This is a genomic window from Vibrio sp. A37 (assembly GCF_059777565.1).
In genome coordinates this window covers 230,687-288,357 of sequence record NZ_JBLNLI010000004.1, presented here as the reverse complement: position 1 = coordinate 288,357, position 57,671 = coordinate 230,687, and the positions used below count along the sequence as shown (strand labels likewise).

At 40.3% G+C, this 57,671-nt stretch carries 59 protein-coding genes (2 of these 59 running past the window's edge); 35 read left to right on the top strand and 24 right to left on the bottom strand.

Features of this window, described 5'->3' with window-relative positions:
- The 4 genes from secF to ACM2FC_RS09520 form a co-directional block, all read right to left on the bottom strand.
- Positions 1-791, bottom strand: the 5' portion of a protein-coding gene (secF, locus tag ACM2FC_RS09535; protein ID WP_498480677.1) for a protein translocase subunit SecF. Its footprint begins 112 nt before the window's first position; only the first 791 of its 903 coding nucleotides appear in the window; its start codon is at positions 789-791; its stop codon lies off the left edge, out of view.
- A 3-nt stretch (positions 792-794) separates the two neighbouring features.
- Positions 795-2,615, bottom strand: coding sequence for a protein translocase subunit SecD (secD, locus tag ACM2FC_RS09530; protein ID WP_498480676.1), 1,821 nt, complete (start codon positions 2,613-2,615; stop codon positions 795-797).
- Between the two features lie 191 nt (positions 2,616-2,806).
- Positions 2,807-3,271: a hypothetical protein gene (locus tag ACM2FC_RS09525; RefSeq protein WP_498480675.1), complete on the bottom strand. Its 465-nt coding sequence runs from the start codon at positions 3,269-3,271 to the stop codon at positions 2,807-2,809.
- Between the two features lie 136 nt (positions 3,272-3,407).
- On the bottom strand, positions 3,408-4,070 hold the full coding sequence (locus tag ACM2FC_RS09520) for an SH3 domain-containing protein (RefSeq protein WP_498480674.1): 663 nt from the start codon (positions 4,068-4,070) through the stop codon (positions 3,408-3,410).
- A gap of 90 nt (positions 4,071-4,160) precedes the next feature.
- Here ACM2FC_RS09520 and ACM2FC_RS09515 point away from each other — a divergent pair, with 90 nt between their 5' ends.
- On the top strand, positions 4,161-4,721 hold the full coding sequence (locus tag ACM2FC_RS09515) for a hypothetical protein (protein WP_498480673.1): 561 nt from the start codon (positions 4,161-4,163) through the stop codon (positions 4,719-4,721).
- Positions 4,722-4,753: 32 nt separating this feature from the next.
- On the opposite strand, the gene ACM2FC_RS09510 is transcribed toward ACM2FC_RS09515, so the two are convergent.
- The 4 genes from ACM2FC_RS09510 to phhA all read right to left on the bottom strand — a co-directional run bounded on the left by ACM2FC_RS09510 (position 4,754) and on the right by phhA (position 8,208).
- A complete protein-coding gene (locus ACM2FC_RS09510; protein WP_498480672.1) occupies positions 4,754-5,746 on the bottom strand; it encodes a GGGtGRT protein in 993 nt (330 codons plus the stop codon).
- 15 nt (positions 5,747-5,761) lie between these two features.
- Positions 5,762-6,454: an iron-sulfur cluster assembly scaffold protein gene (locus ACM2FC_RS09505; protein ID WP_498480671.1), complete on the bottom strand. Its 693-nt coding sequence runs from the start codon at positions 6,452-6,454 to the stop codon at positions 5,762-5,764.
- Positions 6,455-7,088: 634 nt separating this feature from the next.
- Entirely contained in the window at positions 7,089-7,424 is a 336-nt protein-coding gene (locus ACM2FC_RS09500) for a 4a-hydroxytetrahydrobiopterin dehydratase (RefSeq protein WP_498480670.1), read from the bottom strand.
- On the bottom strand, positions 7,414-8,208 hold the full coding sequence (gene phhA, locus ACM2FC_RS09495) for a phenylalanine 4-monooxygenase (protein WP_498480669.1): 795 nt from the start codon (positions 8,206-8,208) through the stop codon (positions 7,414-7,416). The genes ACM2FC_RS09500 and phhA overlap by 11 nt, the downstream gene beginning before the upstream one ends.
- A gap of 254 nt (positions 8,209-8,462) precedes the next feature.
- Between phhA and ACM2FC_RS09490 the strand changes: the two genes are divergently transcribed.
- Positions 8,463-10,439: an acetoacetate--CoA ligase gene (locus ACM2FC_RS09490; protein ID WP_498480668.1), complete on the top strand. Its 1,977-nt coding sequence runs from the start codon at positions 8,463-8,465 to the stop codon at positions 10,437-10,439.
- Positions 10,440-10,492: 53 nt separating this feature from the next.
- On the opposite strand, the gene ACM2FC_RS09485 is transcribed toward ACM2FC_RS09490, so the two are convergent.
- Entirely contained in the window at positions 10,493-11,077 is a 585-nt protein-coding gene (locus ACM2FC_RS09485) for a class I SAM-dependent DNA methyltransferase (RefSeq protein ID WP_498480667.1), read from the bottom strand.
- Between the two features lie 222 nt (positions 11,078-11,299).
- On the opposite strand from ACM2FC_RS09485, the gene ACM2FC_RS09480 reads away from it, so the two are divergent.
- The 5 genes from ACM2FC_RS09480 to preA all read left to right on the top strand — a co-directional run bounded on the left by ACM2FC_RS09480 (position 11,300) and on the right by preA (position 16,692).
- Positions 11,300-12,178: a LysR family transcriptional regulator gene (locus ACM2FC_RS09480; RefSeq protein ID WP_498480666.1), complete on the top strand. Its 879-nt coding sequence runs from the start codon at positions 11,300-11,302 to the stop codon at positions 12,176-12,178.
- A 218-nt stretch (positions 12,179-12,396) separates the two neighbouring features.
- Entirely contained in the window at positions 12,397-13,290 is an 894-nt protein-coding gene (locus tag ACM2FC_RS09475) for a cation diffusion facilitator family transporter (protein WP_498480665.1), read from the top strand.
- Positions 13,291-13,444: 154 nt separating this feature from the next.
- The gene (locus tag ACM2FC_RS09470) at positions 13,445-13,870 is read left to right on the top strand and encodes a hypothetical protein (RefSeq protein WP_498480664.1); all 426 of its coding nucleotides are present in this window, start codon (positions 13,445-13,447) and stop codon (positions 13,868-13,870) included.
- Positions 13,871-14,220: 350 nt separating this feature from the next.
- A complete protein-coding gene (locus tag ACM2FC_RS09465) occupies positions 14,221-15,474 on the top strand; it encodes an FAD-dependent oxidoreductase (RefSeq protein WP_498480663.1) in 1,254 nt (417 codons plus the stop codon).
- 3 nt (positions 15,475-15,477) lie between these two features.
- Positions 15,478-16,692 carry an NAD-dependent dihydropyrimidine dehydrogenase subunit PreA gene (gene preA, locus ACM2FC_RS09460; RefSeq protein ID WP_498480662.1) on the top strand — a complete coding sequence of 405 codons (1,215 nt, stop codon included), beginning with the start codon at positions 15,478-15,480 and terminating at the stop codon, positions 16,690-16,692.
- Positions 16,693-16,730: 38 nt separating this feature from the next.
- Here the strand turns inward: preA and tdh are convergent, their stop codons facing one another.
- Complete coding sequence (gene tdh, locus ACM2FC_RS09455; RefSeq protein ID WP_498480661.1) at positions 16,731-17,762, bottom strand: L-threonine 3-dehydrogenase; 1,032 nt, start codon at positions 17,760-17,762, stop codon at positions 16,731-16,733.
- Positions 17,762-18,958: a glycine C-acetyltransferase gene (locus ACM2FC_RS09450; RefSeq protein WP_498480660.1), complete on the bottom strand. Its 1,197-nt coding sequence runs from the start codon at positions 18,956-18,958 to the stop codon at positions 17,762-17,764. The genes tdh and ACM2FC_RS09450 overlap by 1 nt, the downstream gene beginning before the upstream one ends.
- 325 nt (positions 18,959-19,283) lie before the next feature.
- Here ACM2FC_RS09450 and ACM2FC_RS09445 point away from each other — a divergent pair, with 325 nt between their 5' ends.
- Positions 19,284-20,213, top strand: coding sequence for a LysR family transcriptional regulator (locus ACM2FC_RS09445; protein ID WP_498480659.1), 930 nt, complete (start codon positions 19,284-19,286; stop codon positions 20,211-20,213).
- Positions 20,214-20,224: 11 nt separating this feature from the next.
- Positions 20,225-20,608, top strand: coding sequence for an SMU1112c/YaeR family gloxylase I-like metalloprotein (gloA2, locus tag ACM2FC_RS09440; RefSeq protein WP_498480658.1), 384 nt, complete (start codon positions 20,225-20,227; stop codon positions 20,606-20,608).
- 63 nt (positions 20,609-20,671) lie between these two features.
- On the opposite strand, the gene ACM2FC_RS09435 is transcribed toward gloA2, so the two are convergent.
- Complete coding sequence (locus ACM2FC_RS09435; protein ID WP_498480657.1) at positions 20,672-21,058, bottom strand: cytochrome b562; 387 nt, start codon at positions 21,056-21,058, stop codon at positions 20,672-20,674.
- Positions 21,059-21,256: 198 nt separating this feature from the next.
- On the opposite strand from ACM2FC_RS09435, the gene ACM2FC_RS09430 reads away from it, so the two are divergent.
- The gene (locus ACM2FC_RS09430; protein ID WP_498480656.1) at positions 21,257-21,793 is read left to right on the top strand and encodes a cytochrome b/b6 domain-containing protein; all 537 of its coding nucleotides are present in this window, start codon (positions 21,257-21,259) and stop codon (positions 21,791-21,793) included.
- Between the two features lie 280 nt (positions 21,794-22,073).
- On the opposite strand, the gene ACM2FC_RS09425 is transcribed toward ACM2FC_RS09430, so the two are convergent.
- The 3 genes from ACM2FC_RS09425 to ACM2FC_RS09415 form a co-directional block, all read right to left on the bottom strand.
- Complete coding sequence (locus ACM2FC_RS09425) at positions 22,074-22,766, bottom strand: pirin family protein (RefSeq protein ID WP_498480655.1); 693 nt, start codon at positions 22,764-22,766, stop codon at positions 22,074-22,076.
- A gap of 96 nt (positions 22,767-22,862) precedes the next feature.
- Entirely contained in the window at positions 22,863-23,480 is a 618-nt protein-coding gene (locus ACM2FC_RS09420; RefSeq protein ID WP_498480654.1) for an isochorismatase family protein, read from the bottom strand.
- Positions 23,481-23,601: 121 nt separating this feature from the next.
- Positions 23,602-24,486 carry a LysR substrate-binding domain-containing protein gene (locus tag ACM2FC_RS09415; protein ID WP_498480653.1) on the bottom strand — a complete coding sequence of 295 codons (885 nt, stop codon included), beginning with the start codon at positions 24,484-24,486 and terminating at the stop codon, positions 23,602-23,604.
- Positions 24,487-24,592: 106 nt separating this feature from the next.
- Between ACM2FC_RS09415 and ACM2FC_RS09410 the strand changes: the two genes are divergently transcribed.
- Entirely contained in the window at positions 24,593-24,808 is a 216-nt protein-coding gene (locus ACM2FC_RS09410) for a DUF2798 domain-containing protein (protein ID WP_498480652.1), read from the top strand.
- A 128-nt stretch (positions 24,809-24,936) separates the two neighbouring features.
- Here the strand turns inward: ACM2FC_RS09410 and ACM2FC_RS09405 are convergent, their stop codons facing one another.
- The 5 genes from ACM2FC_RS09405 to ACM2FC_RS09385 all read right to left on the bottom strand — a co-directional run bounded on the left by ACM2FC_RS09405 (position 24,937) and on the right by ACM2FC_RS09385 (position 30,101).
- Complete coding sequence (locus ACM2FC_RS09405; RefSeq protein WP_498480651.1) at positions 24,937-25,674, bottom strand: polysaccharide lyase family 7 protein; 738 nt, start codon at positions 25,672-25,674, stop codon at positions 24,937-24,939.
- A 226-nt stretch (positions 25,675-25,900) separates the two neighbouring features.
- Positions 25,901-27,616 carry an NAD-dependent malic enzyme gene (locus ACM2FC_RS09400; RefSeq protein ID WP_498480650.1) on the bottom strand — a complete coding sequence of 572 codons (1,716 nt, stop codon included), beginning with the start codon at positions 27,614-27,616 and terminating at the stop codon, positions 25,901-25,903.
- Positions 27,617-27,877: 261 nt separating this feature from the next.
- Positions 27,878-28,063: a YodC family protein gene (locus ACM2FC_RS09395; RefSeq protein WP_498480649.1), complete on the bottom strand. Its 186-nt coding sequence runs from the start codon at positions 28,061-28,063 to the stop codon at positions 27,878-27,880.
- Between the two features lie 182 nt (positions 28,064-28,245).
- On the bottom strand, positions 28,246-28,536 hold the full coding sequence (locus ACM2FC_RS09390; RefSeq protein ID WP_498480648.1) for a putative quinol monooxygenase: 291 nt from the start codon (positions 28,534-28,536) through the stop codon (positions 28,246-28,248).
- A gap of 119 nt (positions 28,537-28,655) precedes the next feature.
- Positions 28,656-30,101: a sucrose-specific PTS transporter subunit IIBC gene (locus tag ACM2FC_RS09385; protein WP_498480647.1), complete on the bottom strand. Its 1,446-nt coding sequence runs from the start codon at positions 30,099-30,101 to the stop codon at positions 28,656-28,658.
- A gap of 232 nt (positions 30,102-30,333) precedes the next feature.
- Here ACM2FC_RS09385 and ACM2FC_RS09380 point away from each other — a divergent pair, with 232 nt between their 5' ends.
- A complete protein-coding gene (locus ACM2FC_RS09380; RefSeq protein WP_498480646.1) occupies positions 30,334-31,959 on the top strand; it encodes a glycoside hydrolase family 32 protein in 1,626 nt (541 codons plus the stop codon).
- A 73-nt stretch (positions 31,960-32,032) separates the two neighbouring features.
- Here ACM2FC_RS09380 and ACM2FC_RS09375 read toward each other — a convergent pair whose 3' ends face one another.
- From ACM2FC_RS09375 to ACM2FC_RS09360, 4 genes are all read right to left on the bottom strand, one after another.
- Positions 32,033-32,776, bottom strand: coding sequence for a substrate-binding periplasmic protein (locus tag ACM2FC_RS09375; RefSeq protein WP_498480645.1), 744 nt, complete (start codon positions 32,774-32,776; stop codon positions 32,033-32,035).
- 75 nt (positions 32,777-32,851) lie between these two features.
- Positions 32,852-33,844: a LacI family DNA-binding transcriptional regulator gene (locus ACM2FC_RS09370; RefSeq protein WP_498480644.1), complete on the bottom strand. Its 993-nt coding sequence runs from the start codon at positions 33,842-33,844 to the stop codon at positions 32,852-32,854.
- A 76-nt stretch (positions 33,845-33,920) separates the two neighbouring features.
- Positions 33,921-35,018 (bottom strand): phosphatase PAP2 family protein, encoded by a 1,098-nt coding sequence (locus ACM2FC_RS09365; protein WP_498480643.1) that lies wholly within the window; start codon positions 35,016-35,018, stop codon positions 33,921-33,923.
- Positions 35,019-35,101: 83 nt separating this feature from the next.
- Positions 35,102-35,824 (bottom strand): phosphatase PAP2 family protein, encoded by a 723-nt coding sequence (locus tag ACM2FC_RS09360; protein WP_498480789.1) that lies wholly within the window; start codon positions 35,822-35,824, stop codon positions 35,102-35,104.
- Between the two features lie 855 nt (positions 35,825-36,679).
- Here ACM2FC_RS09360 and ACM2FC_RS09355 point away from each other — a divergent pair.
- From ACM2FC_RS09355 to ACM2FC_RS09245, 23 genes are all read left to right on the top strand, one after another.
- Positions 36,680-36,922: a Flp family type IVb pilin gene (locus tag ACM2FC_RS09355; RefSeq protein ID WP_498480642.1), complete on the top strand. Its 243-nt coding sequence runs from the start codon at positions 36,680-36,682 to the stop codon at positions 36,920-36,922.
- 33 nt (positions 36,923-36,955) lie between these two features.
- Complete coding sequence (locus tag ACM2FC_RS09350; protein ID WP_498480641.1) at positions 36,956-37,396, top strand: A24 family peptidase; 441 nt, start codon at positions 36,956-36,958, stop codon at positions 37,394-37,396.
- Positions 37,397-37,410: 14 nt separating this feature from the next.
- Positions 37,411-38,184 carry a Flp pilus assembly protein CpaB gene (cpaB, locus tag ACM2FC_RS09345; RefSeq protein ID WP_498480640.1) on the top strand — a complete coding sequence of 258 codons (774 nt, stop codon included), beginning with the start codon at positions 37,411-37,413 and terminating at the stop codon, positions 38,182-38,184.
- Positions 38,185-38,193: 9 nt separating this feature from the next.
- A complete protein-coding gene (locus tag ACM2FC_RS09340; RefSeq protein WP_498480639.1) occupies positions 38,194-39,540 on the top strand; it encodes a type II and III secretion system protein family protein in 1,347 nt (448 codons plus the stop codon).
- On the top strand, positions 39,533-40,036 hold the full coding sequence (locus tag ACM2FC_RS09335) for a hypothetical protein (protein WP_498480638.1): 504 nt from the start codon (positions 39,533-39,535) through the stop codon (positions 40,034-40,036). Before ACM2FC_RS09340 ends, ACM2FC_RS09335 begins: the two co-directional genes overlap by 8 nt.
- Before the next feature lies 1 nt (position 40,037).
- Complete coding sequence (locus ACM2FC_RS09330; RefSeq protein WP_498480637.1) at positions 40,038-41,267, top strand: CpaE/TadZ family protein; 1,230 nt, start codon at positions 40,038-40,040, stop codon at positions 41,265-41,267.
- Between the two features lie 4 nt (positions 41,268-41,271).
- The gene (locus tag ACM2FC_RS09325) at positions 41,272-42,555 is read left to right on the top strand and encodes a TadA family conjugal transfer-associated ATPase (RefSeq protein WP_498480636.1); all 1,284 of its coding nucleotides are present in this window, start codon (positions 41,272-41,274) and stop codon (positions 42,553-42,555) included.
- Positions 42,555-43,484 carry a type II secretion system F family protein gene (locus ACM2FC_RS09320; protein ID WP_498480635.1) on the top strand — a complete coding sequence of 310 codons (930 nt, stop codon included), beginning with the start codon at positions 42,555-42,557 and terminating at the stop codon, positions 43,482-43,484. The genes ACM2FC_RS09325 and ACM2FC_RS09320 overlap by 1 nt, the downstream gene beginning before the upstream one ends.
- Positions 43,481-44,353, top strand: a complete 873-nt coding sequence (locus tag ACM2FC_RS09315) for a type II secretion system F family protein (protein ID WP_498480634.1) — start codon at positions 43,481-43,483, stop codon at positions 44,351-44,353. Before ACM2FC_RS09320 ends, ACM2FC_RS09315 begins: the two co-directional genes overlap by 4 nt.
- A gap of 12 nt (positions 44,354-44,365) precedes the next feature.
- Entirely contained in the window at positions 44,366-45,211 is an 846-nt protein-coding gene (locus ACM2FC_RS09310) for a tetratricopeptide repeat protein (RefSeq protein WP_498480633.1), read from the top strand.
- Entirely contained in the window at positions 45,208-45,741 is a 534-nt protein-coding gene (locus ACM2FC_RS09305) for a TadE family protein (protein ID WP_498480632.1), read from the top strand. The genes ACM2FC_RS09310 and ACM2FC_RS09305 overlap by 4 nt, the downstream gene beginning before the upstream one ends.
- Positions 45,734-46,297 carry a tight adherence pilus pseudopilin TadF gene (gene tadF / locus ACM2FC_RS09300; protein WP_498480631.1) on the top strand — a complete coding sequence of 188 codons (564 nt, stop codon included), beginning with the start codon at positions 45,734-45,736 and terminating at the stop codon, positions 46,295-46,297. Before ACM2FC_RS09305 ends, tadF begins: the two co-directional genes overlap by 8 nt.
- 2 nt (positions 46,298-46,299) lie before the next feature.
- Entirely contained in the window at positions 46,300-47,601 is a 1,302-nt protein-coding gene (locus tag ACM2FC_RS09295) for a TadE/TadG family type IV pilus assembly protein (RefSeq protein WP_498480630.1), read from the top strand.
- 16 nt (positions 47,602-47,617) lie between these two features.
- Complete coding sequence (locus ACM2FC_RS09290) at positions 47,618-48,319, top strand: OmpA family protein (protein ID WP_498480629.1); 702 nt, start codon at positions 47,618-47,620, stop codon at positions 48,317-48,319.
- 1,773 nt (positions 48,320-50,092) lie between these two features.
- Positions 50,093-50,320 carry a Flp family type IVb pilin gene (locus ACM2FC_RS09285; protein WP_498480628.1) on the top strand — a complete coding sequence of 76 codons (228 nt, stop codon included), beginning with the start codon at positions 50,093-50,095 and terminating at the stop codon, positions 50,318-50,320.
- Positions 50,320-50,763: an A24 family peptidase gene (locus tag ACM2FC_RS09280; protein ID WP_498480627.1), complete on the top strand. Its 444-nt coding sequence runs from the start codon at positions 50,320-50,322 to the stop codon at positions 50,761-50,763. The genes ACM2FC_RS09285 and ACM2FC_RS09280 overlap by 1 nt, the downstream gene beginning before the upstream one ends.
- A 14-nt stretch (positions 50,764-50,777) precedes the next feature.
- Positions 50,778-51,572 (top strand): Flp pilus assembly protein CpaB, encoded by a 795-nt coding sequence (cpaB, locus tag ACM2FC_RS09275; protein WP_498480626.1) that lies wholly within the window; start codon positions 50,778-50,780, stop codon positions 51,570-51,572.
- A gap of 9 nt (positions 51,573-51,581) precedes the next feature.
- The gene (locus tag ACM2FC_RS09270) at positions 51,582-52,925 is read left to right on the top strand and encodes a type II and III secretion system protein family protein (RefSeq protein WP_498480625.1); all 1,344 of its coding nucleotides are present in this window, start codon (positions 51,582-51,584) and stop codon (positions 52,923-52,925) included.
- On the top strand, positions 52,922-53,419 hold the full coding sequence (locus tag ACM2FC_RS09265) for a hypothetical protein (RefSeq protein ID WP_498480624.1): 498 nt from the start codon (positions 52,922-52,924) through the stop codon (positions 53,417-53,419). Before ACM2FC_RS09270 ends, ACM2FC_RS09265 begins: the two co-directional genes overlap by 4 nt.
- A gap of 5 nt (positions 53,420-53,424) precedes the next feature.
- Entirely contained in the window at positions 53,425-54,657 is a 1,233-nt protein-coding gene (locus tag ACM2FC_RS09260) for a CpaE/TadZ family protein (RefSeq protein WP_498480623.1), read from the top strand.
- Position 54,658: 1 nt separating this feature from the next.
- Positions 54,659-55,939, top strand: a complete 1,281-nt coding sequence (locus ACM2FC_RS09255; protein ID WP_498480622.1) for a TadA family conjugal transfer-associated ATPase — start codon at positions 54,659-54,661, stop codon at positions 55,937-55,939.
- Entirely contained in the window at positions 55,939-56,856 is a 918-nt protein-coding gene (locus ACM2FC_RS09250) for a type II secretion system F family protein (RefSeq protein WP_498480621.1), read from the top strand. Before ACM2FC_RS09255 ends, ACM2FC_RS09250 begins: the two co-directional genes overlap by 1 nt.
- Before the next feature lie 4 nt (positions 56,857-56,860).
- Positions 56,861-57,671: the 5' portion of a type II secretion system F family protein gene (locus ACM2FC_RS09245; protein ID WP_498480620.1), read on the top strand. The gene runs 68 nt beyond the window's last position; the window shows 811 of its 879 coding nt (coding positions 1-811); the start codon lies at positions 56,861-56,863; its stop codon lies beyond the right edge, outside the window.

Below are 57,671 nucleotides of genomic sequence, written 5' to 3'. Positions count from 1 at the left end.
ATAAACATAGCCGTGGAGAAACCTTGCAGTGCCTGACCCCCCATAATCCATAGTGCAGCAACAGTGAGTAGTGTTGTACCAGATGTCACCATTGTACGTGAGAAAGTCGCAATAACCGCATCATCATTGATCGTCTCAATCTTATCGCGTTGCCTCGCAACAAGAAGCTCACGAATACGGTCCGATACAATGATTGAGTCGTTGAGTGAGTAACCCAGTATTGCTAACACGGCAGCAAATGTTGTTAGGTCAAATTGCATTTGTGTAATAGCGAAGAAACCTAGAACAAGAATGACATCGTGCAATAACGCTAGCAGTGAGCCTGTTGCCAAGCGCCATTCAAAACGGAAACACAAGTAGCCAAGTATACATAGCAACGATGTAATAAGAGCCAAACCACCTTGGTTTACCATACTCTTACCAACTTGTGAGCCCACCATACTAGTACTCACTATTTTCACATTGTTAGATACTTTAGATAAAGTTTGCATCATTGAAGGCTCTTTGCTTCCCTTCTTAGGGATAGCATAACGAATTAACCAACGGCCTTCTTGCCCTGCATGAGTCACACTAGCAGACTCACCATAGACAGGCTTGATAACCTTCAATAATTCAACGTTAGTTAGGCTTTGATCAACAGAAACTTCTGTCAGCATACCGCCAGTAAAATCTAAGCCCCAGTTTAACCCTCTGATAGCAAACGCCGCCAGAGAGATAACGATTAAAGTCACCGACACAACACCTGTGATGTAACGGACTTTACGAATGTTTTTCTTAAAGAATTTAGACATAACTTAAACCTTCAGACCTCGACGACCGTCACGACCCCAAACCAAGTTGATAATTGCACGTGAAGCAAATACCCCAGTAAACATACTCGTCAGTAGACCTAGGCCTAGAGTCATTGCAAAGCCAGCAATTGGGCCATTACCAATTGAGTACAAAATAACAGCGGTAATCATTGTTGTTACGTTCGCATCAAGAATTGTGCTGAATGCTGTACTGAAACCTTGATCGATCGCTTGTGCAAGTGAGCGCCCTTCTCGGAGCTTGTCCCGTATCCTTTCAAATATCAGTACGTTGGTATCCACCGCCATACCGACCGTCAGTACCAGACCAGCAATACCAGGTAATGTCAAAACTGCTCCCGGTAACAAAGCTATAAGACCAATCAGCGAAACCATGTTGATAAGTAGTGCAACATCTGCAACCCAACCTAAGCGGCGGTACCACAACGCCATAAAGGTTAGCGTTAAGCCCATACCTAGTGCCAATGCAGCAAAACCATTGTGAATGTTTTCTGCACCTAGCGACGCACCAATAGTTTGCTCTGCCACAATAGTTACAGGAGCGGTTAGAGAGCCTGCACGTAGCAATAGAGCAAGCTGCTGAGCTTGTTGCAAGCTACCTGCTCCAGTAATACGGAATTGGCTGCCTAACTTCGATTGAATAGTCGCAACACTAATTACGCGTTCTTTACGTTCAGTCTGCCCTTTGGCATTGCTTTGATATTCACGATAAACCGTTGCCATTGGTTTGCCGATATGAGTACCAGAGAATTGGCTCATTAGCTTACCACCAGCGTGGTCAAGCGAGATATCAACTTCAGCCATACCCATTTTATCTGTACTAGCACGCGCATTGATAATGTGTTCACCAGTCAGTACTGGACGACGGTTAAGAACGACATTTTGACCTTGGTTATCCTTAAGCACGATGTCATCAGCAGTAATAGGCTGCGTAGACGGGATAACTTCATGGAATGCTAAGCTTGCTGTTGCACCGATGATTTTTTTCGCTTTGGTCGGGTCTTGTACCCCAGGCAGATCAATCAGTATCTTGTTAGCGCCTTGTCTTTGAACCAACGCTTCGGTAATGCCAAGCTGTTCAATACGATCACGCATAATCTTTAAGTTTTGCGTTACCGTTGCATTTTGGAACTCTTCACGGTTTGCTTTTGTTGGTTCAACAGTCAGTTTGTCTGAGTAATGTTTTACAGACCAACCTGAATAATTGCTTTGAACGTAGTTCTGAACTTTATCTAGCGCAGAGGCACTGTTACTTGTTACATCAAAACCGACAGTCGTATCGTTCTTAAACCTAACACCATAAACGCTAGCTTTGCTTAACATATCTCTGATGTCGTCGACCATAGTGTCTCTCTGTTCAGAGAACGCTTTGTCTACATCTACGTTTAACAAGAACTGTACACCGCCGCGCAAGTCTAGACCGAGCTTAATAGGCGCAAAACCTAAGTCAGTGAGCCATTGTGGAGCAACAGAAACGAAAGAATACGTAATGGTATCTTTCTTATTCACTAGTGGGTTAAGCGCTTGGCGAGCTAACGTTTGATCATTTTCGTTATTAAAAATAATCGTCGTTTTCTCACCTTTCTGAGTGATCTTGTCGACATTAATATTCTTTTGCTTTAGGTAACCCGCTAACTTAGCGACCGAATTAATCTGTTCATTCGGGTGAGCCATTGTAAGCTGAATTGAAGGCTGGTCCCCATAATACGTTGGGATTGCACTGAGGCCCAGAATGACCACTACAACTATCAAAAACACATATTTCCATTTGGAATAGTGATTTATAATACGTTTATTGTTCTTCATATACGTCCTATTTCCTCAAACACAAAGTTTGAGTATTCGTAGTATGTTTTAATGTAAGAAAGTAACAGCAAGATAATTGCAGCAACCACTGCATCTCGCCAAATAGCTGACATCAGCACAAATCGCACTCAACCTGCGATTACCTAGAGCACGGCAAAGCGTAAAGCACAAAAAAGCACTGACAAAGAAAATTAGGAGTTTTGACTATTTAGCGCCACATAATGGGCGTTAGTATCCTTCCATCCGGATATTCGGTGGCTAGAAGTGTACTCTGCACTCGTTTTTGTCGTCGAAACCTGAAGAGTATTCTGCGTCGGCTGATTATTTTGAGTGTTGAGCTTATTGCTGTTCGGGTGAACAGGGTGAGTAGTATCAGACTCAGTTCTTGAGGAATTCCAGCGACTCGTACCAAGATTCTCAAATGTTGAAGACTTATCTTGAGTTGCAGAAGGCGTCGTCGCAGGTGAACATTGAGTTGTCTCGTTTTTACTGCACTCTCCAAATGCTTCATCCAGATTCACTTGGGAGGTAGTTTGAAGGGTTAAACGAGAAGAAGAACTATTTGCATCATTTTGTAGCAGGGTCGCCATCGCCTGCGAAGGCAAAATTGTCGCAAGGATTGAGATAACAAAATATCTTAAGAAGCGAATCGGCATTTACAAAACAATAGCTGCATAAAATCTAGCGTGAATACTATGGCATTCGACCGTCAATCTGCAACTAAAATTTTCTAAAAGCTCTATTACTAAGATTAATCGGTCGAAAATCAATAGATTTTTGAGCACGTTTCAATCACTCAAACGTATCTCCAGTCTCTACATCAAGATAAATCTTATTTATCAGCTCTATTCCCCCACAATAGACGAAATATACCTTCCGATTCTTATACTTTACCGATTTAACCCAGCCTCTTAACTCTTGAAAGTCACTTGGCCGACACTTATCTTGCTTTAGTAACGTATCGGTAGCTTTAAGAAAAGCGTCTTCATGCAATTTAAAGTCATCTGACTTGCCCACAAAAGAAACCAGAGTATCTCGACGCTCTTCTTCAGAAACAACTGGCGGTGACGTCACAAGACCCGCCATCGGTAACCAGTCAGCTTCTTCTTTGCCGCCTTCGGAATAAACGTAATAGCGGGAGATTCTCCCCCAATCGCCTTTTCGCTCTAGAATCGTCACCTTTTCGCCTCTATACATACGGTCATTGATGAAAGCGTCGTAACTTGCTCCATCTCGAACACCTAGCTCTTCTGTACCGACAAAATATTCTGTGATCGGTGCTGGAGGTGGGGCTTTCTTTTCTACTTTTTCTGGCTCTGGCTCTGGCTCTTTCACTTTTTTAGGCTTTTGCACCTTTTTTGCGTCTTGTTCTGGCTTTAAAACGAAAATGTAATACCCCCCACCAGCACACGCGAGCCCCAGAACAAGCAGTAACACCATCAAAAGTTTCTTCATGAAATGCTTCTCCAAAATATCGAGAGGTAAGCCTGATATTTTTCCCTATACTTACAGTTATCACATTAACAGCGTGCGTTGGATCACCTTATGACTTGGCGACACTTCACTCTTACTATAGCGGCCATTGTCGCATTAGCTTTACCCTCATGGGTAAAGGGTGAACATTGCCAAGAAAATAGCTGGAATCAAGCATTAGAGAAACAGCAACAGCTTGATGAGTGGTATAATAAACACGCTTCATCATTCAATCAGATGCTTTATTTGCACAGACAAAAAAATTTTCTCCATCAAGAGTTTTCCTTAGACGAATTAGAACAATTTTGGCTACCCCACAATGGCAGCTTAAAGCTGAAAGTTAACCAACAAATATACAATGCCAATATGGTTGTGTCTCAACTGGCTGCAGAAGAAAAACATTTGCGTTCAAATCTACCCGGGGTTCAGAATATGCAGCAACAATGGGAAGAAATTTCTACTCACTGCGATGAAGCGAAATTGGTGAGAAATGCAATCACTAGTACACATTATGCGCTTAGCAATTATAAACTAGAAAAAGATCTCAATGTATTGATAAACAAAGTGGGTTACTTACGATCTCTTTACGAACAAGAAGCAAAGCTCCTTCAAGAGCTCCTAACAAATCAATAAATAACCCGACCAAATATTCTTAGACACAAACTCTAGTGATGCAGCTGTTGGTCAACGGCAACAGCGAGTTCAACTGTGGCTCCGACCATAGGATTGTTACCCATGCCAACAAATCCCATCATAGCAACATGCGCTGGCACCGAAGAGCTACCTGCAAATTGCGCATCTGCATGCATTCTTCCCATTGTGTCTGTCATTCCGTAAGAAGCTGGCCCTGCTCCTACATTATCAGGATGAAGCGTACGCCCTGTACCACCTCCAGAAGCAACGGAGAAGTAATTTTTCCCTTGAGCATTTCTCTCGTTTTTGTAAATCCCAGCAACTGGGTGTTGGAATCGAGCTGGATTGGTTGAATTCCCTGTAATGCTTACGTCAACACCTTCACTATGCATAATAGCGACACCCTCTCTAACATCATCCGCGCCGTAACATAAAATGTCACCTCTTAGTTTTTTGGAAAATCGGTGTCGGTTTAGTTCAATTAATTCATCGGTATCATAGTCATAACTGGTTCTTACGTAGGTAAAACCGTTGAGTCGTGCAATTAAATAAGCAGCATCTTTACCCAAACCATTCAGAATAACTCTGAGCTCAGTTTCCCGAGACTTGTTCGCATTTAAAGCAATACGAATAGCACCCTCCGCAGCTGCAAAAGACTCGTGACCAGCAAGAAACGCAAAACAGTGCGTATCTTCACTTAACAACCTCGCAGCCAAAGCGCCATGACCCAAGCCGACTTGTCGTTGAAACGCGACACTGCCTGGTTTACAAAATGCTTGTAGCCCTTCACCAATCGCCATGGCCGCTGTACCAGCATTCTCACAACCACGATGTAATGCGATTGCAGCCCCTAGTGTGTATGCATTACATGCGTCATCAAATGCAATTGGCTGAGTTTCCAACACGACTTTTTTAGCATCAACACCAAATGTCATACAGTATTTATGCGCCTCTTCTATTGACGACATGTTCATATCATTGAGTAGCAAGCAAACTTGACTATTGTCTTGAAATTGAGTTTCCATTTTGCTAGCTCCTTATTAGCAGTTTCTTGGGTTTATAGTGGTGATGGCTTCTTCATATCTACCATACGTCCCAGTGGATTTATTGATAGCAGCGTCTGGCGTCATACCATCTTCAATATGAGAAAGCATCTGACCAATGTTTAAATATTGATAGCCAATGATTTCACTGTTTTCGTCTAGAGCGAGCTTAGTCACATATCCTTCTGCTAACTCCATATACCTTGGTCCCTTTGCCAATGTTGAGTAGCTGGTACCTACTTGACTTCTTTTGCTGTTTCCCAAATCTTCTAAAGCAGAACCTATGTCCAATCCTTGCTCAGAAAATGCTGTCTGTGTTCTTCCATAAACAAACTGGAGAAATATTTCTCTCATTGCCACGTTGATAGCATCGCAGGCGAGATCGGTATTCAGAGCTTCAAGAATCGTTTTCCCAGTTAATATTTCACTCGCCATCGCGGCTGAATGCGTCATACCTGAGCAACCAATAGTTTCGATAAGAACCTCTTCTACAACACCTTGCTTTACATTCAGAGTGAGCTTAGCTGCACCTTGCTGGGGAGCGCAGGCTCCCACGCCATAGCTCAACCCAGAGATTGCTATCACGTCTTTTGGACGTAACATTTGACCTTCTATTGGAATCGGAGCGGAATGGTGTAAATCGCCCTTTTGAATTGAGCACATGGATTTAATTTCGGAAGAGTATTGCATAGTGTTTCCCTAAGTTATGGAAAACAGGTGAATTTAGATAGCGCCCCACAAAAACAGACTGCCAGCACCAACACCAGTTCTCATTTCTGTAGGAGTCAATAGGGCCTGTTAACCTTTTGAGATTATTTTTGCAGCACATTGTCGTGCTTTATGCTAGGCAGCACTTGTGCCGTGTAGCTATCTCCACAAACAAGGGCTAACACAGCAGAAAGCACGACAATGTGTTGCCCAAAGGGTTCAATTCCAAGCTTTTTACTCTTTGTTTCAGGCCACTTACTTAGAATGTGCTAAGTTTCATAGCCTGTGCCGCGATTAAAAAGCTTGGAATTCGAACAAAAATCGACCTCAAAAGGTCAACAGGCCCTTACCAAACTGGCGGTTCACTCGGTGGAACTCCATCACCATCGGACAATGATAGTTCTAACACACAAAACAATGCAATCAGTTTCTTATAGTGTTTGTTTCTATAAAAATTTAGTTATATATCTATCTGTTAATAAGGTTTATCTTAAATGGAGAGAATATAAATGTAGTTTGTTACTTCAGAAAAGAAAAAACAGCCTGACACCCGGGTTGAAAGGGGATTCTGTGTCAGACTGTTTAAACTGTAAATTCTTTACACTTTGCTTGTTACTTAGCTATCCAAAAATTCGTCGCATTTAGCGGCACAAATAAAATCGTTCTTGTGTAAGCCCTTGATCGAGTGACTCCACCAGGTGACCGTTACTTTGCCCCACTCTAATAATATAGATGGGTGATGGAATTCTTGCTCAGCTAATTCTGATACTTTGTTTGAAAAGCTCCAAGCCAGCTTGTAGTTTTTAAAACGGTATGCTTTTTCTAACTGCGGGATACCATCGCGCTCAACAAGTGTCCAATCATTAAGTTCTAGCAACAATGACCGACTTTCCTCTTCTGAAAGCGCGACGGACTCTTTACTACATGCTTCACATTGCAATTCATTCAGCATTTGTGACTTCCTTTGCTTCAAATAGTGGTGGCAGTAAACCTGCCTTCATTGCCACATCGACTTGATCAATCAGATTGACCTGACTCAGTCGGTAAAGCTCTTTCAGGTTATCTAATAGATAGTAGATGGGCTGCATAATATCAATTCGGTATGGCGTTCTTAATACCGTTTGTAGATCAAAGCTTGCTCTTTTCGGGACATCACTATCAAGCGAATACACTGTTTCACCCGGAGAGGAAAGAATACCTCCACCATAAATTTTGGTTTCGCCATTCTCTTTCACCAAACCAAACTCGACTGTGAACCAATACAAACGTGCGAGATATACGCGCCTCTTAGCATCTGCACTTAGTCCTAACTTTCCATAGGTGTGTGTGAACATTGCAAAATCAGGGTTAGTCAACATTGCACAATGACCAAAGATTTCGTGGAAAAAATCAGGCTCTTGCAAATAATCAAACTCGTCACGTGAACGTAAAAAGGTTGCTACAGGAAACTTGCGCTCTGATAGTAGCGCGAAAAATTTATCAAAACTGATTAATGCTGGTACTGGTTCTACCTTCCAACCCGTTTCTCTAACAAGTATTTTATTGATGTCTGGTAGTTGTGGGACTTGATTGATCGGTAAATCAAGCATGTCGAGGCCGTCTAAATAGGCTTGGCACGCTCTGTTAGGTAATACTTTTTGCTGCCTTACTACAAGATCATGCCAAATTCGATTTTCATCGTCATTCCAAGAGACATAGCCTTTTTGATTTAATGGTTTGGAATGGTACTGAGTCATCAACCCTCTCCTATCCTTATCCGATACTTTAAGCCTAACTTTTTGAATAAACTGCGCCAATATCTGAAACGATTTATACCCGAACACCTATGTAACAAATATTTTACATTATAGTTTTTTGCTATTAATTTCATAAAGATATTAATACGAAACCAGTTTGACTTTCTTGCAAATTGCAATAACACTTATAACAAATATAACATCTCGCTTTTTTAATATAATTAGAACAAACAAAGCATAGGAATGAATAAGCCATGTCTCCCTCAGATCCTATATGGACGCCAAGTCGTGAGCGGATAGAAAGCTCGAACCTAACCCAATTTATCAAACATATTAATATGCAAGGTGAAGCGATATCAGATTACCCCTCGCTACACCATTGGTCCGTAAAAGATAAAAAACGCTTCTGGCTGGAAGTATGGCAATACTGCGATGTGATTGGTTTTATGGGCGATTGCATTCATGGAGAAGGGATCGCTAAATGGGATAGTTTTTATCCAAGTCGGGATACAATATGGTTTCCCCAAGCTCAACTCAACTACGCAGAAAACTTACTCTCCTACGCTTTTCAACAGCCCAACGAAATCGCGATACATTTTAAAAATGAAAGTGGTCAAAGCCGAAAATTCACTTGGCAAGAGTTAAGCGATCAAGTATCAATTATGCAGCAATGGCTGAAACAGAACGGTGTGGAAAAAGGTGACGTTGTAGCGGGTTACTTACCCTATATCCCCGAATCGGTTATCGCAATGCTTGCAACAACAAGTCTAGGCGCGATCTGGACCTCTACCTCACCAGATTTTGGTGTGGAAAGTGTTGTTGAGCGGTTTGGGCAAGTAAAACCTAAAATTCTATTTTGCTGTAATGGATACCATTTCAATGGTAAATCCTATGAAATGCATAAGAAAAACGCTGAAATCGTTTCTTCTATATCAAGTGTCCAGAATATATGCCAAATAGAGTACTTAGTTAGCAACAGGCATAATGAAGAAACAAATAGCCAGTTTTCTGACTGGGAAGCAATATTAGCCAGCTATATTCCCAGAGGTATTCGCTACAAACGCGTCGCATTTAACGACCCACTCTATGTACTCTACTCGTCAGGTACAACGGGTAAACCTAAATGCATTGTGCACAGTGTTGGAGGCACGATATTAAACCATCTTAAAGAACACCAACTTCATTGCGATGTGCAGCCAAGGGACAAGGTTTTCTATTACACTACCTGCGGCTGGATGATGTGGAATTGGCACGTTTCTTCTTTGGCTAGTGGGGCTACATTAGTTATTTATGATGGCAGTCCTGTTTACCCTATTCCAAGCGTTTTGTGGCAACTAGCCCAAGAGCTGGGCGTTACGCTTTTCGGCACTTCAGCAAAATATCTAGAAGCCATGCAAAAGCAACATGTGAGCCCCAGCTTAAACTATGACCTACCGAAATTGAGGACACTTTGCTCAACAGGCTCCGTACTTTACCCAGAACAATTTGAATTTGTATATTCACATATTAAATCCGATCTACACCTCGCGTCGATATCTGGCGGAACCGATATATGCGGATGCTTTGTATTAGGTAACCCTATCTCCCCTGTCTATAAGGGAGAATGCCAGTCGGCTGGGCTTGGTTTAGATATAGCTGCATTGAGTGAAGAGGGTAAAAAAGTGACCAATGAACGTGGCGAGCTTGTATGCCAAAATAGCTTCCCAAATCAACCTCTCGGTTTTTGGCAAGACGACGGTGAAAAATATCACAACGCATATTGGAGTAAATATCCAAATACTTGGCACCACGGCGACGATATAAGAATGACTGCAAGCAGCGGCTTTGTCATTTACGGCAGAAGCGATACTACTCTGAACCCCGGTGGAGTCAGAATAGGAACTGGCGAAATCTACCGCCAAATCAATCAAATGGAGTCAATACTTGACTCGGTAGCCGTTGGTCAATTAGTACATGGCGACGAACAAATCGTTCTATTTTTAAAGCTCGCCCCTGATCATATTTTAGATAGTGAATTAGCAGAAAACATAAAAACCACGTTGAGAACAAACTGTAGCCCTCGTCATATACCGTCAAAAATAATTGCCATCAGTGACATTCCCAGAACTAAGTCTGGAAAAATTGTTGAGCTCGCGGTTAAACAAGTCGTGAATGGTCAGAAAGTAAATAACATTGGTGCAATAGAAAACCCAGATGTATTAGAGGAAATTGCCGAAAAAATTAACTCATAAAAAGCAAAGAGCTCTTGTTTTAAACAAGAGCTCACTTTTTATTATCAAGCAAATTAGGCTTTCTTAGCCACACCCATCAAAACTTGTTTTACACCAGATTGGGTGTTTATTTCAAATGGTACGGAGACCTCAACCGACTCAAATCCAACACTAGTCAATACTTGTTCTGCTTTATGTCTTGTCATGCCCACACCCGTTTCATCATCTTCTAGCAACCAGTCAAAATGAACAAAAGCCCCACCGTTATCCAGTATGGCATAGATGATATCGGCTGCTTCTGAGAAACTTTTTAAAAATCCACAGACAGAAGAGGCAACGACCAAATCAAACTGCTTACGAAAAGCGGGGTGTTGTGCCACTAGCCCTCTGGTCAGCATGTCTACGACTGGTTCGACATTTCCTAGCATTTTTTTATCGAGCTGTTCAATCATTGATTCGGAACTATCTAAAGCGACGATATTTTTTACAAGTGGTGACAACCTTTGGCTTAGCAACCCTGTGCCACATCCGAAATCAAGTACCTCTATGTCCGTTATTTCTACAACTTTACTCAGCTCTTTAAATGCATGATCTGCAAAGTGTATCGTCGATTCATCAAGCTCCCATTTTTCAGCGCAGTCATCCCATTCACTCGCCATAATGCTCTCCCAATTTACATTCTGCTTGGTTTCTGTGCCAAGCGACTACCAATGTTATATCACCTTAAAAGACAATTTGGAAAAATTTGTTTATTATTCAGGTACTCTTAGGGTTAATCACTTAGAATGCTAAGCTTCTTAACCTACGCCGCGATTAAAAGGCTAAGAGTTCGAACAAAATTCAATCTCACAAGATAAACAGACCCTAGCTAAGAGCATGTTATGAATCTTTCTCAAGTCGAAGCCTTTTGTGCAATTGCCGATACGGGCTCAGTTTCTCAAGCTGCTCGACAACTCAATTGTAACCGAACCAAACTCAGTATGGCTATAAAAGCGTTAGAAAAAGAGCTAGATACTGAACTTTTTACTCGAAGTGGCAACAAATTAACCTTATCTGAAGCAGGAAAAGCCATTTACAAAGACTGTGAAAGTTTGCTGTTTACCTCAGCTCGTATCAAACAAACTTGTATTCAAGTCTCTGGGGAGTTCAATGCCGAAGTGTGGATTGCTCGTGATGACTCACTACCTGATGAACTTTGGCAAGATTTAACGCACAAACTCAACAATAAGTTTCCCGCCACTTCGTTTAATATTGTTTTGGCCTCAACTGGCGACCTTGCAAATTTAGTGGCAACTCAACAAGTAGACTTTGCATATGGTGTCGATTACGAACGAGCTGACGACCCTAAAATCACATATAATCCTCTCGGTAAAATTCGCATGATGTCCGTTTGCAATGGTGAACATTCCTTGTGCAAGTTACGGCGCGTGTCGGATGAAGTACTGCGCGAAGAAATGCAAGCTGTCATGGTGTATTTAAATGAGAAAGACAACCCAGAATTACAACCCTTCTCTACGCGGTATATAGGCTTTTCCAGCTTCGACTACATGTTAAACACTATCTTGACTGAAGATGCTTGGGGCGTATTACCAGAGCCTTTGATACGCCATCATTTACGGCAGCAAAACTTGGCAGTAATCCGACACACCTATGGCCTAACTCAAGAAGATTATTGCATGTTTACGGCATCCGGAATGCAGGAGCACCCAGGAATGACTTGGCTTGCAGATAAATTGAATGAATTTTTATTTGATTTTTAAACCAATTTACGCATAAAACAACTAAATCTCTCCATAAGGCACTGTTTAATAATCACTCACCGCCAATATAATTGACACTAAATTTTAGCTTTATCTAGTTGTTTTTGTTGAATATATGATAAATTTTCAAATTAGTTATCAATAGATACTCAGAAGTTATTTGTATATTTGACCATATAAGCAAACAATAACAGTGTGTTCATTGTGTGGTTGATTATATGTGTGCTAAAACAAGCTTAAACGAAAAAAGAATCCTTACTTTCTCAGCACTTGGGGCTGCAGGCTTCGCTTTTGGAGGACTCGTTTTAGGTTTGCTTGCTAGCTCAATCGTCATCATGTTTGATGGCGTCTATTCATTAGTCAGCTTACTGTTAACATTATTGTCACTTGCCGTCGCTCGCTATATTCAATCTCCAGCAAAAAACCATTTTCCCTTTGGTAAAGCCATGCTGGAACCAGTCGTCATTGCCGTCAAAGGTGCTGTTATCTTAATGGTTGTCGGCTCTTCGATATATTCCGCTGTCATCGCAATGCTAAGCGGTGGCCGCCCTGTTGATACTTCCATTGCAACGCTATTTGGTTTTGTTAGTACACTTGCTTGCGGCTATGTTTGGTGGTCTATTAAACAAAAGAGTAAGCTCTATTCCTCTGGCCTGATCGAAGCTGAAGTAAAGCAGTGGAAAATGGATACACTACTAAGCTTTGTCGTCATGACTGGGTTTGTCGCGGCATGGTTAATATCAAAATCGTCATGGGCTCATCTCGCCGTTTACGCTGATCCTGCGATGATGCTATTGATGGCTGGTTACTTTATAAAAGTACCGTTTGATATGCTTAGAGAAGCATTTAGAGAACTGTTGATGATGTCGCCTGACAGGGAGCTCGTACTATCAGTCAGCAAAGGACTCGCTGATGCGAATAAGGAAACTAAACAACATATAAAACTCGCTGGCGTGACCAAAATCGGCCGTGAGCTGCGAGTAAACGTAGACATACATTCCACTAGTAATAACTTAGCCGTTGCAGAAGTGGCAAAAACTCGCTCGGCAATTAAAAGAAAGCTGTCTAAAATTCAGTTAGATCTGCAACTTACGATGAATATCGCAAGCTAAAATCGGCTCTGTCCGCTTTTTCGGTTCTACAATAAAGCCTCAAGCATCTTTCCTTTATTTCTCTTTCCATTTCTGGCTTGCCCCTTAACCGTAGAGAAACCAAATAATAGTGATAATAAAACCAACAAACTCATTCACTATTTAAAATTTATCAATGCAACACACCCTTCATTCAACACCAAACCGCAGGTTTTGGTTTTCTTCTTATATGCTTTGCTCCATAGGCTTATCAATCATCTATATATTGGCTATTTTTGTGATTCTTCACAATTTAACGGGACCAGATAGCACGATTAACAGCGCCTTAACCTTAGATAATGAGCTATTACGAAAAGTACTCTCTCTTTCATTAGGGACACTCATAAACCTGGTGCTAGCAATACAAGTAATAAATCTTGTTGCCATATCCGGTACTTGGAATTGGAAAAAGTGGGGAGTATATTTAAAATTTGCAATTCTGATTGTAAGCATAGTGCCAACAGTAATACCCAAAGTTCAATATACAAGCTTATTATTTGAAGCAGCTGATTTGGCTATTTTCTATCTGTTTGTCAGTAATCGCTGGGAAAAATTTACGTAAAATACTTTTATAACAGAACAGATAGCCGCTCGTTCACCTGTTATATTTAATGCAGATTAACCTAGTAATTAGAACCTTCCTAATTACTGGGTTTTACGTTGGTTTGTAAAACACTAAAAGCAAAGTTCGTTACTTCATTTCCTTTCTTCTTACTCATACCTACCCCGCCCATGCGCAAAATCTAGTCCATTTATTGGATACAATATTATCTGACTCGATAACTGTTAAGCAGTTAACAAACTTATCAATTCCCACCCAACCATTAACCCACCCTTAACCCAGATCATTTTCGTCATTCACTTGCTCCCTATACTCGAAAGGCACTGACCCTATAAAAAGAAGTGAAAGATATGATTGAACATTCACGTCAGAATGAACGCTCCTTAAGCGAAAAGCTAAACAACGCAGAACGCGAAGCGCATCGTTGTTTACTCTGTCACGATGCGCCATGTAACCAACATTGCCCAGCAGAGACAGAGCCTGCTCAGTTCATTCGCTCATTAAGGTTTCGTAATATTAAAGGCGCTGTAGAAACAATTCGTGAGCGCAACCCACTAGGGGGTATCTGTTCTCGCATTTGCCCAACCGAGAAGCTCTGTGAAAGAGGGTGCAGTCGCTCTGGACTCGACAAACCCATCGATATCGCAATGATTCAAAAAGTGTTAACAGACTATGAGCACGAGTGCCAAATCAAAGTCTGCAAAGCAACGAAGCAGAATAAACAGCCCGTTGCAATTGTCGGTGCTGGACCTGCGGGTTTAAGTGCTGCGCGATCACTGGCGTTAGCAGGACATCCTGTGACTGTATTTGAAGCTCAACAAGAAGCTGGTGGTTGGGCCCGCTATGGTATCCCTGAATCCCGACTACCTCTGGAGGTCATTGAAAAAGAAGTGGAGCTCATCGTCAATTGCGGTGTTGAGATTCGCTATGGTTGTCGAGTTGGCACCAATATCAACTTAGATACACTACAGTCGGACTACTCCGCTGTTATCGTATCTTGTGGCTTATGGAAACCCAAACGATCTATTAAGTCGGATCTTCCTCAAGTCATAGCTGGGGTCGAGTTCCTATATCAACAACGGACTTCGGCTAATCCAGACTTTTCTGCAAAGCACGTTGTCGTCATTGGTGGTGGAGACGTAGCGATGGACTGCGCTAACGAAGCTAAACGTCTAAATGCCGATACGACCATACTGTATCGTCGCAGTATTAATGAAATGCCCGCAACGCTCGCTGAGAAAGCGCATATTCATCGACTTGGCGTCCCCATTATCCCGAATGTGATCGTGACAGAACTCATCGAGCAAAACGGAAAATTAACTGGTGTTAAAGGTCAATTTATAGAATGGCAAGAGCGTCATACTCACCACGAAATAGATGGAGCGGAGTTAAAACTAAATTGCGATTTACTCATTGACGCGACAGGGCAGACTACGCACCTAAATATCACTGATGATAAAAATCAGCATCTATTTATGGCTGGTGATGTAGTGTATGGCGGCCGTACCGTTGTTGACGCTGTCGCTGATGGCCATCGTGTCGCTCAGCAAATTATACAATGCCTCACTAATGGTGAATGTTTAGAATTGGAAGTGGAGAAATAATTTATGCCATTACGAAAAGACTTATCGATTGAGATAAATGGTGTTCATTGTGAAAATCCATTTTTCCTTTCTTCATCCCCTGTAAGTAGCAGCTATGAAATGTGTGCGCGTGCCTTTGACGCAGGTTGGGCTGGTGTCGTGTACAAAACGGTTGGATTTTTTATCGCCAATGAAGTGTCGCCACGCTTCGATCACGTTCGAGATAACAGTGGTTGGAGCGGCTTTAAAAACATGGAGCAAATATCCGACAAACCGTTGGAACGCAACTTAGAAATGATGGCTCGTTTGAAAAAAGATTACCCAAACAAAGTGGTTATCGCCTCGATCATGGGATCCAATGAACAAGAATGGGAGCAACTCGCTAGGTTATGCGAAGAAGCTGGGGTTGATATTCTTGAATGTAACTTTTCATGCCCGCAAATGACCAACGATGCGATGGGTTCAGACGTTGGTCAAAATGAAGACTTAGTCGCGCGTTATACCGCAGCGGTGAAAAGAGGCAGCTCTTTACCTGTATGGGCAAAAATGACACCGAATATCGGTAATATGGAAATTCCAGCTCTTGCTGCACAAAGTGCTGGCGCAGATGGTATCGCGGCTATTAATACCGTGAAATCACTGACCAACGTAGATTTGGATAACTTTACACCACAACCACAAATTAAAGGAAAGTCATCAATTTCTGGTTATTCTGGCCGTGCCATTAAGCCCATAGCCTTACGCTTTATTGCACAGCTCATGCAACACCCAGAATTTAAACTCCCAATTAGTGGTCAAGGCGGTATTTACACTTGGGAAGACGCGGTTCATTTCATGTTGCTTGGTTCTAGAACCGTTCAGGTAACAACCTCCGTCATGGAGCATGGTTATCGCATTGTCGAAGATCTGATTTCTGGGCTAAGCCACTATATGGAAGACAAGGGCTTTGATCGTGTAGAACAATTGGTTGGTCTTTCACTACAAAATACCGTTTCAGCCGAAGAATTAAGCCGAGATCATATTATTTACCCAAGCTTTGATAAGCAGTTGTGTATTGGCTGTGGCCAATGCTACGTATCCTGCCAAGATGGGGCTCACCAAGCTATATTGTGGGACAAAGAAAACCGTAAACCTTCATTAGACAAAGCAAAATGTCCGGGTTGCCATTTATGTTTAAATGTTTGCCCAGTGGCGGGTTGTATTACTCCAGGAGAAGTCGTCAGCAAACAAGCTTGCTAAAGATAAAACAACGCCCCTATCAAAGGGGCGTTTCTAACTTATTCCCAATCAAGAATAACTTTGCCAGATGCGCCGCTGCGCATCACGTCAAAACCCTTTTGGAAGTCGTCAATTTTGTAGTGGTGAGTGATGATTGGCGTGAGATCTAAGCCAGATTGAATCAGTGAAGCCATCTTGTACCAAGTTTCGAACATCTCACGTCCGTAGATACCTTTAATGACCAACCCCTTAAAGATAACTTGGTTCCAATCGATACCCATGTCTGATGGCGGAATACCTAGCAGTGCAATGCGACCACCGTGGTTCATTGCTTTAAGCATTGAGCCAAACGCTGATTGGTTGCCAGACATTTCTAAGCCAACATCAAAGCCTTCTGTCATGCCTAACTCGGCCATGACATCATCGATGTTTTCTTTGGCTACGTTCACCGCGCGCGTCACACCCATTTCTCTCGCAAGGTTAAGGCGATATTCGTTTACGTCAGTGATTACAACGTGGCGAGCCCCTACATGTTTGGCAACCGCAGCAGCCATAATGCCAATTGGGCCTGTGCCAGTGATAAGTACATCTTCACCAACGAGGTCAAAAGACAATGCGGTGTGAACAGCATTACCAAATGGGTCGAAAATCGATGCTAAATCATCAGAAATTTCTTCTGGGATTTTAAATGCATTGAAAGCTGGAATCACTAAGTACTCTGAGAATGCACCAGTACGGTTAACGCCAACACCAATCGTGTTACGGCAAAGATGCGTGCGGCCGCCACGGCAGTTACGGCAGTGACCACAGGTAATGTGCCCTTCACCAGATACACGGTCACCAATTTCAAAACCGCGAACTTCTTGGCCAATACCAACCACTTCACCGACATATTCATGCCCGACAACCATAGGAACAGGAATCGTGTTTTGTGACCACTCATCCCAGTTGTAGATGTGCACGTCAGTACCACAAATTGCCGTTTTCTTAATTTTAATTAGAAGATCGTTGTGGCCAAGCTCTGGCTTGTCCACTTCGGTCATCCAAATGCCTTCTTCAGGCTTTAATTTCGCCAGTGCTTTGATTTTCATTAGTCGATGATCCCCATATCACGACCAACTTGAATAAACGCATCAATCGCTTTATCTAGTTGCTCGCGGCTATGTGCAGCTGACATTTGGGTACGAATACGTGCTTGACCTTTTGGTACCACTGGGAAAGAGAAACCAATGACATAAATGCCTTTTTCAAGTGATCGCTCTGCAAACTCAGCTGCAACTTTTGCATCTCCTAACATAATAGGAATAATTGCGTGATCTGCGCCAGCCATTGTGAAGCCAGCATTGGTCATGCGAGTGCGGAAGTGGTTCGCGTTTTCCCAAAGACGCTTACGTAGGTCACCGCTCTCTTGTAGTAAATCAAGCACACGGATAGAAGCATTTACAATCGCAGGAGCAACAGAGTTAGAGAACAAGTAAGGGCGTGAACGTTGACGTAGCCAGTCAATCACTTCTTTTTTACCAGAAGTGTAACCGCCTGAAGCACCGCCCATCGCTTTACCTAAAGTACCCGTAATGATGTCGATACGATCAACAACATCGTGGAATTCGTGTGTACCGGCGCCAGTCTCACCCATGAAGCCAACAGCGTGCGAGTCATCAACCATCACAAGAGCGCCGTATTTATCGGCTAAATCACAGATAGCTGGCAAGTTTGCAACCACACCATCCATAGAGAATACCCCGTCAGTCACGATCAACGTGTTACGAGCACCCGCTTCTTTTGCGGCAATAAGTTGTTGCTCAAGCTCTTCCATGTTGTTGTTTGAATAGCGGAAGCGCATCGCCTTACATAAGCGAACACCATCAATAATCGATGCATGGTTTAGAGCATCTGAGATAATTGCGTCTTCTTTGCCTAGAATCGTTTCAAACAAACCTGTGTTTGCGTCAAAGCAAGAGGTATAAAGAATGGTATCTTCTTTGCCTAGGAACTTAGAAAGCTTTTGCTCTAGCTCTTTATGGATATCTTGAGTACCACAGATAAAGCGTACAGAAGCCATGCCAAATCCATGCTCATCCATCCCTTGTTTACCCGCTTCGATAAGCTCAGGGTGGTTTGCCAAACCTAAGTAGTTATTTGCGCAAAAGTTCAGTACTTCTTGGCCAGTAGAGATTGACACGCTCGCTTGCTGCTGAGAGGTAATCACACGCTCAGATTTGTACAAACCTTCTGCTTTCACTTCTTCAATTTGGTTTTGAATTTGCTCATAGAATGAAGATGACATACTTAATTCCTTGCTTAAATGTTATCTGTGTACACTAAGAGTTGCCAAAGGTCACAGGTAGGGTTTATTTGGCCTCAGTGTAATCCAAACTCTACTCTGGCATTATCCCCCAAGGTGGAAAAACATTAGTGAATTTAAGGCAACAATCAATATTACTCGTACTCTCCCATTTTATATTACGATTAACAACTAGTTATGACTTATGAAAAATAATTTGCTCATCTAAATGACGATAAGATTTACATCACACTTTCAGTTATTGATGATTCTTGTCGTAAATTGAGCGATAATTATCAGCATAACTTTATGGCTTCAGGCGACATTTATGCCCAATACAAAATTGGTCTCCCTCCTACCCGATTTGGCAAGTTTCATTTTGGTCGTCAATGAAGGAAGCTTTACTGCGGCTGCAAAGAAGCTAGACGTCACCCCGTCAGCATTGAGTAAGTTGATTACACGCTTGGAAAATGCACTGTCCGTAAAGTTACTTGAGCGAACCACACGTAAACTCAATATCACTCAAGCTGGACAAAAAGTGTATGACCAAGCCAATATCATGCTGAATGCGGCCCAACAAGCGGTTGAAGTGTCAAAGCAAGATCATACCGTGCCATCAGGCTCAATAACCGTCGCCGCACCTGAAGCCTTTCTAAACTCGGTATTACAGCCGCTTATCACCCCTTTCCTACGCCTTCATCCAAAAATAAGTCTAATTCTTCGGGCGGTAGATGGAGATATCCATGTATTGAAGGAAGATATCGATATCGCGTTTAAGTTAACGGATAAACCCGATGAAAACTTGGTTTTACGGGAGATAGGTAAAACGGATTTAGTTCTATGTGCAAGTCCAGAGTACCTCAGAAAAAGAGGCACCCCAGCCCACCCTATCGAGCTTGTCGAGCACGACTGCCTTTATCTAGGTGAAACTTCCAATGACAATACTTGGGACTTTCTAAAAGGCGATGAATTTCATACCGTGGTTGTTTCAGGTTGCTACGCAGTCAACCAGTCACAAATGCGTTTGCAAGGCGTAAAAGAAAGCTTGGGTATCGGTATTTTTCATGATTTTGTTGTTACTGAAGCACTAAAAAATAAAACGGTAGTCCGGGTCTTACCAGATTGGACCATTAAAAGTAACTATCATGGTGGAGTCGCTATGCAGTACGCCCAAACCAAGTACATGCCAGCAAGGTTAAGAGTATTCATTGACTACATGCACCAGCACTTAACACCGCAATTCCCTTCTCAACTTTAACAAGGATCATCATGTTTCAACGCATCCATCACGTCGCCATCATTTGTTCTAATTATCAAGAATCTAAGCACTTCTATACTCAAGTATTAGGCTTTGAAATCATCGCAGAGAATTATCGAGCAGAACGCGATTCTTATAAGCTCGATCTCTCACTGCCGGACGGCTCCCAAGTTGAGCTATTTAGTTTTCCCAATCCACCAGCACGCCCCAACTCACCAGAGGCACAGGGTTTGAGGCACTTGGCCTTACAAGTCAAGAATGTTGAAGAAGCGAAGAAACAACTGGAAGCAAAAGGGTTAGACGTTGAGCCCATTCGTGTTGACGAATTTACAGGCAAATCCTTTACATTTTTTAAAGACCCAGACGGTTTACCGCTAGAGATTTATGGTGAGTAGATAAATGCCCACAATTCATTACTAGATGACATGTGGGCGTTATTTTTAAATGACTGTTTTGTTTTAGCCGAAAATCTTTTGCCAAATACTTGGGTTTCGACGCTTATGATAATCGACCCTCAGGTTGTCGACTTGTTGAAGTGCTAGCTGAGCCCCCTCAAAATTGTCATTATCAATATTCAACTGAACCTTATCTAACGCTATAGTAAGCTTTTCAAAGCCCTCTAAATAGAGGGTCTGCTTCTCTTTCGGATAGGTTCCAGACTCACTAACTAAAACCAACTCACGCAAGTTTTCAATTGGTAGTTTCATCTCTTCGATCGTTTGCGCTTGAGCCGCTTTTTTAAACTCAAACTTCATTTTCTTCATCGTCGCAGAGAGATCCACTTCTTGCGCTTGTATGGCCAATGCTACACAAAGCCCAACGACCAATATGGCTAACTTTTTCATTTTTTACACAATCCATGTTTATCGAGAGAAGCAGTAGTCTAACTTCTTCCCATCTTTCAGTGAGAACTAAAAACTGTTACGAGTTATATACGCTGGGGCGTGTTGGCCTTTTGAGAACAATACGTCCTAACTCTTAAGTCTTCCTTAAGTTTTCTTATTTAAATTATTTATAACCAAACAAATGGGGAGAGGAAACCGATGGCTCAAGTACATAAATGGGACATTTTAGTCAAACTTACGCATTGGACAGTTGCGATACTATTTTTAAGCAATTACTTTCTAACTGAAGAAGGTAGCCAAATTCACCAATGGGTTGGCTATGGCGTAGCTGCCGCAGTAGTCATTCGACTTCTATGGGGGCTGGTGGCTCGTTCTCCGTCAAGGCTAAGCTCATTCAAGCCATCCATTCCATCGGCGATCGCACATGTAAAAGAAGTGTTTACGACCAAAAAAGATGACCATGTAGGGCACAACCCAGCAGGGGCAATCATGATATGGACTATGTGGACGTTATTATTGGGTACAGCTTTTACTGGTTGGTCGATTGAACAAAATTTATTTGGTGCCGGTGAGACTTTCGAAGGTATTCATGAAGTGTTTGCAAACTTGACACTGATCGCAGTAGGAATTCACGTTAGTGCGATAATTCTAATGACAAAAATCACCAAAAAATCATACATCTCAGGCATGACTTTTTGGCAGAGAAAGTCTGACAAATCGCTGAAGAAAGCTTAACCAATTTGTCATCACAAGGATTTTAAAATAACTCGTGACTTGTTGAAATGTTATGGAGGCCTAACATGCATATTGACACTCAAATCACTGACGCTTTGGTTCAAACATACTCTAACGGCAGATATGGAAAAGCTCGATACTTAAAGCCGCTTCAAAGCACGAATAAAAGTGCTAGGCAACAAACAAGCTCGAACTCCCTATCAACTAAAAGAAGATAACTGGATAAAAGGATGGATACAGCCATCCTTTTTTATTTATTGCCCCCTCTAAATATAAAAACTCACATAAGTTTCGTCTTCGAATCATTTTCCGTCGCTATGAATAGGTAACATGGACTGTCTGCAGTAAACTCAATATCACGAACTGAGGTTATCCCTCCGCTTTTTATAAGTTGTGAGTTTACTCTTCCCTCGCCTTTAACCAAATACAACACACCCGACCCTTTTAGTACGAATACTTGCTTAGGCTGCGCAAGTACAACGATGCCGTGAGTATCGCTGTTAAATGCATCCTGCTTTTCACCACCAATTATCGAATACTGGTTACCCCATTCAAAAGAGTAATACTTAGCCTCTGGCGTTAACGATCTTTGTGGGGGCAAAAACCAAATTTGTACGTCCTCTACTTCTCGATTAGTCATATTCCATTCAGCGTGTTCCATACCTGTACCGGACCGTTGAACAATACCACCTGGGCCTTTAAACGTTTCTTGGTGAGATAGTGTCCCTTCGTGGTAAACACTTCCTTCAACCAATAGTGTAATCACATCTAGGTCTTGATGTGGATGGATTGGTACACCGTTATTTGGCAATAAAATGCCATGGGAAAGATAGACGAAATCTTTAAACCCCTGTGCATATGGCGTGTTGTGACGTCGGCTAATTTTGCTGTCAAGTACGACTTGATTCGACCGTATACCAGCGAAAGATTCTTTGGGAAAGTCAGCTTTATACCGAATATTTAAAGGCTGCATAAGTCTTACCTGAATACCTTATTTATTTTAGATGTAGAGATACCTTTGTCTGTATCTCCACGAACTGCAGATAATGTGAATTGGTAGAGGTAAGAGTTACCTTACAATTGTTTCACTTGAAAGGAGATCAAGAACACCTTCGTATGCATAGGCTTCAAAGAAAGGCCCTGCCACTGGGCTGGTCCAGTTATCTACGATTTTAGACAGTTCAGCGATTGTGGTGCCAAGCTTTACACCCGCAGCTGTCATTTGCTGATATGCCACTTCTTCTGCTAAACGGCCACAACCTCCCGATGCATCCACAAGAGCCATCACATCAAACCCTTCTTCTTTCGCACTGATCGCTGGTGGTACCAAGCAAACATCTGTTGTAACGCCAGCCATAAATAGCTTTCTTCTACCTGTTTGGCGGATTGCATCAACAAATTTGGGATCGTCCCAAGCATTAACAATACCCTCACGGATGATTCGAGCGTCATATTCTTCTTTTGCTAGATCTCTTAGTTCAGGTATTAATGGGCCATTTGCTTCCTTTTCCATACTTGACGTAAAGATAAGAGGAATACTTGCCCCTTTTGCAAAACGAACAATTAACTTAACCCACTTAACAATTTGCTCCTTTTCTTCTTTACTAGCGGCACCTATCCAATTGAGCGTACCGACTTGATGGTCGACTAATACAATAGCTGTGTTACTTGCATCAAATTTTTGCATGGTTTTATCCTCCGGTTTGATTCCAAGAAACACTATCACGTTCCATATATTGGATTAATACTACCAATTGGAAATGTTTGTTCCATTAATAAAACAATAATAGAGCTGAAGACTCGCTATCTTAGGTTAAGGCTTGACCGATTTTACATTCGATAAATTCAATGAAAGCTCGCAGCTTCGGAGTAACTCCTCTGCGACTAGGATAGACTGCGTGTAATTCGGATAGTGGCGGAGAACTATCTGGGATTAGGTTCACTAGCTGAGAATTATTATCTCCCATAAATCTAGGAAGTGTTGCAACTCCAGTATCAGCCAGAGCCAAATCATACAGCACACTAAAGTCGTCAGCTTCAAACAAAACGGGAAGCGCAAATTTTGACATGTCAGCATCTCCCCAATAAGCCCAATACCCTTCACGAGTAAAACGACTCATGATTAATAAATCATGTTTTGCCAAGGACTTTAAAGTCTTCGGCGTACCATACTTACTTAAATAGCCAGAGCTCGCGTACAAAGATATTTGGCTCTTTCCCAATAGTTTGGAAACCAATGTCGAATCTTCAAGCTCTCCAAACCGTATAACGACATCAAACCCCTCCTCTATTAAATCGACTTGCCTATTCGTCATCATTAACTGAACTTGGACATCTGGATTAAGTGCAAAAAACTCTGCTAGGTAAGGGGCGAGTAAATATTGAGCTGCGTTTGTTGTCGCACTCACGCGCAAACGTCCACGCGGTTTTTCCAATATTTGATCAACCGAAGAATCAGCGAGAGCAGCCTCTTCAAGCATCTGTCTACAGTGGTGGTAATAAACCTCTCCAATCTCAGTTAAACTGATTTTTCGTGTTGTTCTTTCAAGCAATCGAACCCCAAGACGCTCTTCTAATTGAGACACTCTGCGACTTATTGTAGATTTTGGCAAATTACCCGACTTACTCGCAGCGGAAAAGCCCCCTTGCATCACTACTTGAGCGAAAATTGCCATATCGTTGAGGTTTTGCATCCAGATTGTTCCATTTATAAGATAGTGATTTCCAATATAGGTTATTTACCCATCAAATGAAACAGTTTAGCGTTTTAGTCAAGTATTTAACTCTGTGAGACGGGCTATGACGAAGAATCAATCGAGACTTTTTACTTTAATTATTGCAACTGGAATGTCTGCGATTATGTCTTTTGCGATGACATTAATTAATGTCGGATTCAACGAAGAATTTCTAGGGGCATGGGCATCGAGTGGGCTAGTGAGCTTAATTGTTGCTCTACCCGCTATTTCCATTGTTCAAACTTTTGCACGGCATGTCGTAAAACTTATATTACCGTGAATATAGCTATGATGCAGAGCGGAGTTAGTTGAATTTCTATGTAAAGAAAAAGATGCTCAGATTAGATATAAAAGAAGGGATGACAGTTAGCCATCTCTTCATTTATTTGCTGTCAAAGCAGCACTAGTTCATGAATAAAAGTTCACTGACTTAAACTGTGTAGTTGCTGTACCATCGCTTTGCAGGTAAACACCGGCTTTAAAATAGACTGGCGTATTAGCCCAAGATTTCACGTCAAAATGATCAACCTTTTCCTTACCGTTAACCCAAACGGATAACTTGTCTTTCTTAACACGAACCCTATAAGACTGCACATGATTAGGCTTCTTACCCAAATCTATCCACTTATAATGCCCTTCTACACCTTTGGATTCACGAATTGCAGCCCACAAATGGTCTTTCTCCCCGTGATTCTCTTTTTTCCATACCATTCTTAATAGAGGCTTATTCACGTACTTATTCAAACCATGAATTTGTAAAAAGGTAAATTCTTTCATTTTTTTATCAATGTGATTTGGTAATAGAACTTGAGCTGTTAGCTCATGCGGTGTGATATCAGAAACATACCAATTATCCATTTCGCGAAGTTCAGAACGGTGATGATCCCCTGTCGCGGTAAACGTCATCCAAAACGGTGGAGTCTCTGGAATATAGAAGAAATCATTGAACGCGTTGGGGGACGCAAAGCCTCCCATATCTATTGATGTCTCACTAAAAGGGGCTTGTAACTTAGACATTGATAGTACTTGTTGGTAAACATTTCCTTGGAAATACGGTGCACTTTTAGCCATGGCTACCCCACTGAGACACACCGATACACCGACAACAGCAAGTTTTAGAAAATCGGGTTTTATATATAACGACATTGCAACACCTCAATACAATTGATAAGAAACTCCAATTGCTTTGACCTTCGGCTGAGGCAAAAGTTTTACAGAAGAGTCTTCACTTTGCAGCCCAGTTTAACCTTAGCTAGAGATATACTGAGGTTAAATTGAAGACATCAATGTTTCTAATAAAGACTGATTAGATAAACGTAAAAGGATCAGCACCAAACTGACCCTTTATTTCGATAAAAGCCTTGAAGGTGATTTAAACCCTACGATAAGGTAGATAAACTGGCTCCCACATGTGGGAAGCGAGTTCGTGGTGAATATCTTTGTCTCGTAGGCTACTGTTTGCGTCTGTTTCTCTTAAGCGCTCTAGAATTTCAGTTGCAACTTTCAGCGTTACCTCTTTTAATTCGCTTATTTTCGGATACACGCAGCCCATCGCTAAGTCTTCTTCACTCACGTGCTCTGCCAATGCGAAAGAAGCGGTGGTAAACATATCCATAGTGATTTTTTGCACTTCGCCAGTAATCGCAGCCAAGCCGACACCAGGGAAGATAAACACATTGTTACCCTGACCAATACGATATGTATTCCCTTCAAATTCAATATCATCAAATGGGCTGCCGGTTGCCACAATAGCCTTACCGTTAGTCCAACGATAGATATCTTCAGGAAGCGCCTCACAATTAGACGTTGGGTTTGATAGTGGGAAAACAATCGGTCTTTCAGTATGCGTATGCATTTTCTCTATATGCTGTTGAGTAAATGCACCGCCTACACCACTACAACCGAGCAATACCGTAACAGGCACGTTGTTGAGTAGATCTTGAAGGCTGACTTTTCCTTCCCCTTCTAACTGCCAATCTTTTGTCAATTCCCAAGACTTCGCATAACGTTTCTTGTATTCGTCCAACCCTTCACGATTGTCAAACACTACACCACGAGAATCTAAAGTAAAGATGCGCGCTCGTGCTTCTTCATGAGAAAGACCTTCTTTAAGCAAACCTGCAAAGATTTGATCAGCAACGCCAACGCCACCTGCTCCAGCACCATACACCGCGTAAACTTGATCAGCTAAGTTTTCATGTTTGATTTTTGTAGCGTTAATAATGCCTGCCAATACAACCGAGCCAGTACCTTGAATATCATCGTTGAATGAAGGAATAACATCTTCATATTCCGTCAAATTGTCGAACGCATTCGCTTTACTAAAGTCTTCCCATTGCAACACAGCTTTCGGGAAATGACGCTTAGTTTGTTCAACAAATTTCGCAATGAATGCGCGATACTCTTCGCCACGAATACGCTTCTTCGGTACGCCTAAGTACATAGGGTCAGACAGAAGATCTGCATTGTCAGTACCAATATCTAAAGCAACAGGTAAACATTGTGTCGGGTGAATACCGGCACCTAAAGTATATAGCGACAACTTACCAATTGGGATACCCATGCCCCCTACTCCTTGGTCACCTAGGCCTAAGATGCCTTGACTATCTGTCACTACAATGATCTTAATATCTTGGTTAGCAAAATGACGTGCCATTTCACCCATATTTTCTACGTTTTCTTCTGTCACATAGAGGCCACGTGCTTTTTGATAGCGGTGACTAAATTCCTGACAAGCTTTTCCTACAGTGGGTGTGTAAATAATCGGTGTCATTTCCTCGACATAACGATTAACTAACGCATAGAACAAAGTCTCGTTTCTGTCTTGCAACGATCTTAAAAAAAGATATTTTTCAATATCTGTTGAAGCATTTTTAAAGCCTTGGTAAACACGTTTAATCTGATCTTCAAAGGTTTGAACTCTAGGAGGGAGAAGGCCGTTTAAGTTAAACAGTTCTCTTTCTTCATAGCTAAAAGCTGTACTTTTATTTAGATTTCTATCGTTCAGCAAATCGGTTCCGGAAAGTGATACAGGACGAAATTCGTTACCTTTAGAGTCTTTCCAACGCAAGTATTTTCCTACAGTCATAACATCTCCACAGACGTATTTTTATAGCCCTTAGGGCGTGTTTCAAATCGCATGTAGTCTAATGAGGAATAAGGACAAATGTTGTGATCAAAAGCAGTGAATAGGGATTTTTCGAACTACTATAAAGAAGTGTTTTAATGACAAATATCAGAAGCACTAATAATTGGGAGGAATCTTTATACAATAAGCAATGCGCGAGGGAATAAGGACCGCCCTTCGATATTAAATTCGGCCCAAAGTGATGTTAACTTTCAAAGAAAATTAGAAAAACTCTGCGAAGTGAGTATGACCACCTTTTTCTAATGACGACTCAGCAAAAACACCTTGCACTTTTTCATCTTCTTCATACCAACTGCATTGCAGTTTATCTTGCCCTTCTTGGTAGGACTCCACCACCATATCGGGGCCACCTGTTTTCAAACGAACAATGTCACCGATTTCGAACATACTTACCATCCTTTGCCATCTAACTGATTACGTTATTGTTACTAAAATAGTAGCACAGCTATCAAACCGTTTCATTTATGCTCAATTACTACCTATGTGGAATAGAGCAGTGGAAACACATTCCAAGTTAAATCGATAATAAAATGTTTTCACTGCTATTAATGTGATTGGAAAGCGCCGAACTAGCCTATTTTGGTCATCTCATTAACGGTAAATGACTCTACGGCACCTTCTGTCGCGTCTAAAAACCTTGCGATATGCTGACTTTGCATGTGATCTTGCCATAGATCGCGTGTCGTCCAGTTTTCAAAAAATAAGAAATGTTTTGGGTTTTCATTGTCCTGATGCAAGTCGTAATTTACACAACCTTTTTCAGCGCGAGTATCATCAATAAGCTTTAGTAACTCAGATTTCACCAGTTCGATTTTGTTTTCGTTGGCGATAATGTTCGCAACAATCGTGAGATCGGCCATGACGTATCCTTTATGTTTTCAAAATACAATTTAAGGACACTAGATATAGCAAAACATCCCACTAAGAACTAGTGGAATGTTAATACAATATCGTGGAATATTATATCTCAGTCATACAGTTAAGCTGATGCTTTGGCGCATTTAGCCTCTTTGTAGGCGCTTCTTTGAGCAAACATAATAGTAACAACAAATGTTACAGCGAATGAAATGCCCATACCTATGACGTAATAAACAATTTTATCGGGACTAATTGAAATTATGCCTGGTATACCAGCCGCCCCTAAAGCTTGAGCTTTTACTTGGAAGAAAGTGATGAATGCACTCGACGTTGCCGCCCCAATCATGGCCGCTACAAAAGGGTAACGCAACTTTAAGTTCACACCAAACATCGCTGGCTCTGTTATGCCTAATAAACCAGTCACCCCAGAAGGGATAGCGATGCCTTTCAATTTAACGTCTTTTGTGATCGTCCCTACAGCTAATGAAGCTGCACCTTGGGCGACATTAGACATAGCAGCAATCGGGAAGATAAAGCTACCACCTGTCGTAACAATATTCGCAAGAAGTTGGGTTTCAATAGCGATAAAACTATGGTGCATACCAGTAATAACGAAAGGCGCGTAAATTAAACCAAAAACTGCACCACCAATGACACCAGCAGATTCATATAGCCAATTTAGGCCATCACCCAATAAAAATCCTAGATCCCTTGTTACAGGACCAACAAATGCAAAGGTCACAAACCCAGCGATTAGAATGGCTAAAAGTGGAGTTAATAAGTTGTCCAAGACAGAAGGAATAATCTTCCTTAGTCCCAGCTCTAACTTAGCTAAAATATAGGTAGAAACAAGAACAGGTAGCACAGAACCTTGATATCCAACTTTTTGAATTTCAAAGCCCATAATATTCCAAGATGGCACCGCTCCTGATACAGATGCGCTACCAAAGCCCCAACCATTCAGCAAATCTGGATGGACCATCAGCATACCAAGCGCTGCACCGAGAAAAGCGTTACCCCCAAACTTTTTCGCTGCAGAAAAACCTAACAGAACAGGCAAGAAAACAAAAGGAGCATTGGCGAACGTATTAATCATGCTCGCAAAATCAACCAAACCAGGATTAGCATCGATGACGGACTTACCATCGATAAACAAACCGGGAGCCGTCAAGACATTATATATTCCCATCAACAAGCCACCCGCTACAATAGCTGGAATAATGGGAACGAAGATATCCGATAGTCCTTTGATTAACTGTTGAAAAATATTTTGTTTTTTTGCTCCTGCACTCGCGACATCCTTGGTAGACATTTCGCTTAGTCCAGTTAGCTTGGCAAGCTCAGCATATACCGAGTTAACCGTTCCAGAACCCAAAATTATCTGGTATTGCCCAGCAACTTTAAATTGCCCTTTCACGCCATCAATCTCAGCGACTACCGCTTCATCAACCACACTCTCATCCACCAAAGCAAGCCTGAGCCGAGTAGCGCAATGTGCTAAAGCCTGTATGTTCTCCTTCCCTCCCAAGCTTGCGAGAAGTTGTGTTGCAATCTTTTGATAGTCCATATGTCACCTTCTTTTAGATGATGTAGTTCGTTAATTTAGGGAACGTTTGCAATTTATACACATATTTTTCTACGTTAAAACCAAAACGAAATATTTATGTGATCATCGTAGTCAAAAACAGCGATAGCCTGAGGATAATTCATATTTAATTAGAAATATTTACAGGAAAGCTTGCGACCAGGTTTCTTTCTCGATAAATTAGACAACGTTCCCATAAAGGAAGGAGAATTAGATGTCACTACTACAATTGATTGATGTTGTTGGCGGCTTAGACAATATTCAACGAGTATTAATTGACGGTGATAAGTTTTTAACTCTGTCTCTTACGAAGCCTGTTGAGTCAACATTGCTGCCAAATGACGCGACAATGAAGAAAGTTCACCTAGAGTGGCAATTGAAATCACCTTTAGAACGTAATTTGGATCTGCCATTACTCAATCATATAGGTCGAGATCTATCAAAGAGGTATGCTGAGAACATCAGCAAGATTAAAGCAAAACCATGTAACTTCAGGCCAAGTTGGCATATATCTCCACCGCAAGGTTTGCTCAACGACCCCAACGGGTTCATATTTCACGACACAAAATATCACCTATTTTACCAATGGAGCCCATTTTCGTGCAGTCATAAAGACAAGTTTTGGGCGCACCTTACAAGCGTAGATTTAATCAATTGGCGATGGCACGAACCCGCACTAACACCCTCAGATTGGTACGATAGCCATGGTGCTTTTTCAGGGCATGCGATAAGCGATGGCAAGGATCTTTACCTATTTTATACTGGCAACAGTCGACTAGGTGAAGAACGCCGCAGACAAACAACCCAATGCGTAGCTAAATCCATTGATGGAGTCAGATTTGAAAAGCTTGGGCCGATAATTAACAACATACCCTCAAATTTCACGCCTCACATTCGTGATCCAAAAATCTATTTTCGAAATGGATATTGGAATATGCTGCTTGGCGCTCAAACTAAGCAACTCAAAGGTAGGCTTGCCCTTTATCAGTCAGTCGATATGAAAAATTGGGACTATAAAGGAGTGCTCGGTGAAGAACTAAGTGATTTCGGCTACATGTGGGAATGTCCTGATTTCTTTGAACTACAGGATCAGTTATTTGTTGCATTTGGCCCACAAGGTATATCAGCTGATAGTGAATATGATTCTAATATTCATCGAAATGCTGTCTTCTTAATCAATGAACACGACAACGGGTCGTTTACATTCGAAAAGCAATGGACACTCGATCACGGCTTTGATTTTTATGCCCCTCAAACAGCGACCGCAAAAGATGGTAGAAAAGTGATGATTGGGTGGATGGGGCTACCTGACGATATTGAACACCCCACGGTGGAAAATGGTTGGATACATCAACTTACCGCGGTCCGTGAGCTGACTTTTAAAGATGGTGATATCTATCAGTGGCCAACACGTGAAATCGACAAACTTAAAGAGAAACCTCAAATTTTGCATTTAGACGCAAGCTTTACAGACCTAGGAACCAAAAGCTTTGAGCTTTCGCTCTGCTTAGACCAAGATTGCACTTTGCGTTTAATGGATAATGGCGAACAATATGTAGACCTTGTGTACAACTCTACTAAACAAAGCCTTATTTTTGATCGTAGCCAAACCTCTATTAGGCAAGGAGACACAATAAGAGAGCTCACCGATATAGGGGATAAAATAGACCTAACAATATTTGCCGATAATTCGTCACTGGAAATTTTTGTTAATCAAGGCAAGCAAGTGATGAGTGGTAGAGTCTTCACGCCGTCGAATGCAACCAAGGTGTCACTGATTGGAGGCGAAGCCGCAGCGACTTTCAGAAAAATAACTCCGTTTTCGACACCATTCATTTAGGATCAATACTAGGGACTGATCAGCTAAAGAATAAATAAATTCGCTTCGATGATTTTCGAACCAATAGTACAAGTTAATCTTTAAAGTAGTCATCAATTAGTTTTTGATATTGACCATTTTGTTTGATTTCGTTGATTCCCTTGTTGAAAATAACCAATTGAGTTTGCGAGTTTTTTATTTCCTTCGACATTAACAAGTACAAACTGATAATTTTCTTGTTAATATCAAACACTTTAAAGTCATCAATAGAATCAGAGTTTCCCTTAATGGCCCAGAGCGCAGATTCCTCCAGCGCTCCGACTATATCCGCTCGCCCGATAATGACCATATTAAAACAGTCCTTTAATGTTTTAGGGCTTACCCTTTTTAACTGACCACTCGTTACCATCGATTCAATTTCTTTACTATTTGACCAGCCTAGAGGATTGCATAAAGTGATATTTTTACCAGCTAAGTCTTTAATAATGTTCAATTGATGAGGAAAGTCCTTACGTGTGAAAAACTTCGATTTTGTAATAATGATTGGATCGGAATACAGAAAGTCCTTTTGTCGTTCCTGCGTTTTTATCAAAGGGAATGTGCCTGTGTATAAACCCACTTTAGCATCACGATAGGCACGAGCCCAAGGCTGATATTCAACTTTAACATCTGTCCCTTGTGCTCGGTAAACGTGTTCGATAATACTGGTTGCAATGCCTCCACCGGGTATAGAGCTATCACTAAATGGTTCAAAGCCATTACCCGTTGATAACTTTATCTCACCCGCGAATGCGGTCGTCGACAGAAATAGACAGAAGAATAAGGCACATTTATTCATAAGAAACCAATCATCTTAAAAAATTATGAATAAGCATAGGCAAGCGATTGGAGCATACTAAGAAATTAATGATATTTAGCTATCGCATGTTTCTCTAATGACACTATCAAAAGTTAGCACTACTTTACTCATTTCTCGACCTTTTCCTTCGATACGATCCAGTAGCATTTTAGCTGCATTTTCCCCTGCTTTATCAAAAGCATAGTTGAACGTGGACAAACTTGGGCTACTTATATGAGCAAGTTCATCATTGCCAATTCCTAATACTTTCACCTGTTTTCCCACCTCAACGCCAGACTCTCGAAGCGCTTTAATGGCACCAACGGCGATACGATCCGTAGCACAAAAAATACCATCTAAATCTGGTGTTTGACCAAATTGCTGGTTAGCTAATTCATAACCAGAGTCTATAGAAAAATCACCGTGAACATGAAAAACCAAAGTTAATGCATTTAGAGATAAGGCTTTCTCTAACCCGTTACAACGCTCTACGTCGACAGCAACATCATCACTTTGCACACCGATAAAGCCCACTTTTTTACAACCAGCTTTGATTAAACGATTACCGGCTTCAAAGCCCACTCGAGTATCGTCATGAATCACACTAGGGATATCAAACAACGACCCATCCTGCCCAACCAACACAACTGGCGCTGCAGATTGCTTAATTGCTTTAACTAAGCGGTCATCTAAATGAGTAGCAAAAAGTACAATGCCTTCTACTCGTTTCTGGTTAAAGACTTGTATGTATTCCAGCTCTTTGTTGTGATCTTGGTTCGTATTAGCCAACAGTACGTGCTTACCCGCTTGATCAAAAATCCCGCTAAGTCCATCGACACCTTGAGAAACAGCATTTGAAGACACTCTAGGGACAATTATTCCCACCAAGTTGGTCTTACGGCTCTTCAAATCTTTGGCTACCTGATTAACAACATAGCCGCACTCTTCAATCGCTTTGCGAACCTTTACTTTGGTAGAGTCCTTTACTCCATACTCATCATTAACCACACGCGAAACGGTAGATTTTGATACACCTGCCAATCGAGCTACATCATGTAAGCTAGCCATATTTGTCCTAAACTTCTCTTTATCAAGCATTATTAAGCTAATATGCTATAGCAAATTAGCTACTAGGTATACCTACCTAATATTGCGGAGCACTGGCAGTTGAAGGTTTTTGATTGGCTCGTTTAGCTCGTAATAAATTCCCCTTTTTCATTACTACCGTATTGACGAACGCTATCGATATCCCCAAGACCATCCAGCCACCTAAAATGTCGGCAAAGTAGTGCCAACCTAACAGAAAAGTCGAGCACCAAAGCCCAAAGTTTAAAGCAAGCAATGGATAAAAAATGAGTTTAATTTTGCGAAACGTATAAATAAGCAATGTAGACCAAATGACATGAAATGAAGGGAAACTGATCAAACCTTTACCTATAACTTCCGGCGTGATGCCTTCTCGAATCTGAGTAAAGTTAAGCGCGAGGTTAATCTGACCAGAAAACAAATGCTGGTGGTTCAAAATACTTGCGGGTGAAGCTGTTGGAAAGAAATAGTAAATGGCTGCACCAAAGACATTTACAAAAGATAAAATCAAAAGGAAGCGGACTTTTTCTTTATCACAAAAAAACAAAGCCATAAAAGCCTGAAGGCTCATAAATTGGTATAGCAAAGAGCCATAAGCAAAGTCCAAGGCTTGCTTTAGCCACTGATATTGAGCAACCCAATCGAGCACTTTATTTTGGTTTATACCAAGTAACTGATCAATCGCATACAAATGAATGTCAATTGGAGAAAACGGAGTTTGTCGGATACTGGTTGCTACATAGACTTCGACTAACCAGACGGCTAAGCAGAATGACACAAAGCTGACTACAGACCAAACTGCCTTAGGAAACTTTAGCTTTGACCAGGCTTTCAAAAATGCTGAAACATAGCTTAAGACTGCAAAAAAAAACATATATTTGACTGTTTGTTCTTCTATCTGAATCGGAGTGATTACTAGATAATGAGTAATATATGTATTCACATGTTTTGCGTATAAACCAAACAGTATTGTAGTCAATAATATACCCAACAACACCACACCTTCCTTTAGCGGTAAGTGTCCACTTGAGTAACATCTCGAAGGAAATACTGGGCCTAGCTTGTCTAAAAGATCATTGGCTAAGTTTGGCCAAGTCTTATTGCTATTGTTGACTGCAACATCAATAGATCGGTTGCGTTTTATTAATAGTTTCATAGCATTTAATATTAAGGTAAAATGAAATTACGCCGTTAGAAATACTGTTAAAAACCTTTGTTTTAAAGTTTGGTTTTTAGAACTTACTTACAAAAGGCGAAATCTTTAATTCGAGTAATATTGGATATTAAACTAGAGTTCAAGCGAACCCGATGATCTACTAAGTAGACGAGAATAACTACTAAAACCCAACCACCAACAATGTCGACAAAATAATGCCAACCAAGTAAAAATGTTGCGAAACATAAAATGCTATTAACAAATAGTAGAGGATAAAATATAAACTTTCTATTCCTCATTTCATAAGTTAATAAACTAGACCATATAATGTGGAAAGATGGGAAGCTTATAAGTCCATTACCACTCACATTAGGCATAATGCCTGCGTGAAGCTGTGCGAATTCTAGCGCAAGATTTATCTGCCCAGGAACTAGATATTGATGACTTAATACACTTGCTGGTGATGCAGTTGGGAAAAAATAATATATTGACATCCCAATAAAATCGGCGAGTAGAATCTTTAGTAAAAATCGATATCGAGTATCGGTGCTAAATGAGACTAAAATATACATCGGTATGATTATCAGCTGAAACTTTAAAGATATATATGCGAATGCGAGTATAACTACTAAGATTTCACTTTGATGTACCCATGCTAATATGGCGTTTTGATTTATCCCTAAGAGTTGATCTACAGCATATAAGCTGGAATCAATTGCTGGAAACGGAGTTAACCTGACGCTCAAACAATAGTAGACAGCCAACCATGACAAAAAATAATACGAATAATATCGCAATATTGGCATCGATACTTTCATAGAGTTCTCAAATCGCTTTGACAATAGTATCATCACAATTATAATGCCGATAAAGAGGAAATATAGTGTTGGAAAAACATCATCCATTGGTTGAGGAAAGTTAGTGTAGATTGAATTATAAATCTTACTATAAAACCCCAATAAGAATATCATTCCGATTACGGAAAACATTACAATATCTTGCATATCAAGGAGATGATATCGAGGTTTAGACTCCTTACTATTTATAAAATTCATTATTAAAAACTTCTAACTAAACATTATAACCAAGAAAAAAAGCCACTCTCAACATGCCAAAAAGAGTGGCCGTAGGTAAATAACTAACTATAACGATATAATAGTATTCTGTTTAGGGTTAACTACGGGTTAACAATTTAACCAATTGATTAATATAAATAACATCATTAATAGAGCAATGAAAGGTATGTAATAACAACGAAACCTATTCAAATGTAAAGGTTATTAACCATAATTACACAACCTAAAGAGAACAGTTACAACATAGATCTGAACATAAATATCAGAACAAAAGTTAACTCAGGGTTAAATACGTACAAATAACTAAATTTTTTTATGAAAAATTTAATACCAAAAATAATAAGAAAAAAAATTCAATATAAATTCTCATTCCATTTCATATACTTATTACAGTAAATCACTCCTCTTTAAATTAATCCAGCCTGTTACCTATTGATCTAGCAATGTTAAAAAAATAGAATTCATTCCGTCAATGAGTTGTAATAGTTACGTATTACCTTTTAATATATAATTAATTTCCACTCATACAAAAACATATTAATCTTATATTTAACATATTTATCAATTCGTAATAGGTAATTTAAAATGCTTACAAAAGTATATACGCATGCAAACATCACTTTAATGAAAGCAAAAGATTCTTTCAAAAAATTCAAAAATGATGAACGTGGTGTTACAGCCATTGAATATACTCTAATTGCTGCAGTAATGGCCACCGCAGTATATGTGGGGATGTACACTACGGGTATGCAATCTAACATTGAAAGTACTCTAACAGCGATCTCTGGTTATATTTCTTCAGCAGCTACTATTGCTACTGGCAGCTAATATTACTAAAAATTTAACTTAATCATATACATCATGATTAGCTCAATAGATCTTTGGTGGCTGGCTTTAGCCACCATATCTATATATATAATAGATCAAGATATAAAACATAGAAAAATAAGTAATAGCTCATGCCTTGCCGTTATGGCTGTATCAATCATAATTTCATTGCAGAGCCATAATAATTTCAATATAGGCTATGTCATATTCTTACTTTTGGCTGGGTATGTTTTATTTTTGATGGGCATCATAGCGGCAGGTGATATAAAGCTTATTACCGCTTTCTTTATTGCAATTAGCCCAAACCACTCATTAACAACATTATATATCATTATTTTGTTGGGTGGCTTTTTGGGGATCTTTCAATATATTTTAGCGAAAATAAAGAAAGACAGAAAACTAATAAGCAATGGCGTACCCTTTGGGGTTCCAATATGCATTGGTTGTCTTGTTGGCATTGCTGCATCGCTTTAAATAAGGTATTACTCGTGAAATCTAAAATTCTTATTGTAGTGGCTTTTGCCGCTATTATTATTGGGATATACGGTGCCGTTGGCTCTTTTTCTCCCAAGCCACAGAAAAAACCTGAAGTATTGATTCAAGTTTGGCGATTGAATCAGGATGTCAAACCTGGTGAGCCAGCAACTCGACACATGTTGCTCACCCAGAAATTATCCCAAGCCGAAGCAAGCAGTCTAGGATTTGCTACAAGTGTTCAACTTCGCTTGCAACAAGGCACTGTTTTTCGCCATGAACTAACTAAAGGCAGTTACATTGTTGCTAGCGATTTAGTTCAACCAAATCAAGACGATTACGTAAACTACATCATTGCAAAAAACCACGTTCCATTCGCAATTAATGTAGATAAAAAGCTCGTTGCTGATAGTGGTATTACCAACGGTAGTTTTGTCGATATTCTGTCTGTTACAGGCAAGAAGGCGAATTCAAGTGGTTTTGCTAAATCAAAATCTGACAGCAATTCAGTTTATGTTACGCCCCTATTTACTGCGATTAAAGTCTTACAGGTTAAAAATCAAAAAGCCGAAAAGTCAGATAAAAAAGAACAAAAAGCCACATTGGTTCTTGAGCTCACTAGAAAGCAGGCCACCACTATGGCTGTTGCCCAACAAGTCTCCGCAATCGAAGTCAATAAAGCCGTGGGTCAATACTCGGATTATGACTTACAAGCAGACTCTGGCGATGTATTACCCCACTTCAACGCAGTTGCAGAATACCGCGCAGACAAAATGAAAATTCAATAGGTCAACATCATGTCTATTAAGGTTAAACAAATATTACTTACGCTTGCGCTAACAACTGTGTCGTTTATCTCAGTTGCTGGTGGCGTAATCAATTTGGCGGAGGGAGACGCTAAAACAATTTCACTTAAGGATGACGCATACTCAGTATTTATAGCAGCTCCTAAAGTTGCCAACTATCAGATCATGACAAAACGAAAAGTAGTCGTCTATGGCAATAAAATGGGAAGCACCACGATCTTAGTTTTTAACAAAGAAGGCAAAACTATTGCTAGTGAAAAACTTATCGTACATAAAAGCTTAAGCAACATTCAGCAATACATCGCAGTTAAATACCCAAATACGAATGTCAGTGTATTCAATGTCGGTGATCAAGTCGTATTGAGTGGTACAGTCTCAACCGATACAGAAAAAGAAAACATTGAGCGTCTAGTCGGTAATTTCATGAAGAAAAATTACGACAAAACTGAGTACTCCCTCAAAAGCACAGACTCTTCAGACAAGTATGACCTTGATTACATGACTAAAAGGCACTACAAGGACATCATCAATAATATTGAGGTTGCGTCGACCAAACAGGTAAATGTGAAGCTTTCGATTGTTGAAGTCTCTCAATCCTTTATGGAAGAGTTAGGCTTTAAATACGGTACAAGTACTGACAATGCTGGCCAATTCATCAATCCAATCAATGGATTCAACGCTTCAAATATTCTATCGGTCATCAATGCTAGCCACACTGATAGCGTAGGTAAGGTTCTTGCAGAGCCAAACTTATCCGTTATCTCTGGAGAAACCGCCAGCTTCTTGGTGGGTGGACAATTACCTGTTGTTTATACAACGAACAACACCACTAATGTCACCTATAAAGACTATGGTATTCAGCTCGTTTTGGCGGCCAAAGTAAAGAAAGACAACAAGATCACTCTGACGCTTGCGCCTGAAGTGAGCTCACTTGATACCGAATACAGTAACACACAGTATAACCTTCCAGCTCTAAAAACGCGCCGCGAAAAAACCACGGTTCAACTTGGAGACGGCCAAAGCTTTGTTTTAGGTGGACTTTTAAGCTCCGAAGATGTGGAGAGCTTAAGTAAGGTTCCACTGCTCGGCGATCTACCAATTCTAGGTACGTTGTTTCGTGATGCCGCTACACAAAGAAAGAAAACAGAGTTAGTCATCGTTGCCACTGTAAACTTGGTGAAGCCTGTGAAACCTTCACAGATTCAACTACCTAACATGCAGAAAACGACAACATTGAGCCGCTTCTTCGGCCTAGATAGCGACAAAAAGTCATACCCAGAGTCCAGTAAGAAATGGGCAAAAGAGTTGTTGGCTACTGGAGGATTCAAAAATGACTAATTGGAAGTTACTTTCACTCATTCCGCTCATTGCTTTGTCAGGATGTGCGGAGCATGTCAGTGACGATAATGGTAGCAGCGTTGATGTTTACCCTGTGACTTATTCTTTAGAAGTGACTAAACCGTCTCCGTTTTTGGATCAGTTTATTAGCAGTCACTTTCAAGTCATCTTAAACCATGGTGTGACATTGCAGTGGTATACACATAAAGGTAAAAAGTGGGCAGATGAAGTACGCCGTAATCTTATAAAGAAAGGTGTTAGCTCTGAATCTATTAAGGTACTGCCTGGCATCAGTAAAGATGACAATCAATTTGACATCTCTATCTCTACCACAAACTTTACTACCCAAGTTTCAACTTGTAACTACTACGCGGTAGACAAAATTGAAGACGTTTCGACAGGCTGTGCTGTCGAAGGTAATCGCTGGAAATCGATGGTGAATCCGCAAAATATGTTGATTAAAACACCAACGAGCACAAATGCGGGGGGCAACTGATATGTTTGAGCTATCAGATATTATTAAAAGTAAAGCGGATTCCACAGAATCTAAACCAGCTAATTCTTTGACATATTTTTATCAAACTAAAGAGTGCAAAGAGTTTATTGAAGAAGCCTGCAAATTTGAGGGGCTTGCGCTACCGAATACCCAAAAAAACAATGATGTAAATATTACTCAAAGTGGTCGTGAAGATACCACTGACACCATTATCATTGAGCTCAACGAGAGTGAAAATATTGTTGTCGATATGCAGAGGATCTCGAACCTGATTCCAAACAATACTTCTATCATTGTTATCGGTAAAGAAGGAACGATCGAAACTTGGCGCGATCTCAAAGCGATGGGTTTCCACTATCTTTATTGGCCTTGTTGCCAAGAAGAATTTTTGGAACTTCTGCTCGTAGTCAACCCGAATACTCGTAAACTAAAGCCTGTTGATACAGTGAGAAAAGCGAAGCGTGTCTCGGTTATTGGTGTGAAAGGAGGTGTTGGAACGTCGTTCTTTACTTCTCAGTTAGCGATAAGTTTGTCCGAGCAACATGGCAGTTCATGTTTGATTACCGACTACAGATTCGCTGGTGGCAATCTGGACATTATGCTTGGCTTAGAAAATTTCAATCGACACAACGTAACGTCCTCAGAAATATCTAGCGAACTTGATGCCGCATACTCTTTAAGTATGACTCACCGAGTAAACGACTTACTTTCTTTGCTTAGTCTCGAGTCTGATTTTCTTACAGAAAGCGAAATGAAAGACATAGCTCGCACATTAATCGAGCCGCTTTCTACACAATTTAACTTCCTGATGGAAGACTATTCTGGTGTCTGCCTAACCCGCAAAGAGCTCGACTATGTTGCAAATAATAGTGATATCGTTTTGCTCGTCGTTGATCGAACAGTGTCAGGAATACGTGAAGCCAAAAGAGTGATGGAAGCGTTAGATGAACTGAGCTCCGACGTAAGACGCATAGTTGTGGTTAACAACAATCAACCAGTCAAGAACGCAACGGTATCGCACGACGACATTAAGTCGCTGCTGAATTTCGAACCTGACGTACTTTGCACCTATCAGCCAAATCTGAATCAAGCTCTAGTAGATGAAAAACCGCTCAGCAAACAAAAGCTAATCATCAACCATACGATTAACCAGCTCACCGCTATTTTATTGGGTAAACCATTTAATAAGTCGAAAAAAGATAAGCTGAAACAACTGTTTGTGAAGGTGTAAGTTTATGTTGACCAATAAATCTATATTTATCGATCTGCGAGAAAAAATCTTTGACGCGCTGACACCAGAATCAATTAACTCTCTTTCTGAAGAGCAACTCAGAAAGCAACTTGCCAAAGCAGTTGATCTATTGATTGAAAGAGAATCTTATTCGGTGGCAATGGTCATACGCAACCAATTTGTCAACGATCTCGTTAATGAATTACATGGCCTAGGTCCACTTCAAGTCCTGCTCGATGACGAGTCAATTAGCGATATCATGATAAACGGACACGACAATATTTTTGTTGAACGTAATGGCTTATTGGAAGAGTCGAACGTTAAATTTATCGACGAAAAACAACTTCTGCATATCGCGAAACGCATAGTCACTAATATTGGGCGTCGCGTAGATGAATCGAGTCCAACTTGTGATGCTAGATTGCCAGATGGTAGTCGTGTAAACGTGGTTATTCCACCAATTGCCGTAGATGGCACTTACATTTCGATCCGAAAATTCAAAAAGCATGCTATCGGTTTGGACAAACTTGTGGAATTTGGCTCTATTAGTAGTGAAATTGCACAAGTATTAAAAATTGCGTCTAGATGCCGACTCAACATCATTATTTCCGGTGGTACTGGTTCTGGTAAAACGACCCTTTTGAATGCCCTATCTCAATACATTTCAGAGAAAGAGCGTGTAATCACGATTGAAGATGCGGCGGAATTGAATTTAATTCAGCCACATGTTGCACGTCTGGAAACACGTACAGAAGGAATAGAAGGAAGCGGTGTTGTTGATCAGCGAGATCTTGTTATCAATGCGTTACGTATGCGTCCAGATCGTATAATCGTTGGCGAATGCCGCGGACCAGAAGCGTTTGAAATGCTCCAAGCCATGAATACAGGCCACGATGGTTCCATGTCAACACTGCACGCCAATACACCACGCGATGCATTAGGTCGTATTGAGTCAATGGTAATGATGGCAACATCTAATTTACCGCTAAGCGCTATTCGACGTTCTATTGTGAGTGCCGTCGATATTGTTGTTCAAATTAGTCGCCTGCACGATGGTAGTCGTAAAATCATGAGTATCTCTGAAGTCGTGAGCTTAGAAGGTGACGCGGTAGTTTTGGAAGAGCTTTTTAGATTCCAACAGAAACCTGGCTATAACGGAAACGGTAAAGTCGAAGGCAACTATATTTCTGCCGGTTTACCACGACGCTCCATCCTTTCTGAAAAGGCTCAGTTCTACGGACTCGAAAAGCAACTATCTTCGGTCTTTAATAGAACGGAGGCGGTCTAATGTTCTCTTGGTTATTACTCGTTTTTGGTGCTGCAATTGTTTTATACATTCAGCTTAGCACCAAAGCTTCCAACCGATATGTCAAGGAGTTAACGAAACAGAGCATCGCAGCGAAACTTCTTGATGAATCCCAAATCGTTAACTTAAAAGCGTTAACGACTCAAACTGTAACAGAGAAAATATCGAGTTATGCGAAAAGAAGCTATGAGCAGCTTGGTAAGCTCCCTGCGCTCAAAGTCATCATTTTCTTAAGCTTGTCTGCATTTATCACTGTATATCTTGGGCATAGTTTTCTCGGCATGACACCTATCAAGCTAGTCTTCACTTTTCTAGTGATTACTGTTGTGGGAACAATTGTCATTTTTTCTTGGCTGCGTAAACGCGCTTATAAAAGGTTTAGTGAAGCATTTCCCGAAGCCCTCAACGTTCTAGCAGGAGCTGTCACCACAGGTGAGAGTATCATGCATGCCATTGCTTACGTTGGTAAGACATTAGATGGTGAAGTTGGCCAAGAATTTAAATTAATGGGCGAGCGTTTATTGTTAGGAGAAGAAGCAGACAACGTATTTCGTAAATCTTGTCAGCGATTCCCCTACCCTGCGTTTCTGTTTTTTGTGATTGTACTTAATGCGAACATAAAACGTGGCGGGCCTTTGAAAGAAGTATTATCGAGGCTAAACAGAATCATATTCAATGAGAAAAGCATTGAAAAGAAGAAGTTATCGTTGACATCTGAAGCCAGAATGTCAATAAAAATAGTCACGATCATACCACTGTTATTCTTATTGGCGTGTCACTGGGTCGTTCCACAAAATGTTGATTACATATTGCATAATCCACATGGCCATATCATTTTGTACTATCTAATTGGCAGTAACCTTCTTGGTTTCTTTATTAGCCATATGTTTATGAAGGGGGCAACAAGATGATGTCCGATCCTAAAACTACCCTTCTTGTCTTTATACTCTTGGCGTTTATTGGGTTAGCTATTCTCATCCGTTTAGCAAACACAAAAAACACCAAACGAAAGACATTTAAGAAATATATTGATAGTAGCAAGTACAGCGACGAGCTATTAGACGGTATTGAATCTCGTATACCAAAGTATTTTTCATCAAATAGTGAAGATGTGAACAAGTTGTTTGCCTCTGCTGGGATATACAAATCTAAACACTCGTACTTGTATATGCCGATAAAGTATTTATTGGCTGCAATTGGCAGTGCAACAATCTTCTTTTTGACGAGAAACAGTTGGGCTGGAATTGTTATTTTTCTAGCCTGCGGTGTGCTATCCATTGTCTTTATTATTGTTCCAGATATTTATCTTCAACGTAGAGCAAAAGATATCCGGGCGAAGATCACTGGTCAGCTACCATATATGATTGATCTGCTCGCAATGTGTGTCAGAACGGGTATGACTATCGAAGCTTCTCTATCCTATATCGTTGAAGAAATAGCCGCATTTGACAAACATCTCGCTCACATTCTAGGTGAAACTAATGCTCGAGCAAGAGTGATGGGATTGGAAGTGGCTCTGGATGAAATGTACGAGAGAGTACCTTCGAACTCTATGAGAAGCTTTGTTATGACTATCAAGCAAAGCCTTCATTACGGTAGTTCCATTTACGACATATTAACGACATTGGCGAATGACATTCGTGAAATTCATTTATTGGATCTAGAGGAAAAAATGGGCTCTTTAGCTTCAAAACTCTCGGTACCTTTAATTTTATGCCATATGTTCCCTATTGTTCCGATAGCAATAGCTCCGCCAATTATGAAGATGTTTTTATCTTAGCGAAAAATTAACATGAAGATTTATCAAAATATACTGCTGCTTTTAGCGGCAGTGCTTACTGTGTCTGGCTGTACAAGCCTGCCTAAAAAAAACGACACCTCAACTGTTGAGACTGCCTATTCTGCGACTAAAAACTATCGTGGTTTAATCGAAATATATAAAAGAAAACTCAAAGATCATGAGTCTATTTCCACACGAGAAAAATTAGCTCAAGCTTATTTAGATTATGGCGATCCTAATTCTGCCTTATTTACGATCAGTAAAATAAACAAGTCTGATTTTGACGTGACAGGATATATCATAGAGTCTAACTCTGAGCTCCAATTAGGTAATACTGATAAAGCGCTTAATGCTGCTCTTCAAGCAAAAAAAATAGACGACAGAAACGGGCAAGTCGATAACCTAATCGGGGTTATTTATGGGACTCAAGGGAAGTACCCACTTGCTAGAAAGTACTTAAACTTAGCAAGAACAAACCTCTATGACGATTTAACGGTAACGAATAACCTCGTTGTTATCGACATTCTGCAAGGCAAATATAAATCTGCTGTCGACCGAGTCATGCCAATGTATATCAATAAACAGGCAGACAAAAAAATGATGGCGAACTTTATTTTGGCGATTGCGAAATCGCAAGATCTGCAACTTATGCAGAAGGTTCTTGAGCAAAACCATAGTGACAGAGATATTTCTAAGCTGTATCTAACACTTCAAACCGTCAAGGAAGTACCTCTAGGATCTAGCCTAAAGACAATAAATACTAAGGAAACTGCAAATAATAAGCAGAACGTAACTGATTCAACTCAATCAAAGCCGAGCAAGGATTCAAAAAACACCTCTTCTAGAGGCTCAAAATGAGAATACGTAAATCGAATCAAAAAGGTGTGACTTCTATAGAGTTCGTTTTAGGCTTCTTAGCGTTTTGGACATTTATGATGCTACTCGCTGAAGCAAGTTATATGTCGTATGTCTCGTCGGTTACCGATCTAATAATGACTCAAGCAGCTCGTGATGCAAAAGTTGTCTCGACAGCAGACGGGGGATCTTACAGCTCTTCTAATGGTTCTTACTATTTGCAAGAGTTTAATAAGGTAATAAGTAGCAGTGAGTCTTATTGGTCAAGCATTATCGATCCAAGCAAATTCACTGTTTCTATTCAGTATTTTTCTGACCTCTCTGATCTAGAGAATAATTCTGGTTCTTGCCCAGTACCTTCAGGCAAAACTGTTGCTGAGTGCGGAAATTCAACAGGAAACCCTGCTTCGGGAAGGCCTATTGCGCTTTACCATGTGAATTACGACTTTGCCACGATGACCAAATACTTCAATTTCACGTCAGGAATTTTCAGTCGGGAAATGATTGTCGTACAGGAGTATCAGCGTGATTAATTATCGAAAGAATCAAAAAGGCTCTTTTGCCGTTGAGATCGCTCTCGTCATGATGATGGCGTGTTGGATCATAATATTTTGCGAACAAGTCGTCGCTCAAATTGGCGTTAAAGGCCAACTTGATCGTGTTTCTTTCTCGCTCGTCAGTCTCCTTAGAGAAAGAACGTATTTTTACGATTCTGAAGACGATATCAACCAAAGCGAATATGACGTTTTAAAGAAAATTGCACAGGATTCCCTTGCCAGAACATTACCAAGCTTTGATAAGTCCAAATTTGGTATGACGCTTGAATCTGTGACTTATTCAGGGGATAGGAGTACTGGAAGTGAAACACAAATTCCAAATTCAAATAGCCCGAGTCTTGGCGGGTGCGATATCTCGGAGACATTGAAACAAATCGACGATTCCAATCACCTTACGGTAGAAACGAGTTGGAGTCGTATAGCGCCTTTATATCGCGTTACCCTTTGTTATAAAGGTGCTAATTTTTATGGTGCTATTGATGGCAAAGATTACAGCGCGGCTAAATCAGACTCGGTATCAATAGGTAGGTAAACATGTATCGCTCAAGAAACAAACAACAAGGTGTTGCCTCCATAATATTCGTTTTGCTGATGATTGGATTTCTCGGTTTTCTTGCTTTAGCTGCCGATGGAGCAAGAGCACTGCAAACTAGAGCAAGATTAGATAACGCTTCAGAAGTGGCATCGATCGCGGTTGCAGCATTAAATGATGAAAATAAAGACTCTCAAGGGTCAGGCTCTGGTAGTCAAGCAAATAGAACTCTGGTTGAAAACTATGTTAGGCAATACGTCCCAGATTACAACTCTGTCTCAGCACTGAGTATCATTAAAACCGATTGTACCGAGAACCCTTCAGAGTGCTTAGCCGATCAAAACAATGGATATCAGTACAACATTGACGTATCAGCGAATTCAAAATCTTGGTTCTCACATAAAGAACAAGGCCCGAGTTTTGGTGATACGTTTACGACCTCAAGTGCTGCTATATCGCAAAAATCAGTATCACCCGCCGATGTTGTGATTGTGGCTGACTTTTCTGGCTCGATGGGTAACTGCCCGGATAGTGACACAAGCAAAAACTGCAAATCAAAGATCGAAATACTGAAAGATGTCATTAACGAGGTAGCAAACGATTTGGAGAATAGTGATCCCGAAGATACTCTCGGTTTTACTGCCTTCAGTAGCTATACGCGAAGAACACTAGCAGATGGAAAGGTTGCTGCCATCGACAATTTGCTCTATTTCAACACTGATAAAACTGAATTGGATGCAGTAAGTACTGCAAGTGAAAAAAATATATTCAATGAAGACAGAGCATTACAAGGTACAGACGGCAACGGTGAGTATTGGGATATAGCCTCATCATACGAACCCACTTCTATATACGATGACATAAAAGACTTTTCAGTCGACCGATCTACCGCTTCATTTCAAGGTGTAATTCGAGGGGCTCAACTTCTAAACGATATCGAGCACAATAAACGCAAAATTATGATTGTTATATCAGATGGCGATGACTGCGGCTCAAACAATGGATCGGGTGGATGTACAGAATACAAAAACTGGGGGCTAAGCCTCATGGGAACGGGCTCTGGCCAACAGAACATGTGTAGCACTATACGTACTAAATTCCAAAATGATGGTTACGAAGCGACAATTGCATATATCGGATTTAGTACAGAAGCGGATGCAACAAAAGCGCTAGGACAATGCGCGGGTGAAGGCAATATCTATGAAGCACAAGACGGCGACCAAATGGTAAAACAAATCCTAGGAATAATTAACGAAGAAACTGGCCACCTAAGAAATACCGATCCTGATCCGGTTGGATCATAACGAACAAGTGAAAACTATGAAGAAAATAACCCTAACTTTGGCTGTGATACTGTGTTTACCACTATTTGCACAAGCCGATACATTACCAACATTAAAGCAAGCGAACACACAAACAGAACTAAACAATGTTTTCAGTCTCTATTGTGGTTCCAAACACGGTGAGTTTAAAACAAAAGTAGTTGTCGGTGATGGCACACGCGTCATGACTAATCAAGGCAGTTATGAACAAGTCCAATTGCTAGACAAAATACCACCAAATCAATACTTGGTTCAAAGCGTCATGCTAAACGATACATTTAGCAAGGCGAACACGGATAAAAGTTGCCAAGAATATTTGCTGAAAAATATTTTACTCGACAGCAATGGCGTTAACATTTCGAGCAAAGGAAAGATATTGGCAAGAGTATACTTTAAGTTCGATCAGTCAACACTTACAGCTCGTTCAAAATATGTACTTCAACAACTTGTCAAAGACAACAATAGCCACTTAGAGCAAATGACTATTGCTGGCAATACTGATTCAATTGGCTCAGAAGGCTACAACAAAACGTTAGGAATGAAACGCTCGAAAAGTGTTGCAGATTACCTAGTTACGTTAGGCATCAAACCTAACCAGTTGACTTCAAAGAGCAACGGAGAATCTCAGCCTATTGCAACCAATAAAACAGCAGAAGGTCGACAAAAAAACCGTCGTACGGACATCATCTCAGATCAATAAGTAATTCAAACCAGCAGGGCGATCTTTATGCCCTGCTCTACTAGAGCACATACCTATTCCTAAAATCTGCTCACTCATAACCCAACAAAACTGCTCTTCACGCCTAAATATCAATTTATAATCCACATGAATATGTCGAATTAACAACCAAATTATTACTAGCTGGCATAAATTTTTTTAACACCTTTACTCTCTTTACTACGCAGATTCACGTTTCTTTACTCTATAACTTTCAGCCATATAGTGTTAAGGATATTAAACAGTGGACACAAACCTATTCTATTTATTTATAACTTTATAACCCGATCGATTATTGACCAGATGAATAATGGAAAATAGAATCCTCCTCGTTCCCAGTTAGCAAGAACGGATTAGATCGAGAATAAGATCTCAAGTAAGTTTTTAAAAGTAGCTTAGATGTAGAAAATACATATTGATATAGATGTCTCAGAATAGAATATTTTTGATTAACATGGTTTTGTCAAGCAGATGTAAAGCCCAATTATTATGCTACCAGTATATTATTTTATACAAATTAGATGCAGTTATTTCTTTATAGAAAAAAAGTCTAAAACACCCTTAATATAATGTGGGTTTAGGAAGTGACAGAATAAGGTTTACTCACTTGGTTGAATACATATTCCAACGTGTTTGAGATTTATTCCTTTCAAGAAATCCGCAATTAAGTAACTATTATTACATAAATAAAAACAACTATACGCAAATGAAGCAACAACAAGAAAGCTACACCACGCTATTAGATTTTTTTGTTGGCAATCAAACTTTATTCATATGCTTCATCTAAAGTTATGACAACATTTATTGCTAGTAAGGGAATAAAATGCTTAATTTATTGACAAAGACACAAGTCTCTATCGGAGCTATCAAGGGAAAATGACGTACCCACTTTGAATATTAGCATGATGCTTATGCATATCTATATGGGAAACTCAACTAAATTGGGTTATTTATTCACTATTACTCAAAACTAATAAACCTACTGTAGTGAAATATTAACCCCCATCTGATTAATTATTAATCAAATTAATCGTTAGTATTAGGAATACGTATATAAAACTAGTACAAAAGTTTTAGTTTAATAAATCATCCTATATATAGAATGTCATATTGTTATTCCTGCAACATATGGAATAAAGTAATATATTACAGTTTTATTAAATTATGTGGTTGGATGAGTTAAGACTGTTCAACTCAAAAATTGTGCATTATTTGTTCAATAACATTAGTTTACCGTATTTGTAACTACAATACTGAGCAGAAAATGAGCAATCATATTCCTTTTAGGAATATGTTATATCATTTGTAACTATTGACCGAAACAATATATACAAATAAAATCACCTCGCTCTTAACAATTAGATAAAGAATAAATGACAACTTGGTTCATTTATTTACTTTAAGGGCGAGATTAAATGGAACTTAATAAGAATTGAATAGCATAGAGTAAATACTCTTATGCATACAGCAGTGTAAGATAAAAACTAAACTATCGAACTACAGTGCAGCTCCATTTAACTTCGCTAAAGCTTTTTAAGCTTTAAATGTTAAAGCTGTTGCTAAAAATTTGATTAGCGGATTCATGCCAAGTGTTTGGGTTCAATTGTACTTTGGAACTGACTAAGTCTTTGCCAACTTTATTAATTGAACATTTAACACTCCTGCTACTAGTTTCTATTCTCCTGTGACACACCGTCATTCTTATTTCAGTTCTTAAATTATAAATATCGAAACATTAAAATTTAAGGTACTAAAATGCTAACTAACCTAGTAGTTAAAGCTCAAACATCTCTAGATTTCGCAAAAGATAAACTATCTAAATTCACTAAAGACGAGAACGGTGTTACTGCAATTGAATACTCAATCATTGCTGCAATTATGGGAGGCGCGATCTACGTTGGTCTGTCACAATCAGGTCTATCTAAAAATATCGCAACTGCTCTAAGCACAATTGCCTCTTATATCACAGTTTACACTGGATAATGGACAATTGGATATTCTTATGGTGGCTGTCACTAGCCACCATTTCCATATATATAGGATATCTTGATTTATTTTATAGAAAAATACCTAACTACTTATCATTACTCGTATTTTTGATTTGTATTGCGATATCAATACAAATAGGAAATTACGGAAATACTGAGTTTGTTCTGATGGTTTTTTTCTCTGGATTCATATTATTTTTGTTAAATATTATTGCAGCAGGTGACGTAAAACTGCTTAGCTCTTTTTTTATTGCTATCAGTCCGAAGTATTCATCAATGACCTTATTTATAGTTTTGGTACTTGGTGGTCTCATTGGCTTAGTTCAATTAATTGGATTGAAAATTAATAAAAAGAGCTTAAAGGAAAGCTCAGGCGTTCCTTATGGTATACCCATTTGTATTGGTTGTTTATTTGGTATTGCTGCGTCAATAATTTAGTGTAGGGCTTTATTGTGAAATCAAAAATATTATTGGCCGTTGCTGTTATTGCCGTGTTAATCGGACTATATGGCGTAGCTGGCTCGTTGGTGCATAAGCCACGATCTGAGCAAAAAGAAGACGCGAAAGTCCAAGTGTGGCGGCTTAATCAAAATGTTCATTCTGGTGAAATTATTACCCGCCGAATGTTAAGTGTTGAGCAGCTAACAAAGGTGAAAGCGAATAAATTAGGTTTTACCCAAAATGTAAACCTCACGTGGAAACAAGGCGCTGTATTCCGTCAAAACCTCGATCGCGGTAGCTACTTATCTAACGAAGACTTAGTACAACCAGATGATGCCAAATATATCGACTATGTAATTGCAGAAAACCGAGTAGCATTCCCTATCGCCATTGCGCCAAATAGCGTGGTCGGCGGTGTATTAACAAACGGCAGCAAAGTTGATGTGCTATCCATTATTGGTACGAAGAAATCTTCAAGCGGATTCGCAGGAAGTAGAAGTAAAGGTGAAGAATCTGTTTATGTAAAACCAATTTTTATTGGGGTCAAAGTGTTACAAGTAAAACAACATAAAACCAAAAGTGACATTGAAGGCTCGGATAAATCTAAAAATCAAACAATCGTTGTGCTAGAGCTAACTAGAAAACAAGCTGTGACTTTAACCGTCGCCCAGCAAGTTTCTCAAATAAAAGTAGATAAATCAGTGGGTAAATATACGGCTACTGATCTTCAAGCTGACTCTGGTGATATTTTGCCACACTTCCAAGGTGTAGCTGAATATCGCGGAGACAAGATGCAAATTAACTAGGTTTTTGTCATGTTTAAATTCGCAAAACAAATACTCGCTGTGCTAGCTCTCACATCGATATCATTTTATTCAGCTGCTCAAGGCGTGATAAATCTTGCGCAAGGAAACGCAACTACAATCAATGTAAAAGAAGACGTTTCTTCTGTTTTTATTGCGACTCCAAATGTAGCTGACTATCAGGTTATTGATAAGAAAAAAGTTGTCGTATATGGCAAGTCAATTGGTCAAACTTCAATCATGGTGTTTGGTAAGTCAGGTAATACGCTTGCAAACAGAACTGTGGTTGTAAATAAAAGCTTAATCTCTATTCAGCGATACATTGCCATCAAATTTCCAAATGTGAACGTCAACGTATTTAACGTAGACGACCAAGTGGTGTTAAGTGGTACTGTCGCGACAGAAATTGAGAAAAGAAAGATTGAAGAAATCGTTGGTAACTTGCTCAAGCGTAAAGCAAAAGAAACCGTTTATGAGTACAAGGATCCAAAAACTGGCAGCAAAGAGCCGATTGATTACATGACCAAAAAAGACTACGAAGGGATTGTAAACAACCTTGAAGTAGCGACCACAAAACAGGTCAATGTAAAGCTGTCAATTGCCGAGGTCTCTCAGTCATTTATGGAAGAGATTGGCTTCAAATATGGTAGTGCCTCAGATACCCCTGGGCAATTCATTAGTCCAATTAACGGATTTAATGCATCGAACCTTTTAGCAATTATAAACGCGAACCATGACGATACAGTCGGTAAAATTCTTGCTGAACCTAACTTGTCTGTAATTTCTGGAGAGTCAGCTAGCTTCTTGGTTGGTGGTCAGTTACCAGTAATCTACACGGTAAACAACTCTACCAGCGTCGAATATAAAGACTATGGCATTCAGCTAAACATGATGGCTAAAGTTAAAAGTGACAACAAAATTCGTTTAACTCTAGCACCAGAAGTTAGCTCGTTAGATACCACTTATGAGAATCAAACATATAGTCTACCTGCGTTAAAAACTCGTCGTGAAAAGACGACAGTAGAACTTGGTGATGGACAAAGCTTCGTACTTGGTGGCCTATTAAGTACCGAAGAAATTGAAAGCTTAAGTAAGGTGCCAATTCTAGGTGACATTCCAATTCTAGGAGCATTATTCCGGGATGCGGCAACCCAGAAAAAGAAAACAGAGCTCGTGATTGTAGCAACAGTTAACTTGGTAAAACCAATTAAACCATCGCAAGTTCAACTGCCTGAAATGCAAAAAACAACAACCTTAAGCCGTTTCTTTGGCCTTAACGATAAAAAGGGTTCGTACCCAAAAGCCAGCGAAACTAAAGCAAAAGAGCTACTGGCGACTGGAGGATTTAAACAATGATTAATTGGAAATTATTTATTCTAATCCCGTTCGTTGCCTTAGCAGGATGTGCAGATCATGTGTCGGAACGCTCTGGAAGTAACGTCGACGTATTTCCAGTGACTTACAAGTTAGCTCTGAGTAAACCGTCGCCGTTTTTAGGCAAGTTTATTGACTCGCACATGAATGTCATTTTGGAGCATGGTGTCACCCTTGAAACTTACTCATATATCGGCAAAAGTTGGGCAAAAAACGTTCGCAAAGACTTAATCAAGCGAGGCGTAAAAGCAGATTTAATTAAAATAAAGCCGGGCGTAAGTAAAGACGATGATCGCTTCGATCTATCCATATCTACCACCGATTACACGACTCAAGTTGAGATGTGCGGTTATTACGCGGTTGATAATGTTGCTGATACTTCAGAGGGTTGTTACGTAGAAAACAGCCGCTGGCAGTCAATGGTTAATCCTCAAAAAATGCTGATTAAAACATCACCAGATAAAACTGGAGAGTAAATATTATGTTTGATTTAGTCGATATCATCAAAAACCACTCTGATAGCTCAGAAGCAGAGAACCAGCATGGCATAGTGCTGTTTCATCAAACTGACGAGTGTAAAAGCTTCATTGAAGAAGCTAATCGTTTTGAAGGAATAGAGCTTCCTAAAGCAATTTCAAACAACGATAAAAATATTCAGCAATATGCGAGAGAAAACCAATCTAGTACGATCATTATTGAACTTAGTAACAGTAATGACGTAACTTCAGAAATGGAACGTATTTCTCACCTTCTACCTAACAATATCGCGGTGATTGTTATTGGTACTGAAGGCACAATTGAAACAATACGCAGTTTAAAAGCAATGGGGTTTCACTATCTTTTCTGGCCTGCTTGCCAAGAAGAGTTTGTTGAATTACTTAAAACAGTGAACGCATCAATCGATACTAACGCCTCATTAAGCTCTACTCGAAAAGCAAAAAACATTGCCGTGCTTGGAGTAAAAGGCGGCGTCGGCACATCGTTTTTTGCTACTCAGCTAGCTCGCAACTTGTCTGAGCAACACAATAGTTCATGCGTAATAGCGGATTATAATTTTACCGGTGGCAATCTAGATATCTTGTTGAATATAGATAACTTTAACAAGAGAGCAATTTCCTCTGCTGAGATCACCTCAACGCTCGATGAAACATACGCAATGAGTATGACGCAAAAGGTTAGCGATCTGCTATCTCTACTCAGTATCGAATCAGATTCTTTATCTGAATCTGAAATTAAAGAGATATTACGCACCTTTATCGGGACATTGTCATCTCAGTTTAACTTCGTTTTAGAAGACTTCTCGAATACGGTAACAAATCGAGAGCAGCTCGAGTACATTGCTGACACAGCTGATATCGTGCTCGTTGTGATGGACAAAACAGTTGCCGGTCTACGCGAAGCAAAACGTATTCTCGATACGCTTGATCAACTGAACTGTGACGCAAGACGAATCAACGTTTTGAACAACAACCGTCCAGAAAAATCAGCGACGGTTTCAGATCAAGAAATTAAATCGTTTTTGGACACAATGCCAGACGTAACATGTGCTTATGAAGCGAGCTTAAGCCATGCAATACTAAGTGATAAATCTGTACAAGATCAGAAACTTGCCATCAATGAAGCAATCGACCAACTCGCCTCATTAATTCTTGGCAAACCTTTCAAAAAGGCGACAGCCGCGAAGTTAAAGCAGTGGCTTTTGAAGGTGTCATAGTATGTACAGTAATAAGTCTATATACATCAAAATTCGCGAACAAATATTTGAAGCGTTAGACCCAGAGTCAATTAACTCTTTAACAAAAGAACAGCTACAAAATCAGCTAACTAAAGCTGTTGACCTTCTTATTGAGCGTGAAAATTATTCGGTCGCTTCAATAATTAGAGCTGAATTTGTAAAGAGCCTAGTCGATGAACTGCACGGGCTTGGCCCGCTGCAGGTGCTACTCGATGACGAGTCTATTAGCGATATCATGATCAATGGCCACGATAAAGTATTCATCGAACGCGATGGTTTGGTAGAAGAATCCTCGGTGACATTTATTGACGAGAACCAGCTACAGCATATTGCTAAGCGAATCGTGACTCGAGTCGGCCGTCGTATTGATGAATCAAACCCAACGTGTGATGCCCGCCTACCCGATGGTAGTCGTATAAATGTGGTTATCCCACCGATTGCGATTGATGGAACGCTAATATCAATACGTAAATTCAAGAAACACTCTCTTGGGTTAGACAAAATGGCAGAGTTTGGCTCAATGAGTAGTCAAATAGCTCAGGTCCTCAAGATTGCTGCACGATGCCGTTTGAATATCCTGATCTCGGGTGGTACGGGTTCAGGTAAAACAACGCTTTTAAATGCGCTTTCTCAATTTATCTCTGATAAAGAGCGTATTGTCACTATCGAAGATGCCGCTGAGCTTAAGCTGATTCAGCCTCATGTTGCCCGTTTGGAAACTCGGACGGAAGGTATTGAAGGGAATGGCGCAATCGGCCAGAGAGAATTGGTAATCAATGCCCTTCGTATGCGACCTGACCGTATTATTGTTGGTGAGTGCCGTGGTGCAGAAGCATTTGAAATGTTGCAAGCAATGAACACTGGCCACGATGGTTCAATGTCCACGCTGCACGCAAACACGCCACGTGATGCTCTCGCTCGTGTTGAATCTATGGTAATGATGGCGACAAACAACCTGCCGTTGGAAGCAATAAGACGCTCAGTAGTAAGTGCAGTCGATCTCGTTGTTCAGATCAGTCGTCTTCATGATGGTACTCGAAAGATCATGAGTATATGTGAAGTTATTGGGGTTGAAGGAAACGCATTCGTCCTAGAAGAGCTGTTCAAATTTCAGCACGGCAACCAAGTTCAAAATGGCAAAGTTGTCGGCAGCTTTATGACTTCAGGTCTACCAAGACGCTCCGTTTTATCAGAGAAAGCTAGTTTTTATGGTCTTCAAGCTCAACTGAGTGCCATATTCGGTGCGGTGGAGACAGCGTAATGTATTGGTTCATACTAATTGTTGGAGCCGTAGCTGTAATTATGCTTTTGCGCGGCAATCAGCCAAAGCATAATTACCTTAACAAAGAGCAACTCGCCAAGGCCGAAGCTTCACTCACTGAAGAGTCGCAAGCTGTCGACCTAGATGCACTATCTGAGCAAAAACTCTCCGATAGGTTTGTTAAAAACATGAAGAGTGCCTACACACAGTTAGGTAAGTTTGCAGCTCTAAAAATTGGTGTTGTTACATTACTTTGCTTCGTTTTAGCGATTTACATCGATAAGATTTTCGTATTGGGTGGCCTTGGCGATCTCATTGCTATGTTTTGCTTGCTTGAGTTTCTTTTCTTGTTTATCGGATATCTTTGGCTTAAAAAGAGAGCGTATAAAAGATTCACCGAAGCATTCCCTGAAGCACTAAACATATTAGGTAGTGCGATTAGTACCGGTGAAAGTATTGTCCATGCCATCGTATACGTCGGCAAGAACTTAGATGGTGATGTAGGGAACGAGTTTAAACGCATGGGTGAACGCCTTCTTATTGGCGAAAAACCAGAAAGCGTGTTTAAAAAATCGTGTATTCGTTTTCCGTATCCTTCGTTTTTATTTTTTGTGATTGTATTGAATGCAAATTTACGACGAGGTGGCCAACTTAAAGAAGTAATCGGCCGTCTTAATCGAATGATTTTCAACGAAAGAGCTGCTGAAAAGAAAAAGATGTCTCTAACATCCGAAGCGCGTATGTCAGTAAAAATTGTTGCTGCGGTACCATTTATTTTCTTGTTTTGCTATCAGTTTATCAGCCCAGAAAACTTTGAATTTGTAATGCATGATCCCAAAGGACATTACTTACTTTATTACCTATTAGCGAGTAACTTTATTGGTTTCGCTATTGCGTCTTGGATAATGAGGGACTAGTAATATGATGAATAATCAACTCATACTATTTTTAGCATTGTCTCTGCTTGTATTTGGTGTTTGGGGAATTATTGGCTTCTTACGCCGAAGTGCAAACCGTAAGAAAACACTCAATAAATACGCACGCAAGGAACTCGGAAATACCGAGAATGAAGAAGATGGTTTTGAAAAAATAGAGCAGTATTTACCAAAAGTATTATCCGCAAATAAAGCAGATATTGAAGACATGTTTAAGTCCGCGGGATACTATGACTTTAAATATGCTTCATTATATATGCCTGCAAAGTATATAAGCGCAGCAATTGGTATAGCATTAATTTTGTATTTTGCTTTCGATACCTGGTCAACGATCGCTTTATATCTAGCATGTGGATTCTGGGCAATTCTATGCATTTCAGTTCCAGATATGATTATTGCAGATAAAACACGCAAGCTTAAAAAGCGAATATCGGCCCAGCTGCCCTATCTACTCGATCTTCTTGCGATGTGTGTAAAGACAGGTATGACGATAGAATCGTCGCTAAGCTACTTATCGGAAGAAATGAAAGGCTTCAATAAACATTTGGCTCATGTGTTAAGTCAAACCAATACCAGAGCTCGTATAGTTGGGTTAGAAGTAGCTTTAGATGAACTATATGCTCGTGTGCCAACCAATGCAATGCGAAGCTTTACTATGACATTAAAGCAGAGTTTGCATTACGGTAGCTCGATTTATGAAGTACTCACAAATTTATCGGCAGATATAAGAGAAATTTCCCTACTCGAAACAGAGGAAAAAATGGGTAAATTGGCCTCTAAAATATCAGTGCCAATGA

Excerpts from the sequence above, each read along its gene's own strand:
- secD (WP_498480676.1), bottom strand. The coding sequence starts at position 2,615 with ATGAAGAACAATAAACGTATTATAAATCACTATTCCAAATGGAAATAT.
- ACM2FC_RS09525 (WP_498480675.1), bottom strand. The coding sequence starts at position 3,271 with ATGCCGATTCGCTTCTTAAGATATTTTGTTATCTCAATCCTTGCGACA.
- ACM2FC_RS09520 (WP_498480674.1), bottom strand. The coding sequence starts at position 4,070 with ATGAAGAAACTTTTGATGGTGTTACTGCTTGTTCTGGGGCTCGCGTGT.
- ACM2FC_RS09515 (WP_498480673.1), top strand. The coding sequence starts at position 4,161 with ATGACTTGGCGACACTTCACTCTTACTATAGCGGCCATTGTCGCATTA.
- ACM2FC_RS09510 (WP_498480672.1), bottom strand. The coding sequence starts at position 5,746 with ATGGAAACTCAATTTCAAGACAATAGTCAAGTTTGCTTGCTACTCAAT.
- ACM2FC_RS09505 (WP_498480671.1), bottom strand. The coding sequence starts at position 6,454 with ATGCAATACTCTTCCGAAATTAAATCCATGTGCTCAATTCAAAAGGGC.
- ACM2FC_RS09500 (WP_498480670.1), bottom strand. The coding sequence starts at position 7,424 with ATGCTGAATGAATTGCAATGTGAAGCATGTAGTAAAGAGTCCGTCGCG.
- phhA (WP_498480669.1), bottom strand. The coding sequence starts at position 8,208 with ATGACTCAGTACCATTCCAAACCATTAAATCAAAAAGGCTATGTCTCT.
- ACM2FC_RS09490 (WP_498480668.1), top strand. The coding sequence starts at position 8,463 with ATGTCTCCCTCAGATCCTATATGGACGCCAAGTCGTGAGCGGATAGAA.
- ACM2FC_RS09485 (WP_498480667.1), bottom strand. The coding sequence starts at position 11,077 with ATGGCGAGTGAATGGGATGACTGCGCTGAAAAATGGGAGCTTGATGAA.
- ACM2FC_RS09480 (WP_498480666.1), top strand. The coding sequence starts at position 11,300 with ATGAATCTTTCTCAAGTCGAAGCCTTTTGTGCAATTGCCGATACGGGC.
- ACM2FC_RS09475 (WP_498480665.1), top strand. The coding sequence starts at position 12,397 with ATGTGTGCTAAAACAAGCTTAAACGAAAAAAGAATCCTTACTTTCTCA.
- ACM2FC_RS09470 (WP_498480664.1), top strand. The coding sequence starts at position 13,445 with ATGCAACACACCCTTCATTCAACACCAAACCGCAGGTTTTGGTTTTCT.
- ACM2FC_RS09465 (WP_498480663.1), top strand. The coding sequence starts at position 14,221 with ATGATTGAACATTCACGTCAGAATGAACGCTCCTTAAGCGAAAAGCTA.
- preA (WP_498480662.1), top strand. The coding sequence starts at position 15,478 with ATGCCATTACGAAAAGACTTATCGATTGAGATAAATGGTGTTCATTGT.
- tdh (WP_498480661.1), bottom strand. The coding sequence starts at position 17,762 with ATGAAAATCAAAGCACTGGCGAAATTAAAGCCTGAAGAAGGCATTTGG.
- ACM2FC_RS09450 (WP_498480660.1), bottom strand. The coding sequence starts at position 18,958 with ATGTCATCTTCATTCTATGAGCAAATTCAAAACCAAATTGAAGAAGTG.
- ACM2FC_RS09445 (WP_498480659.1), top strand. The coding sequence starts at position 19,284 with ATGCCCAATACAAAATTGGTCTCCCTCCTACCCGATTTGGCAAGTTTC.
- gloA2 (WP_498480658.1), top strand. The coding sequence starts at position 20,225 with ATGTTTCAACGCATCCATCACGTCGCCATCATTTGTTCTAATTATCAA.
- ACM2FC_RS09435 (WP_498480657.1), bottom strand. The coding sequence starts at position 21,058 with ATGAAAAAGTTAGCCATATTGGTCGTTGGGCTTTGTGTAGCATTGGCC.
- ACM2FC_RS09430 (WP_498480656.1), top strand. The coding sequence starts at position 21,257 with ATGGCTCAAGTACATAAATGGGACATTTTAGTCAAACTTACGCATTGG.
- ACM2FC_RS09425 (WP_498480655.1), bottom strand. The coding sequence starts at position 22,766 with ATGCAGCCTTTAAATATTCGGTATAAAGCTGACTTTCCCAAAGAATCT.
- ACM2FC_RS09420 (WP_498480654.1), bottom strand. The coding sequence starts at position 23,480 with ATGCAAAAATTTGATGCAAGTAACACAGCTATTGTATTAGTCGACCAT.
- ACM2FC_RS09415 (WP_498480653.1), bottom strand. The coding sequence starts at position 24,486 with ATGCAAAACCTCAACGATATGGCAATTTTCGCTCAAGTAGTGATGCAA.
- ACM2FC_RS09410 (WP_498480652.1), top strand. The coding sequence starts at position 24,593 with ATGACGAAGAATCAATCGAGACTTTTTACTTTAATTATTGCAACTGGA.
- ACM2FC_RS09405 (WP_498480651.1), bottom strand. The coding sequence starts at position 25,674 with ATGTCGTTATATATAAAACCCGATTTTCTAAAACTTGCTGTTGTCGGT.
- ACM2FC_RS09400 (WP_498480650.1), bottom strand. The coding sequence starts at position 27,616 with ATGACTGTAGGAAAATACTTGCGTTGGAAAGACTCTAAAGGTAACGAA.
- ACM2FC_RS09395 (WP_498480649.1), bottom strand. The coding sequence starts at position 28,063 with ATGTTCGAAATCGGTGACATTGTTCGTTTGAAAACAGGTGGCCCCGAT.
- ACM2FC_RS09390 (WP_498480648.1), bottom strand. The coding sequence starts at position 28,536 with ATGGCCGATCTCACGATTGTTGCGAACATTATCGCCAACGAAAACAAA.
- ACM2FC_RS09385 (WP_498480647.1), bottom strand. The coding sequence starts at position 30,101 with ATGGACTATCAAAAGATTGCAACACAACTTCTCGCAAGCTTGGGAGGG.
- ACM2FC_RS09380 (WP_498480646.1), top strand. The coding sequence starts at position 30,334 with ATGTCACTACTACAATTGATTGATGTTGTTGGCGGCTTAGACAATATT.
- ACM2FC_RS09375 (WP_498480645.1), bottom strand. The coding sequence starts at position 32,776 with ATGAATAAATGTGCCTTATTCTTCTGTCTATTTCTGTCGACGACCGCA.
- ACM2FC_RS09370 (WP_498480644.1), bottom strand. The coding sequence starts at position 33,844 with ATGGCTAGCTTACATGATGTAGCTCGATTGGCAGGTGTATCAAAATCT.
- ACM2FC_RS09365 (WP_498480643.1), bottom strand. The coding sequence starts at position 35,018 with ATGAAACTATTAATAAAACGCAACCGATCTATTGATGTTGCAGTCAAC.
- ACM2FC_RS09360 (WP_498480789.1), bottom strand. The coding sequence starts at position 35,824 with ATGCCAATATTGCGATATTATTCGTATTATTTTTTGTCATGGTTGGCT.
- ACM2FC_RS09355 (WP_498480642.1), top strand. The coding sequence starts at position 36,680 with ATGCTTACAAAAGTATATACGCATGCAAACATCACTTTAATGAAAGCA.
- ACM2FC_RS09350 (WP_498480641.1), top strand. The coding sequence starts at position 36,956 with ATGATTAGCTCAATAGATCTTTGGTGGCTGGCTTTAGCCACCATATCT.
- ACM2FC_RS09340 (WP_498480639.1), top strand. The coding sequence starts at position 38,194 with ATGTCTATTAAGGTTAAACAAATATTACTTACGCTTGCGCTAACAACT.
- ACM2FC_RS09335 (WP_498480638.1), top strand. The coding sequence starts at position 39,533 with ATGACTAATTGGAAGTTACTTTCACTCATTCCGCTCATTGCTTTGTCA.
- ACM2FC_RS09330 (WP_498480637.1), top strand. The coding sequence starts at position 40,038 with ATGTTTGAGCTATCAGATATTATTAAAAGTAAAGCGGATTCCACAGAA.
- ACM2FC_RS09325 (WP_498480636.1), top strand. The coding sequence starts at position 41,272 with ATGTTGACCAATAAATCTATATTTATCGATCTGCGAGAAAAAATCTTT.
- ACM2FC_RS09320 (WP_498480635.1), top strand. The coding sequence starts at position 42,555 with ATGTTCTCTTGGTTATTACTCGTTTTTGGTGCTGCAATTGTTTTATAC.
- ACM2FC_RS09315 (WP_498480634.1), top strand. The coding sequence starts at position 43,481 with ATGATGTCCGATCCTAAAACTACCCTTCTTGTCTTTATACTCTTGGCG.
- ACM2FC_RS09310 (WP_498480633.1), top strand. The coding sequence starts at position 44,366 with ATGAAGATTTATCAAAATATACTGCTGCTTTTAGCGGCAGTGCTTACT.
- ACM2FC_RS09305 (WP_498480632.1), top strand. The coding sequence starts at position 45,208 with ATGAGAATACGTAAATCGAATCAAAAAGGTGTGACTTCTATAGAGTTC.
- ACM2FC_RS09295 (WP_498480630.1), top strand. The coding sequence starts at position 46,300 with ATGTATCGCTCAAGAAACAAACAACAAGGTGTTGCCTCCATAATATTC.
- ACM2FC_RS09290 (WP_498480629.1), top strand. The coding sequence starts at position 47,618 with ATGAAGAAAATAACCCTAACTTTGGCTGTGATACTGTGTTTACCACTA.
- ACM2FC_RS09285 (WP_498480628.1), top strand. The coding sequence starts at position 50,093 with ATGCTAACTAACCTAGTAGTTAAAGCTCAAACATCTCTAGATTTCGCA.
- ACM2FC_RS09280 (WP_498480627.1), top strand. The coding sequence starts at position 50,320 with ATGGACAATTGGATATTCTTATGGTGGCTGTCACTAGCCACCATTTCC.
- ACM2FC_RS09270 (WP_498480625.1), top strand. The coding sequence starts at position 51,582 with ATGTTTAAATTCGCAAAACAAATACTCGCTGTGCTAGCTCTCACATCG.
- ACM2FC_RS09265 (WP_498480624.1), top strand. The coding sequence starts at position 52,922 with ATGATTAATTGGAAATTATTTATTCTAATCCCGTTCGTTGCCTTAGCA.
- ACM2FC_RS09260 (WP_498480623.1), top strand. The coding sequence starts at position 53,425 with ATGTTTGATTTAGTCGATATCATCAAAAACCACTCTGATAGCTCAGAA.
- ACM2FC_RS09255 (WP_498480622.1), top strand. The coding sequence starts at position 54,659 with ATGTACAGTAATAAGTCTATATACATCAAAATTCGCGAACAAATATTT.
- ACM2FC_RS09250 (WP_498480621.1), top strand. The coding sequence starts at position 55,939 with ATGTATTGGTTCATACTAATTGTTGGAGCCGTAGCTGTAATTATGCTT.